At 72.1% G+C, this 55,733-nt stretch carries 53 protein-coding genes, 1 tRNA gene and 2 pseudogenes (1 of these 56 only partly in view); 19 read left to right on the top strand and 37 right to left on the bottom strand.

All coding sequences use genetic code 11. From position 1 onward, the window contains the following. The 7 genes from ACFSL4_RS19960 to ACFSL4_RS19930 all read right to left on the bottom strand — a co-directional run. Positions 1-476, bottom strand: the beginning of a protein-coding gene (locus ACFSL4_RS19960) for a SchA/CurD-like domain-containing protein (protein ID WP_381084486.1). The gene continues 682 nt to the left of window position 1, outside the view; only the first 476 of its 1,158 coding nucleotides appear in the window; its start codon is at positions 474-476; its stop codon lies off the left edge, out of view. Positions 477-1,190: 714 nt separating this feature from the next. Then, a complete protein-coding gene (locus ACFSL4_RS19955; protein ID WP_381084484.1) occupies positions 1,191-1,841 on the bottom strand; it encodes a hypothetical protein in 651 nt (216 codons plus the stop codon). Beyond that, positions 1,838-2,110, bottom strand: coding sequence for an SHOCT domain-containing protein (locus ACFSL4_RS19950; RefSeq protein WP_381084482.1), 273 nt, complete (start codon positions 2,108-2,110; stop codon positions 1,838-1,840). The genes ACFSL4_RS19955 and ACFSL4_RS19950 overlap by 4 nt, the downstream gene beginning before the upstream one ends. A gap of 148 nt (positions 2,111-2,258) precedes the next feature. Then, on the bottom strand, positions 2,259-2,909 hold the full coding sequence (locus ACFSL4_RS19945) for a phosphatase PAP2 family protein (RefSeq protein WP_381084480.1): 651 nt from the start codon (positions 2,907-2,909) through the stop codon (positions 2,259-2,261). 128 nt (positions 2,910-3,037) lie between these two features. Next, positions 3,038-3,982 carry a M56 family metallopeptidase gene (locus ACFSL4_RS19940; protein ID WP_381084478.1) on the bottom strand — a complete coding sequence of 315 codons (945 nt, stop codon included), beginning with the start codon at positions 3,980-3,982 and terminating at the stop codon, positions 3,038-3,040. Positions 3,983-4,010: 28 nt separating this feature from the next. Continuing rightward, positions 4,011-4,400: a BlaI/MecI/CopY family transcriptional regulator gene (locus ACFSL4_RS19935; protein WP_381084476.1), complete on the bottom strand. Its 390-nt coding sequence runs from the start codon at positions 4,398-4,400 to the stop codon at positions 4,011-4,013. A gap of 105 nt (positions 4,401-4,505) precedes the next feature. Continuing rightward, a tRNA-Thr gene (locus ACFSL4_RS19930) sits at positions 4,506-4,579 on the bottom strand. Between the two features lie 225 nt (positions 4,580-4,804). On the opposite strand from ACFSL4_RS19930, the gene ACFSL4_RS19925 reads away from it, so the two are divergent. The 3 genes from ACFSL4_RS19925 (at position 4,805) to ACFSL4_RS19915 (ending at position 7,384) form a co-directional block, all read left to right on the top strand. Further along, positions 4,805-5,941 carry an ABC transporter ATP-binding protein gene (locus tag ACFSL4_RS19925; RefSeq protein ID WP_381084474.1) on the top strand — a complete coding sequence of 379 codons (1,137 nt, stop codon included), beginning with the start codon at positions 4,805-4,807 and terminating at the stop codon, positions 5,939-5,941. A 186-nt stretch (positions 5,942-6,127) separates the two neighbouring features. Beyond that, complete coding sequence (locus ACFSL4_RS19920; RefSeq protein WP_381084472.1) at positions 6,128-6,583, top strand: hypothetical protein; 456 nt, start codon at positions 6,128-6,130, stop codon at positions 6,581-6,583. 69 nt (positions 6,584-6,652) lie between these two features. Further along, entirely contained in the window at positions 6,653-7,384 is a 732-nt protein-coding gene (locus ACFSL4_RS19915) for a nucleotidyltransferase family protein (RefSeq protein ID WP_381084470.1), read from the top strand. A gap of 189 nt (positions 7,385-7,573) precedes the next feature. Here the strand turns inward: ACFSL4_RS19915 and ACFSL4_RS19910 are convergent, their stop codons facing one another. The 7 genes from ACFSL4_RS19910 to ACFSL4_RS19880 all read right to left on the bottom strand — a co-directional run bounded on the left by ACFSL4_RS19910 (position 7,574) and on the right by ACFSL4_RS19880 (position 14,963). Then, positions 7,574-9,376, bottom strand: coding sequence for a DoxX family protein (locus ACFSL4_RS19910; protein WP_381084468.1), 1,803 nt, complete (start codon positions 9,374-9,376; stop codon positions 7,574-7,576). A 139-nt stretch (positions 9,377-9,515) separates the two neighbouring features. After that, positions 9,516-10,454 (bottom strand): 23S rRNA (guanosine(2251)-2'-O)-methyltransferase RlmB, encoded by a 939-nt coding sequence (gene rlmB, locus ACFSL4_RS19905; RefSeq protein WP_381084466.1) that lies wholly within the window; start codon positions 10,452-10,454, stop codon positions 9,516-9,518. A gap of 129 nt (positions 10,455-10,583) precedes the next feature. After that, the gene (cysS, locus tag ACFSL4_RS19900; RefSeq protein WP_381084464.1) at positions 10,584-11,984 is read right to left on the bottom strand and encodes a cysteine--tRNA ligase; all 1,401 of its coding nucleotides are present in this window, start codon (positions 11,982-11,984) and stop codon (positions 10,584-10,586) included. A 90-nt stretch (positions 11,985-12,074) separates the two neighbouring features. Continuing rightward, positions 12,075-12,482, bottom strand: coding sequence for a PPOX class F420-dependent oxidoreductase (locus ACFSL4_RS19895; RefSeq protein WP_381084462.1), 408 nt, complete (start codon positions 12,480-12,482; stop codon positions 12,075-12,077). Between the two features lie 355 nt (positions 12,483-12,837). After that, on the bottom strand, positions 12,838-13,332 hold the full coding sequence (gene ispF / locus ACFSL4_RS19890; protein WP_381084460.1) for a 2-C-methyl-D-erythritol 2,4-cyclodiphosphate synthase: 495 nt from the start codon (positions 13,330-13,332) through the stop codon (positions 12,838-12,840). Further along, complete coding sequence (gene ispD, locus ACFSL4_RS19885) at positions 13,322-14,074, bottom strand: 2-C-methyl-D-erythritol 4-phosphate cytidylyltransferase (RefSeq protein ID WP_381084458.1); 753 nt, start codon at positions 14,072-14,074, stop codon at positions 13,322-13,324. Before ispD ends, ispF begins: the two co-directional genes overlap by 11 nt. Before the next feature lie 406 nt (positions 14,075-14,480). Next, the gene (locus tag ACFSL4_RS19880; protein WP_003953493.1) at positions 14,481-14,963 is read right to left on the bottom strand and encodes a CarD family transcriptional regulator; all 483 of its coding nucleotides are present in this window, start codon (positions 14,961-14,963) and stop codon (positions 14,481-14,483) included. A gap of 675 nt (positions 14,964-15,638) precedes the next feature. Here ACFSL4_RS19880 and ACFSL4_RS19875 point away from each other — a divergent pair. After that, positions 15,639-16,265, top strand: a complete 627-nt coding sequence (locus ACFSL4_RS19875; RefSeq protein ID WP_381084456.1) for a copper chaperone PCu(A)C domain-containing protein — start codon at positions 15,639-15,641, stop codon at positions 16,263-16,265. A 117-nt stretch (positions 16,266-16,382) separates the two neighbouring features. Here ACFSL4_RS19875 and phoP read toward each other — a convergent pair whose 3' ends face one another. Both phoP and phoR read right to left on the bottom strand, forming a co-directional pair. Next, on the bottom strand, positions 16,383-17,054 hold the full coding sequence (gene phoP / locus ACFSL4_RS19870) for a two-component system response regulator PhoP (RefSeq protein WP_464823599.1): 672 nt from the start codon (positions 17,052-17,054) through the stop codon (positions 16,383-16,385). 5 nt (positions 17,055-17,059) lie between these two features. After that, a complete protein-coding gene (phoR, locus tag ACFSL4_RS19865; protein WP_381084454.1) occupies positions 17,060-18,331 on the bottom strand; it encodes a two-component system sensor histidine kinase PhoR in 1,272 nt (423 codons plus the stop codon). Between the two features lie 248 nt (positions 18,332-18,579). Between phoR and phoU the strand changes: the two genes are divergently transcribed. From phoU to ACFSL4_RS19840, 5 genes are all read left to right on the top strand, one after another. Beyond that, on the top strand, positions 18,580-19,269 hold the full coding sequence (gene phoU / locus ACFSL4_RS19860) for a phosphate signaling complex protein PhoU (protein WP_381084452.1): 690 nt from the start codon (positions 18,580-18,582) through the stop codon (positions 19,267-19,269). Between the two features lie 153 nt (positions 19,270-19,422). Further along, positions 19,423-19,575 carry a hypothetical protein gene (locus tag ACFSL4_RS19855; RefSeq protein ID WP_381084450.1) on the top strand — a complete coding sequence of 51 codons (153 nt, stop codon included), beginning with the start codon at positions 19,423-19,425 and terminating at the stop codon, positions 19,573-19,575. Between the two features lie 212 nt (positions 19,576-19,787). After that, positions 19,788-20,039, top strand: coding sequence for an SCO4226 family nickel-binding protein (locus ACFSL4_RS19850; RefSeq protein ID WP_381084448.1), 252 nt, complete (start codon positions 19,788-19,790; stop codon positions 20,037-20,039). A 194-nt stretch (positions 20,040-20,233) separates the two neighbouring features. After that, a complete protein-coding gene (gene mshA / locus ACFSL4_RS19845) occupies positions 20,234-21,574 on the top strand; it encodes a D-inositol-3-phosphate glycosyltransferase (RefSeq protein WP_381084446.1) in 1,341 nt (446 codons plus the stop codon). A 96-nt stretch (positions 21,575-21,670) separates the two neighbouring features. Further along, on the top strand, positions 21,671-22,171 hold the full coding sequence (locus ACFSL4_RS19840) for a type III secretion system chaperone family protein (protein ID WP_381084444.1): 501 nt from the start codon (positions 21,671-21,673) through the stop codon (positions 22,169-22,171). 36 nt (positions 22,172-22,207) lie between these two features. Here ACFSL4_RS19840 and ACFSL4_RS19835 read toward each other — a convergent pair whose 3' ends face one another. Continuing rightward, positions 22,208-23,461, bottom strand: coding sequence for an MDR family MFS transporter (locus ACFSL4_RS19835; RefSeq protein WP_381084442.1), 1,254 nt, complete (start codon positions 23,459-23,461; stop codon positions 22,208-22,210). 175 nt (positions 23,462-23,636) lie between these two features. On the opposite strand from ACFSL4_RS19835, the gene ACFSL4_RS19830 reads away from it, so the two are divergent. Next, a complete protein-coding gene (locus ACFSL4_RS19830; protein ID WP_381084440.1) occupies positions 23,637-24,398 on the top strand; it encodes a phosphoglyceromutase in 762 nt (253 codons plus the stop codon). Here ACFSL4_RS19830 and ACFSL4_RS19825 read toward each other — a convergent pair. The 3 genes and pseudogenes from ACFSL4_RS19825 to ACFSL4_RS19815 form a co-directional block, all read right to left on the bottom strand. Continuing rightward, positions 24,373-24,687 (bottom strand): annotated as a pseudogene (locus ACFSL4_RS19825) (ribosomal protein L7/L12); the annotation flags it as partial. The gene ACFSL4_RS19830 and the pseudogene ACFSL4_RS19825 overlap by 26 nt on opposite strands. 161 nt (positions 24,688-24,848) lie before the next feature. After that, positions 24,849-26,252, bottom strand: a complete 1,404-nt coding sequence (locus ACFSL4_RS19820; RefSeq protein WP_381084438.1) for an FAD-binding oxidoreductase — start codon at positions 26,250-26,252, stop codon at positions 24,849-24,851. A 387-nt stretch (positions 26,253-26,639) separates the two neighbouring features. Next, positions 26,640-27,089: an NUDIX domain-containing protein gene (locus ACFSL4_RS19815; RefSeq protein WP_381084748.1), complete on the bottom strand. Its 450-nt coding sequence runs from the start codon at positions 27,087-27,089 to the stop codon at positions 26,640-26,642. A gap of 167 nt (positions 27,090-27,256) precedes the next feature. Here ACFSL4_RS19815 and ACFSL4_RS19810 point away from each other — a divergent pair, with 167 nt between their 5' ends. Further along, the gene (locus tag ACFSL4_RS19810) at positions 27,257-27,445 is read left to right on the top strand and encodes a hypothetical protein (RefSeq protein WP_381084436.1); all 189 of its coding nucleotides are present in this window, start codon (positions 27,257-27,259) and stop codon (positions 27,443-27,445) included. Positions 27,446-27,964: 519 nt separating this feature from the next. On the opposite strand, the gene ACFSL4_RS19805 is transcribed toward ACFSL4_RS19810, so the two are convergent. The 4 genes from ACFSL4_RS19805 to ACFSL4_RS19790 form a co-directional block, all read right to left on the bottom strand. Further along, the gene (locus ACFSL4_RS19805) at positions 27,965-28,288 is read right to left on the bottom strand and encodes a hypothetical protein (RefSeq protein WP_381084434.1); all 324 of its coding nucleotides are present in this window, start codon (positions 28,286-28,288) and stop codon (positions 27,965-27,967) included. A 745-nt stretch (positions 28,289-29,033) separates the two neighbouring features. After that, positions 29,034-29,519 (bottom strand): hypothetical protein, encoded by a 486-nt coding sequence (locus ACFSL4_RS19800; protein WP_381084432.1) that lies wholly within the window; start codon positions 29,517-29,519, stop codon positions 29,034-29,036. Positions 29,520-29,729: 210 nt separating this feature from the next. Continuing rightward, on the bottom strand, positions 29,730-32,033 hold the full coding sequence (locus ACFSL4_RS19795) for a transglycosylase domain-containing protein (RefSeq protein ID WP_381084430.1): 2,304 nt from the start codon (positions 32,031-32,033) through the stop codon (positions 29,730-29,732). A 40-nt stretch (positions 32,034-32,073) separates the two neighbouring features. Further along, positions 32,074-32,508, bottom strand: a complete 435-nt coding sequence (locus tag ACFSL4_RS19790; RefSeq protein ID WP_381084428.1) for a hypothetical protein — start codon at positions 32,506-32,508, stop codon at positions 32,074-32,076. Between the two features lie 294 nt (positions 32,509-32,802). On the opposite strand from ACFSL4_RS19790, the gene ACFSL4_RS19785 reads away from it, so the two are divergent. Both ACFSL4_RS19785 and ACFSL4_RS19780 read left to right on the top strand, forming a co-directional pair. Further along, a complete protein-coding gene (locus ACFSL4_RS19785) occupies positions 32,803-33,303 on the top strand; it encodes a hypothetical protein (protein ID WP_381084426.1) in 501 nt (166 codons plus the stop codon). 46 nt (positions 33,304-33,349) lie between these two features. Beyond that, the gene (locus tag ACFSL4_RS19780; protein WP_381084424.1) at positions 33,350-33,553 is read left to right on the top strand and encodes a hypothetical protein; all 204 of its coding nucleotides are present in this window, start codon (positions 33,350-33,352) and stop codon (positions 33,551-33,553) included. A gap of 132 nt (positions 33,554-33,685) precedes the next feature. On the opposite strand, the gene ACFSL4_RS19775 is transcribed toward ACFSL4_RS19780, so the two are convergent. From ACFSL4_RS19775 to ACFSL4_RS19760, 4 genes are all read right to left on the bottom strand, one after another. Continuing rightward, the gene (locus tag ACFSL4_RS19775) at positions 33,686-35,332 is read right to left on the bottom strand and encodes a PhoX family protein (RefSeq protein ID WP_381084422.1); all 1,647 of its coding nucleotides are present in this window, start codon (positions 35,330-35,332) and stop codon (positions 33,686-33,688) included. Between the two features lie 521 nt (positions 35,333-35,853). Then, positions 35,854-36,393: a hypothetical protein gene (locus tag ACFSL4_RS19770; RefSeq protein ID WP_381084745.1), complete on the bottom strand. Its 540-nt coding sequence runs from the start codon at positions 36,391-36,393 to the stop codon at positions 35,854-35,856. A 91-nt stretch (positions 36,394-36,484) separates the two neighbouring features. After that, positions 36,485-36,910 (bottom strand): SPW repeat protein, encoded by a 426-nt coding sequence (locus tag ACFSL4_RS19765; protein WP_381084420.1) that lies wholly within the window; start codon positions 36,908-36,910, stop codon positions 36,485-36,487. 109 nt (positions 36,911-37,019) lie between these two features. Continuing rightward, on the bottom strand, positions 37,020-37,967 hold the full coding sequence (locus ACFSL4_RS19760; protein ID WP_381084418.1) for an MIP/aquaporin family protein: 948 nt from the start codon (positions 37,965-37,967) through the stop codon (positions 37,020-37,022). Between the two features lie 317 nt (positions 37,968-38,284). Here ACFSL4_RS19760 and ACFSL4_RS19755 point away from each other — a divergent pair, with 317 nt between their 5' ends. The 3 genes from ACFSL4_RS19755 (at position 38,285) to ACFSL4_RS19745 (ending at position 43,805) form a co-directional block, all read left to right on the top strand. Beyond that, the gene (locus ACFSL4_RS19755) at positions 38,285-40,261 is read left to right on the top strand and encodes an NAD-binding protein (protein WP_381084742.1); all 1,977 of its coding nucleotides are present in this window, start codon (positions 38,285-38,287) and stop codon (positions 40,259-40,261) included. Positions 40,262-41,003: 742 nt separating this feature from the next. Then, positions 41,004-42,842: a S9 family peptidase gene (locus ACFSL4_RS19750; protein ID WP_381084416.1), complete on the top strand. Its 1,839-nt coding sequence runs from the start codon at positions 41,004-41,006 to the stop codon at positions 42,840-42,842. Positions 42,843-42,932: 90 nt separating this feature from the next. Continuing rightward, a complete protein-coding gene (locus tag ACFSL4_RS19745) occupies positions 42,933-43,805 on the top strand; it encodes an SURF1 family protein (RefSeq protein WP_381084414.1) in 873 nt (290 codons plus the stop codon). A 241-nt stretch (positions 43,806-44,046) separates the two neighbouring features. Here ACFSL4_RS19745 and ACFSL4_RS19740 read toward each other — a convergent pair whose 3' ends face one another. After that, positions 44,047-44,439, bottom strand: a complete 393-nt coding sequence (locus ACFSL4_RS19740; protein WP_381084412.1) for a hypothetical protein — start codon at positions 44,437-44,439, stop codon at positions 44,047-44,049. A 115-nt stretch (positions 44,440-44,554) separates the two neighbouring features. Here ACFSL4_RS19740 and ACFSL4_RS19735 point away from each other — a divergent pair, with 115 nt between their 5' ends. Continuing rightward, a complete protein-coding gene (locus ACFSL4_RS19735) occupies positions 44,555-45,217 on the top strand; it encodes a response regulator transcription factor (protein ID WP_381084410.1) in 663 nt (220 codons plus the stop codon). Next, the gene (locus tag ACFSL4_RS19730; protein ID WP_381084408.1) at positions 45,214-46,692 is read left to right on the top strand and encodes a sensor histidine kinase; all 1,479 of its coding nucleotides are present in this window, start codon (positions 45,214-45,216) and stop codon (positions 46,690-46,692) included. Before ACFSL4_RS19735 ends, ACFSL4_RS19730 begins: the two co-directional genes overlap by 4 nt. A gap of 31 nt (positions 46,693-46,723) precedes the next feature. Here ACFSL4_RS19730 and ACFSL4_RS19725 read toward each other — a convergent pair whose 3' ends face one another. The 7 genes from ACFSL4_RS19725 to ACFSL4_RS19695 all read right to left on the bottom strand — a co-directional run bounded on the left by ACFSL4_RS19725 (position 46,724) and on the right by ACFSL4_RS19695 (position 53,697). Then, complete coding sequence (locus ACFSL4_RS19725; protein WP_381084406.1) at positions 46,724-48,013, bottom strand: hypothetical protein; 1,290 nt, start codon at positions 48,011-48,013, stop codon at positions 46,724-46,726. Beyond that, complete coding sequence (locus tag ACFSL4_RS19720) at positions 48,010-48,606, bottom strand: SigE family RNA polymerase sigma factor (RefSeq protein ID WP_381084404.1); 597 nt, start codon at positions 48,604-48,606, stop codon at positions 48,010-48,012. Before ACFSL4_RS19720 ends, ACFSL4_RS19725 begins: the two co-directional genes overlap by 4 nt. Before the next feature lie 499 nt (positions 48,607-49,105). Next, on the bottom strand, positions 49,106-50,173 hold the full coding sequence (locus tag ACFSL4_RS19715; protein WP_381084402.1) for an aspartate-semialdehyde dehydrogenase: 1,068 nt from the start codon (positions 50,171-50,173) through the stop codon (positions 49,106-49,108). A gap of 58 nt (positions 50,174-50,231) precedes the next feature. Continuing rightward, positions 50,232-51,509: an aspartate kinase gene (locus ACFSL4_RS19710; protein ID WP_381084400.1), complete on the bottom strand. Its 1,278-nt coding sequence runs from the start codon at positions 51,507-51,509 to the stop codon at positions 50,232-50,234. A gap of 479 nt (positions 51,510-51,988) precedes the next feature. Next, on the bottom strand, positions 51,989-52,648 hold the full coding sequence (locus tag ACFSL4_RS19705; protein WP_381084398.1) for a DUF5063 domain-containing protein: 660 nt from the start codon (positions 52,646-52,648) through the stop codon (positions 51,989-51,991). Then, on the bottom strand, positions 52,641-53,240 hold the full coding sequence (gene recR / locus ACFSL4_RS19700; RefSeq protein ID WP_381084396.1) for a recombination mediator RecR: 600 nt from the start codon (positions 53,238-53,240) through the stop codon (positions 52,641-52,643). Before recR ends, ACFSL4_RS19705 begins: the two co-directional genes overlap by 8 nt. A gap of 115 nt (positions 53,241-53,355) precedes the next feature. After that, entirely contained in the window at positions 53,356-53,697 is a 342-nt protein-coding gene (locus ACFSL4_RS19695) for a YbaB/EbfC family nucleoid-associated protein (RefSeq protein ID WP_381084394.1), read from the bottom strand. Between the two features lie 310 nt (positions 53,698-54,007). On the opposite strand from ACFSL4_RS19695, the gene ACFSL4_RS19690 reads away from it, so the two are divergent. Next, entirely contained in the window at positions 54,008-54,748 is a 741-nt protein-coding gene (locus tag ACFSL4_RS19690) for an SLATT domain-containing protein (RefSeq protein WP_381084392.1), read from the top strand. 27 nt (positions 54,749-54,775) lie between these two features. Here the strand turns inward: ACFSL4_RS19690 and ACFSL4_RS19685 are convergent. Then, positions 54,776-55,733: pseudogene (locus tag ACFSL4_RS19685) on the bottom strand (serine/threonine-protein kinase); the annotation flags it as partial.

Genomic DNA, 55,733 nt, shown 5'->3' with positions numbered 1-55,733 from the left:
GGCTTGACGGTGAAGGTGAGCGCGTGGCGGATCACGCCGTCCCCGATCCGGGGCGACGTCTGCAGGCGGCGCTGCCCGGGCCGGGAGCCCGATGCCTCGCTGCCGGTCTCGCGGACGATGTGGAAGCGCAGCGACCTGGTGTCGCGGACACAGCTGTGCAGCGGCTTCACCATCTGCACGTGCTCCTCGCTGTTCACCCAGTCGAGGAAGGGCGGGGCGCTCTCCCACTCGCTGGTGATGAGCCACTGGGAGGGATTCTCGATCGACTGGCAGAGCTGGTCGCTGACATGCCCGGGGACGGACGCGACCTGGTTGCACAGTTGCTCGTACGCCTCCAGGAACTGCTGCTGGGCTCCGTCGTAGACGTCCACCAGGAGGACGACACGGAGTCCGGAACCATCGAACACGGACTGGGAGACCCGTTTGGACACCTGTCGCGTCGCTGGCTCTGAAACACGGTCAGACGTTGTGGTCATCCTGCGCACATCTCCTTCGCGGGGCAGAGGTCGACGACGGCCGCGGGTGACGCGACGTCAGCGTTCCTCCACCCTGTGCCGGTCCCCAGGAGCGCGCGACTCGTATGAACCACGTGGGTGATGGCGCGCGGGGCCCGCTCCCGGAGCGTGCGGGAGATCCGGCGCGGCCCCCGCCCGCCGACCCGCCGGACCCCTCGCCACCCGTGCGGACGACGCGCCGTTTGCGTCCGGGGCCGCCGTGGTCAGAAGCCTCAACACGGCTGTGGCGCAGCCTGGTTGGGTGCGCCTGCCGCCGCACGCGGCGACCGGCGGCCGCGGGCCGCGGTCCCCGAAGGAGTGATCACGTCACCCGGGAGGGAGCCACGGGTGTCGCCGTCCGGGATGCCCGACCGGCCCGGCTGCCGGCCGCCGTTCCGGCCGCCGGTACCAGGCGCCGGTACGGACCCTCACCGGCGGTCCGGGAAGGGCGGTCCACGGCGTCACGGGACGCGGCCCCCGGCGGGCCGATGGCTGCCGCGGCCGGCGCCCCACCCGGCCCGCGACACGGACCCGACCGCCCCGGGCCCCGGGAGGCGACGCCGGCACTCGTCGCGGCCGAAATCCACGGGCCGGCTCACGCCTCCCGCCGGGCAGGCCCCTGGCACTCGTGAAGAACCCTGGTCGTCGCGGAGCCGACCGCCCTACGGCGGCGCCGCGGCCTCGGTCCCGATCGCCTCACCGGCCCGCGGGGTGATCCTGCATCCCCAGGAACCGGCCGTGCCATGTGTGGTACCAGACCGCGCCCGTATACGAATTGACCGAGAGCATGCCGGTGATCCGGTCACCGCGCAGCGTGTGCAGGGTGTAGTAACCGGGGAACGCCTCGGGCTCGGCCGCGTGCAGGGCAGGGCGGTGCTCGCGCAGCCACTGGTCGGCGATCCGCACGGCCCGGTCGGCGCCGATCACCGGGGTGCCGGTCCCGGCGCCGGCGCCGGCGGGCATCATGCCGTAGGCGGTGTTCCACATCATGGCCGGGCCGAACTCCGGCCGGACCGTGCCGCCGGGGTCGACGAGGACCTCGGTGGCGCCCTTGCCGTCGGGGCCGAGGAGTTCGGCGTAGTAGCCGTTGCTGAACTGCATGACCTCCCCGACGTGCAGGTTCCATCGCTCGGCGAAGCGCCCGGCGGCCCGGTCCGCGTCGGCGAGAGTGCGTACGGGGCCCTCATGGGTGACGGCGCCCACCATCGTCCTGGGGGCATAGGGGCCGCGGGGACCGTGATGCCCGCCGCCGCTGCCCGTCACCCACACCAGTGAGGCGATCAGCGCCGCCACGGCGACGACCAGCACGGTCAGAGGCAGCCACCGGCCCCGCGGCCAGGCGGTCATCGCGGCCTCGGCCGGTGAGCGGCCAAGTGCTTGCGGGCCTCGGCGTAAGTGTCGGCGTCGATCTCGCCGGAGGCGAAACGCCGGTCGAGGATCTCCTCGGGTGTCTCGCGTGTCTCGCGTGGCGCCGGCCCGCGGTGGGTGCCGCCGTCGCGGGGCGCGGTGTGGTGTGTGAGGCGGACCACCGCCCACACCGCCAGGGCAATCAGCACGATCCACAGCAGGGGCATGAAGGCCATCCACGCCCAACCGCCGCCGTTCCAGTACATCATCGCGGCTCACCTCCGCACGAGGGTTCTTCCTTTCACTCTCCGCCGTGCCCGGGTGGAACGGCAGGGCCCTTCGGCCCTGATGCCGGACCGCTCGGCACCGCGTGCGGTCGTCCGACGGGCGTCCCGGGGCGGGCCCGCCCCGGAGCGCTCACCCGGCGGAGTCGGGGGCCACAGGGCGGGCGGTCAGCAACGACCGGAGTGCGCCGCCGGTACGCAGGCGGGACACCAGGGGGCGGACCAGGCCGCGCAGGGCCAGGGCGGCGACGAGAGCGACGGGTCCGGCGATGACGATGGCGCCGAGGACGTCGTGCGGGTAGTGGTCACCGACGTAGACGCGGGTGAAGCCCTCCAGGAGCGCGCAGACGGCGGCGATGGCGCCGAGCCGGCGGTCGAGGAGGAACAGCGCGGCGGCGGTGGCGGCGGCCGCGGTGGTGTGGCCGCTGGGGAAGGCGTAGTCGCTGGGGGCGGGGCACGCGTCGACGTAGTAGTCGTGGGGGAGGGCGCGGCAGGGACGGCCCTCCCCCACGAACTTCTTGATCACTTCGGCGACGGCGAAGGCGGCGACGACGCTGACCGGGGCGGCCAGGGCGAGGGCCATGGCGGAGTCGTCGCGACGACGGGCCCGCCACCAGCCGATCACCATCAGGACGGCGAAGACGCCCAGGCCGAGGTTGGTCGACAGCTCCACGGGGGTGTTGAGCCAGGGAGTGGCGCGGGCGAAGTCGGTGACCGAGGTGAACAGGGAGCCGTCGACGCGGGAGCCGTCGAAGGCGAGGTGGACCGATACTAAGGAGGTCATCAAGCGGGATCTTTCGGGCAGGCGGACACCGCGGTAACACCTGGATGCGGAAGGGTGAACGACAGCCTAACATCTACACGCGCGTAAAAGTCATGGCGGCATACGGGACCGTCGCGGCGGGGCGGCGTTCACCAGGCGCCGATCGTCTCCAGAAACAGATGGAGGTCGTGGGCGGCCTCCGCGCTGGACCAGGCCGCGGCGAGCAGGACCACGACGGTGGCGGCGACGAGCAGGGGATGGCGGCCGGGCGGCGGCGCGAGCAGGGCGGCCACCCGGCGGGGCACGGGTCCGGCGCCGGCGAGGGGACCACGACGGCGGCCGAGGATGCCGAGCGCGGCTCCCGGCGGACCGGAACGGGCGGGCGCCCGGCGGGCGGCGAGGGCGGCCTTGCCGACGGCGCGGGCGACACGGGCGCGGGCGTCGGTGGCGGCGGCCGCGTCCTCGTCGGCCCAGCGCTCGGTGGTGTAGGGCACGGCGCCGGCCAGCGGGCGCAGCAGCGGGTTGGCTGCGGCCCCGAACTGGGCCAGCGCGACGAACGCGTAGTGGTGGGCGGCCAGGTGGGCGCGTTCGTGGGCGAGCAGGATCTCGTGCTCGCCCGCGTCCAGCACGTGCAGCATCCCGGTGGAGACGACGACGCGGCCGGGCAGTCCGGGCAGGGCGAAGGCGTCCGGTGCCGGATCGTCGACGACCACCAGTCCGTCGCGCGCCGGCATGCAGGCCGCGTCCAGCGCGGCAGCGGCCAGGGCCCCCGTGCGGCGCCAGAGCATACGGGCCGTGGTGACCACCGCGCCGCCCAGGAGCAGCCCGGCGATCAGGGCGACGGACAGCTCGGTGGGATCCTCGCGCCGCGCGACGGGCACCGACCAGTGGCCGAGCCCGGCGATCCCGGGCACCAGGGTCAGCCCGGCGATGGTCAGCAGGCCCAGCGAGACGGTACTCGCCACCGCCAGCACCAGCGAGGAGACGGTCAGCAGCCAGGTGGCCAGGCGCGGTTCGCAGCGCTGCGACACCTGCCGGGCGCCCAGCGGGGCCAGCAGGGGCAGCAGCAGCGGAAGGTAGACGACGATGCGCATCCGGGCCCCTCTCGTACGGTCGCCGGGCTCAGTCGCCGCTGTCCGGCTCGGGGCCGAGCAGCTGCCGCAGCAGGTCCGCGTCGGTGGCGGACAGACCGTCGGCGAAGCGGGCGAGCACCGCCTCCCGGTCGGGGCGCGTCTCCAGGACCGTACGCATCCGGCGGGCGGCGAGCCCGGCGTCGTCGGTCACGGGAGCGTACGCGTAGGCCCGGCCGCGCCGGGTGCGGGTGAGCAGGCCCTTGGCGTGCATGCGGGTGAGGATCGTCACCACGGTGCTGTAGGTCAGCTCGCCGCCGAGGAGCTCGGCGACCTCGCCCGGGGTCAGCGCGGCCTCGGCCCGCTGCAGCAGGCCGAGGAGTTCGGCCTCACGCGCGCCGTTGGGCAACCTGGGACCCCGGCCGTGTGTGTCGCCGTCCATGGGGTTCGTCGTTCCCTCACTCGTCGTGCCGTGGTGCGGTGCGTGCTTCCACGGCCGTGCAAAGGCTGCGCTTCGGCCCCGGACCAGGAGTCCGGGGCCGAACAGAGCCCCCTGTCGGATTCGAACCGACGACCTTCGCTTTACAAGAGCGGCGCTCTGACCAGCTGAGCTAAGGAGGCGTGCGCAGGCGCGCCCGTGCAGTGTACCCAGGTCCCGGCCCGGTCCCGTCGAGAATTTCCGCGAAGTTCACAGTCCACCGGATGCTGACAGGGGAGGTGAACGCCGGGTACCGTCCTGAACCAGTTCACTCTTGTGGACTACACCACAACGGAACCCCGTAGTGGCAACCACCTTTACAACGGATCGTCCGGCACGTTCCTGCCGGTGAAGGGGGCCCATTCACCATGGCCACTGTCTCGTTCGACAAGGCGACCCGGATCTACCCGGGTTCCGACAAGCCCGCCGTCGACGCGCTCGACATCCAGATCGAGGACGGGGAGTTCCTCGTCCTGGTCGGCCCGTCCGGCTGCGGCAAGTCCACCTCGCTGCGCATGCTGGCGGGACTCGAGGACGTCAACGCCGGAGCCATCCGCATCGGCGACCGCGATGTGACCCACCTGCCGCCCAAGGACCGGGACATCGCCATGGTGTTCCAGAACTACGCGCTCTACCCGCACATGTCGGTCGCCGACAACATGGGCTTCGCGCTCAAGATCGCCGGCGTGCCGAAGGCGGAGATCCGGCAGAAGGTCGAGGAGGCCGCCAAGATCCTCGACCTCACGGAGTACCTGGACCGCAAGCCGAAGGCGCTCTCCGGCGGTCAGCGCCAGCGTGTCGCCATGGGCCGCGCCATCGTGCGCGAGCCGCAGGTGTTCCTCATGGACGAGCCGCTGTCCAACCTCGACGCCAAGCTCCGCGTCTCCACCCGCACCCAGATCGCCTCGCTGCAGCGCCGCCTCGGCATCACCACGGTGTACGTCACCCACGACCAGGTCGAGGCCATGACGATGGGCGACCGCGTGGCCGTGCTGAAGGACGGGATCCTCCAGCAGGTTGACTCGCCGCGGAACATGTACGACCGCCCGGCCAACCTGTTCGTCGCCGGCTTCATCGGCTCCCCCGCCATGAACCTCGTCGAGGTCCCGATCGCCGACGGCGGGGTGAAGTTCGGCAACAGCGTCGTGCCGGTCAACCGCGAGGCCCTGAAGGCCGCCGCCGACCGGGGCGACCGCACGGTCACCGTCGGCGTCCGCCCCGAGCACTTCGACGTGGTCGAGCTGGGCGGGTCCGCCGCCTCGTCCCTGTCCAAGGACACCGACGACACCCCGGCCGGTCTGGCCGTGTCGGTGAACGTCGTCGAAGAGCTCGGCGCCGACGGCTACGTCTACGGCAGCGCCGAGGTCGGCGGCCAGACCAAGGACCTGGTGGTCCGCGTGGGCGGCCGCCAGGTGCCGGAGAAGGGCGCGCAGGTCCACGTCGTGCCGCGGCCGGGCGAGACCCACGTGTTCTCGACGTCGACGGGCGAGCGTCTCTCCGACTGAGACCCGGGTTGACGAGGAGGGCCCCGCGGCGGACCGCGGGGCCCTCCTCGTGCTCTGCAAATACCCCGGCACAGAGGGCATTTCGATCGGCCGCGTCAACCCCTTACCCCGAAATCACGGGTTCCTCATCCCTCGAACCGGTGACTAAATGTCGCCAAATCACTACGCCGCGCTACTCTCACTCGCGTGAAGCATTCCTCTACTCCACGGACACGGCGCGGCCGTGGCCCCGCCCGCCGGGTCGGCCGCACCCTCGCCCTCGTTCTGCCCGTCGTCCTGGTGCTGTCCGGGACACTGGCGGTCACCCGCGTCAACTGGTCGGGGAGCCCCTCGGACTCGGTCCTCGCCGCCTCGGAGGCTTCGTCGGCGGACCTCTCAAGGCGCGCTTCCAGCCGCCCCCCGCAGGACGTGCTGCGCGACAGGCTCCTGCTGGAGCTCCAGGAGAAGGACCCGGGCGTCGCGCTCACACACCTCCAGCAGGCCGTCAACGGCCGCCCGTCGCTGGCGAGGCACTGCGCGTCCATCGCCCGCGCACTGGGCCGCGCCGCGGTCCGCGTGTACGGCCCCTCGCGCGCACAGTCCTACGCCCGCCCGGTCTGTGACACGTCCTTCGCCTCGGGCGTGTCGGCCCAGCACGGCTGACGCCCCGCCTCCATCCGGGGACCCCTTACCGGGCGAAGGGGCCGACGGGGCGCGACGTACAGTTCGGTCATGAGCGATCCGAACGCCGCCTCGCGCCCCGTTCAAGCCGTCATCCTGGCCGGTGGCCAGGGCTCACGGCTGCGTCCGTACACCGACGACCGGCCCAAGCCGATGGTGGAGATCCCCGGCACCGGGACCCCGATCATCGGCCACCAGCTCACCTGGCTCGCCCAAGAGGGCGTCACCGACGTCGTGGTCTCCTGCGGCCATCTCGCCGACGTCCTGCAGAGCTGGCTGGACTCAGCCGATCTGCCCGTCCGCGTCACCACCGTCGTCGAGACGGAGCCGCTCGGCCGCGGTGGCGGACTCCGGTACGCCGCCAAGCACCTCCCTCACCCCGACAGGCCCTGGTACGCGACGAACGGCGACATCTGGACCCGGTTCTCGCTGCGCGACATGGCCGACTTCCACGCCGAGCGCGACGCGGTCGCCACCCTCGCGCTGGCACGCCCGCGCATCCCGTGGGGCGCCGTCAAGACGGACGGCTTCGGCCGCGTGACCGACTTCATCGAGGCCCCGCCGACGACGTACGAGGTCAACGCGGGCGTGTACGTCTTCTCCGCCGAGTTCGCCACACTGCTCCCCGAGCGCGGCGACCATGAGCGGACCACCTTCCCCCGCCTGGCCCGGGAGCGCCGTCTGGCGGGTTTCCCCATTCCCCAGGGTGCGTACTGGCGGGCCATCGACACGGCGAAGGACCTCACCGAGGCGGCGAAGGAACTGGCGACGCTGGGGCGTTGACGCCCCGCGGCGCGCCGACACCAAGGCGTCACGCCCCACCACACACCGACACCAAGAGGTTGACGCCCCACCACACACCGGCGGCCGGCGGACATCGCGCCGGCACGGCATGCGTCGCGACGGGCCCGGCACACGTGTGTGCCGGGCCCGTCCACGAGGCGTGCGTGCCGGGTCATCCCCCGTGCGAGGTCACCCCAGCAGCCCGCCCACCAGTCCGTCAGAACCTCCCGAGCCGCCCCTTCCGCCGCTGCCCGCCCCGCCCGTCGGGCCGCCGGTACCGCTGCCGCCGGAGGACGACGGCCCCGCGCTGGTGCTGGGAGCCTGCCTGGCCGGCGCCGAGTGCGGCGGGGGCACCCGGCCCGTCGTGCCCTGGGTCTGGCTCGGCCGCCCGCCCGTGGCCGTGCCCGTACCCGTCGTGCCCGCCGTGTCCGGTGTCGTGGCCGCGCTCGACGGTGACGACGTCGTGCCCTGCGTGGCCGACGGCTGCGAGGCCGAGGGGGTCGCCTTGTGCCGGTCCTTCGCCGGCGTCTCGGGCAGCGGCGATCCCGGCAGCTCGTTGCGCGGTGCCTCCCCGGGCCCGGGGACGACCACCCGGTCCGCGTCCCGCACCGCACCGCCGAGCATCGCCCCGGTCAGCAGCGTGAGCCCGGACACGACCGCCGTCAGCAGCACGCCCCGGCGCAGCACGTACCGCCGCAGCTCCCAGATGTCCGCGCGCGGGCCGAGCCTGCGCCAGGCGCTGCCGGCGAGCCGGCCGTCCACGGAGTACACCGGTGCCCCGGCGATGATCAGCGGGGACCAGGCGGCGAGATAGATGATGTCGGGTGTGTCGTAGGCGGAGACCGTCCGCCAGCTGACGGTGACGATCAGCGCGGCCGACAGGATCGCCCCGGCCGCCGCCGCGACCCGCTGCCACAGGCCCAGGATCGTGAACACGCCCACGATCACCTGGAGGAAGGCGACGGCGAGACCGGTGCCCACGGGGTGGTGGAGTGCGAACTGCCGCAGCGGCTCGGCCGGTTCCCAGGGATGCAGCGTGGTGAGCCATGTGACCATGGAGCCCCGCTTTCCGCCGTCGAAGAAGACGCGGTCGCAGAGCTTGCCCATGCCGGAGTAGACGGAGATGGAGCCGAGGAGGATCCGCAGGGGCAGCAGCACCACGCCGAGGTTCATGCGGCGGCCGGGGTAGTAGGCGTGCCGAACCGGGTCGCCGGCGTTCCGCCTGGCCCGCGGCCCCGGCTCCCCGGTCGCGGTCTCGACCAGCAGCTCCCGCTCCCAGTGCTCCGCTTCGTCGTAGGCCGACTCGCCGTGGGCGCGTTCGTCGTAGGCGCGTTCGTCGTGGTCCGGGCCGTGGTGGCCGGGGCCGCCGTGGCCGGCTCCGCGGTACGCGGGTCCGCCGTGGGAGGGTTCACGGTGGAGGCGCTCCTCGTGGACGCCTTCGTCGTACGCGCTGCCGGCGCTGCGCATCTGCGGCAGCAGCCGTGTCCCGCCCACGTCGTGGCCGCGCGGCCCGGCGAAGGGCGAGGCCCCGGCGGTCCGTGCGCCCGGGTCGTCGTGACCACCGGTTCCCGGAAGGCCGCCGCCACCGATGCGCGGGAGGACCTGGGTCGCGCCCGCGTCGAGAGCCGACTCCTCGCCGTGGCGCACGCTGGCGCTCCGCGCGGCCTGCAGCAGCCGGTGGGCGCCGCTGTCGTCGGGTGCGGACCTGCCGCTCCAGACGACGGGCGGCCGGCGGCCGCCCGTGACGGCCCTGCCCGCCGTACCGACGGCGGGCAGGCGCGCGGTGTCCTGCGCGGCGCTCATGTGCCGTACGACCCGCGGGGACTGTGCGCGCCGTGCCGATCCGCCCAACTGCACACGGAAGCTCGCGTGGTTGACGATGACCTGCGCCGGGTCGCTCGGCACCTTCACCATGCTCAGGGCGGGAGTTTCGTCGAATCCCGACGAGCGGCCCCCCGTGGGTGTGCGGGGTGTTCTGGTCTCCACACTCATCTAACCGAGTGACGTGTGGTTAGGACACTGCCTTGACCGCGTGGATCTGTCCGGACCCCGTCAAGCTTGCCCTGTGCGACCGGATTACCCCGCACGAGCGAGCGAGGGAACGGCTGCTCGAACGCCTACGGCGTCGGCGTCAGGCGCGCCTGCGGGCCGCCTCGTACAGCACGATCCCCGCGGCCACACCGGCGTTGAGTGACTCGGCGCCGCCCGGCATCGGGATCCGCACCCGGACGTCGCAGGTCTCGCCGACCAGCCGCGACAGCCCCTTGCCCTCGCTGCCGACGACGATGACGACCGGACCGTCCAGGGCCTCCAGCCCGCCGAGTTCGGCTTCGCCGTCGGCGGCGAGCCCGACGACCGTGATCCCGGCCTTCTTGTAGGCCTCCAGGGCACGCGTCAGGTTGGTGGCGCGCGCGACGGGCGTACGGGCGGCCGTGCCCGCGGACGTCTTCCACGCCCCGGCGGTCATTCCGGCCGCGCGCCGCTCGGGCACGACGACGCCGTGCCCGCCGAAGGCGGAGACGGAGCGGACCACCGCACCCAGGTTCCGCGGATCCGTGACTCCGTCCAGGGCGACGATCAGCGGGTCCTCGCCCTCGTCGTAGGCGGCGTCGGCGAGGTCCTCCGGGTGCGCGTACTCGTACGGCGGAACCTGGAGGACGAGGCCCTGGTGGTTCAGGCCGCCCGTCATCCGGTCCAGTTCCGGGCGCGGGGCCTCCATGAGGTTGATGCCGCCGCGCTCGGCCGCGAGCTGCAGCGCCTCGCGCACACGCTCGTCGTTGTCGACGAACTGCTGGACGTAGAGCGTGGAGGCGGGCACGCCCTCGCGGAGCGCCTCGACGACCGGGTTGCGCCCGACGACCAGCTCGGACGGCGTCTTTCCGCCCGCACGGCGCTGAGGGCGTTGCTGGACGCGGCGCGCCTTCGCCTGGGCGGCGCGCTGCTTGGCGTGTCCCTTGCGCATCTCGGCGGGCGGAGTCGGCCCCTTGCCCTCCAGGCTCCGGCGCCGCTTGCCGCCGCTGCCGACCTGCGCGCCCTTCTTGCCGGACATGCGGCGGTTGTTCGCGGCCATGACCTACCCGTCTGTTGAGAATGCCGTACGTACGTCTGCAGTGTGCCGCCCGGAGTACCGGGCGGCACAATCGATCAGGGCCGGTCCGCGGGCCGGGCGGGAAGCGCCCGGCACCGAGACCAGGAGCGGTCAGCGCGGGCCGAGCGACCAGCGCGGCCCCTGGGGGCTGTCCTCGATGACGAGCCCGGACTGGCCCAACTGGTCGCGGATGGCGTCCGCGGTGGCCCAGTCCTTGCGGGCACGGGCCGCCTCCCGCTGCTGGAGCACCAGCCCCACGAGGCTGTCGACGACCCCGTGCAGCTCCTCGCCGCGGTCGCCCTCGCCGGCCCACCGGGGATCGAGCGGATCGAGGCCGAGGACGCCGAGCATGGCACGCACCTCGGCGAGCCGGGCCACGGCGGCCTCCTTGTCGTCGGCGGCCAGCGCGCTGTTGCCCTGCCGGACGGTGGTGTGCACGACGGCGAGGGCCCCCGGCACGCCCAGGTCGTCGTCCATCGCCTCGGCGAAGGCGGGTGGCACCTCGCCGGCGGGCTCGACGGTGCCGCCGGCCTTCTCGACGACGCGCTGCATGAAGCCCTCGATGCGCGCGAACGCGGACTCCGCCTCGCGCAGGGCCTCCTCGCTGTACTCGATCATCGAGCGGTAGTGCGGGGTGCCGAGGTAGTAACGAAGGACGATGGGCCGCCACTGCTTGACCATCTCGCGCACCAGGACGGAGTTGCCGAGCGACTTCGACATCTTCTCGCCGCTCATGGTGACCCAGGCGTTGTGCACCCAGTAGCGGGCGAACTCGTCGCCGAACGCATTGGCCTGGGCGATCTCGTTCTCGTGGTGCGGGAAGACGAGGTCGAGCCCGCCGCCGTGGATGTCGAAGGCGCTGCCCAGGTACTTGTGCGCCATGGCGGAGCACTCCAGGTGCCAGCCGGGCCGCCCGCGTCCCCACGGCGTCTCCCAGGTCGGCTCGCCGGGCTTGGCGGCCTTCCACATGGCGAAGTCGCGTGGGTCCCGCTTGCCCGTCTCCCCGGCCCCGGAGGGCTGCTGCAGGTTCTCCAGCTCCTGGTTGGACAGCTGCAGGTACCCGGGGAAGGACCGCACGTCGAAGTACACGTTCCCGTCGGCCTCGTAGGCGTGGCCGCGCTCGATGAGCGTGCGCATCATCTCGACCATCTCGGTCACATGCCCCGTGGCCCGCGGCTCGTACGTCGGCGGCAGGCATCCGAGCACGTCGTAGCCCTCGTTGAAGGCGCGCTCGTTCTCGTACCCGATCGCCCACCAGGGGCGGCCCTGGTCGGCCGACTTGGCGATGATCTTGTCGTCGATGTCCGTGACGTTCCGGATGAACGTGACCTCGTAGCCGCGGTACTCGAACCAGCGGCGCATGATGTCGAAGTTGAGGCCCGAGCGGATGTGCCCGATGTGCGGTGCGGCCTGCACGGTGGCACCGCACAGGTAGATCGAGACGCACCCGGGCTTGAGCGGGGTGAAGTCACGGATCTGCCGGGCGCTGGTGTCGTACAGGCGAATAGTCACGCGTCCAGGGTAGTGGGCCGCGGACAGTGCCTCACGCCCGTGCCCGTGGCGGCCGTCCATGTCGTGACCTTCCGGACGCCGCCGCGGCGGTCAGAGGCCGCCTACGACCTTCCGCGGAACGATCCGCACGACCACCCGCTCCGCGTCCCGGGCCGAGGCGGGGTTGAACTCGGCGTACTTCTTGCCGGTGTACTTGAGCGACAGCTCGTCGATGAGCTGCGCCCCGCCCTCCGTCGTCATCTGCGCGGTTCCCCGGATCTCCGCGTACTCGTAGGGGGAACGGGGGTCCTGGACGACGACGCTCACCCGGGGGTCGCGGTCCAGGTTCTTCTTCTTGCGCCGGTCGGCGGTGGTGGAGAAGAGGACGTGGTCGCCGTCCCGCTTGACCCACACCGGGGAGAGCTGCGGGCTGCCGTCGGGCTGGATCGTCCCGACGACGATGAAGACGGGGCTGTCGAGCAGGGCCTTGAGCCGGTCGGACAGTACGGCGGACGGCATGAGAACCTCCGGGACCTCGGTCGCTGGCCCCCCGGGTACCCTCGCACGCCGCCGGCTCACCCGCACGACGAGCACCGTGACGGCCGCCCTCAGCCCACCCACACCACGAACACCGTGACGGCCGCCCTCAGCCCACCCGCACCACGAACACCGTGACGGCCGCCCTCAGCCCACCCGCACCACGAACACCGTGACGGCCGCCCTCAGCCCACCCACACGACGAGCACCGTGACGGCCGCCCTCAGCCCACCCGCACCACGAACACCGTGACGGCCGCCCTCAGCCCACCCACACGACGAGCACTGTGACGGCCGCCCTCAGCCCACCCGCACCACGAACACCGTGGCGATCGCCATCAGCCCACCCGCACCACGAGCGCCGTGGCGATCGCCATCAGGCCCTCGTCGCGGCCCGGGAAGCCGAGGCCGTCCGTCGTCGCGCCGGACACGGAGACCGGTGCTCCCGCCGCCTCGGAGAGGACCTTCTGTGCCTCCTCACGGCGTCTGCCGATCTTCGGCCGGGGGCCGACGACCTGCACCGCGATGTTCCCGATCCGGAATCCGGCCGCCCGCACGATCCGCGCGGCCTCCGTCAGGAGTGCGACGCCGGACGCGCCCGACCACTCGGGGCGGCCCGTCCCGAAGTGCCGGCCCAGGTCGCCCAGCCCGGCCGCCGAGAAGAGCGCGTTGCACGCGGCGTGCGCGACCACGTCCGCGTCCGAGTGGCCCGCCAGGCCCGGGCCCTCGCCCTCCCACTTCAGGCCGGCGCACCACAGGTCCCGGCCCTCCTCGAAGGCGTGGATGTCGGTGCCGATGCCCACCTGGGGCAGCGGTGGCGCCTCAGAACCCATCGGTCAGCCTCCTGCGTGCCAGGACCGCCTCCGCGAGGACCAGGTCCAGGGGCCGCGTGACCTTGAACGCCTCCGCGTGGCCGGGGACCGCCACCACCGGCAGCCCCAGCTGCTCCACCATGCTCGCGTCGTCCGTCACGTTGTCCGTGACCGTCTCGTGGGCCCTCACCAGCGTCGCGCGGTCGAAGCCCTGCGGGGTCTGCACCGCGCGCAGCCGGGAGCGGTCGGGCGTGGCCAGGACGGGTTCCGGCTCGCCGGGCACACCCGCCGGCTCGACCTCCTTGACCGTGTCCGCGAGCGGCAGCGCCGGCACCACCGCCGGCGCGCCCTCCCGTACCGCCTCGATCACCGCGTCCACGGTCTCCACCGGGACGAGCGGGCGGGCCGCGTCGTGGACGAGGACGATCTCGTACTGCGGGGGCAGCGCGTCGAGGCCGCGTCTCACGGACTCCTGGCGCGAGTCCCCGCCGGGCACGACCAGGAAGTCCGAACGCTCCGGCAGCGCGTACGCGTCGAGCAGAGACTTGACCTCGGCGACCCCGTCGGGCGGGGCCACGACGACCACCAGTGAGACGGCGCGGGAGGCGGCCATCGCCCGCAGGGCGTGGATGAGCATGGGCGTGCCGTGCAGCGTGCGCAGCGCCTTGGGGGCGCCCGGGCCGAGGCGTACGCCCCGGCCTGCGGCCGGAATCACGACCGCGGTGGGCACTCCGGTGCGCGCAGGGCGCGAATCGTCAGACATGGGTTCCCGTCAGGTTTGTGCGCTCGGCCGGGGTGGGTATTGGCCTGGGGGTGTCCCCCGCTCGAAGGCGAGCCGAGAGCGCGGGGAAGTGCCGGGCGCGAGCCTCGACCGGACCCTTCCGTGACTTCCGGTCGAGCCGGCTGCCCGGGCCCGGCACGCCAAGTATCGGGGTCGCTCGTCGGCGTACCGCATCCGGGCAGCGTTGCCGTGCCCCGGCCGGGCTCCGTTCGGCATCGCCCGGCCGGTCCGAGTGCTCCGAGCGCGTCGTCGCCCCGCCGGGTCCGGACATGCCGCAGCGCCCGGCGACAGCTACTGCGTCATCGGGCACCGCGGCATGTACATGTGTGCTGTGCGCCGGTCCGTCCGCCGCGTACCCGGCCGGGATGGCGAGCGGGGCGGAAGGGCGTCAGGACGCGAGCACCTCGTCGAGCAGGGCCTCGGCCTTGTCCTCGTTCGTGTTCTCCGCGAGGGCGAGCTCGCTCACGAGGATCTGCCGGGCCTTGGCGAGCATGCGCTTCTCACCCGCGGACAGTCCGCGTTCCCGCTCACGACGCCACAGGTCACGCACGACTTCCGCGACCTTGATGACGTCGCCGGAGGCGAGCTTCTCCAGATTTGCCTTGTAGCGACGCGACCAGTTCGTGGGCTCCTCGGCGTACGGCGCGCGCAGCACCTCGAAGACCCGGTCCAGTCCGTCCTGACCGACCACATCACGCACGCCGACGAACTCCGCATTGTCCGCTGGCACACGTACCGTCAGGTCGCCCTGGGCGACCTTCAGCACCAAGTAGGTCTTGTCCACGCCTTTGATCTGGCGAGTTTCGATGGCCTCGATCAGCGCGGCCCCGTGATGGGGATAGACCACGGTGTCGCCAACCTTGAACGTCATGTGACAGGTACCCCTTCCGTGGCTATCCAGGGTAACACGGAAACCGCGTCTTCTGAATGGCGTTTTCGCAGGTCAGGGCATATCTCAGGGCTTGACAACCGCGCCAGGAACGTGCTGCGAAGGGGGAGCGGAACAGGGTATTCGCAGGTCGGAGCGGCTCTGCGGGCAGGGCGAAACCCGCACGTTACACGCATCGGAGGACTCCCGCGAGGCCCGGAACGCCCCCGTTTGTCCGCCTCCAAGCGCTTGCCTTCCACTACTCCGTTCAGCGTTCGGAGTCGGGTACGAGACGAATCCGGAATTGATCAAGCCGCTCGGCGATCCCACTTGTTGTCCCGTCATCGGTTTTCGGTACCGCCATGCATTCCTTACGGGAAATCCGCGAGTGCGGACCGGAGACGCTTATGTGAATGCGAGACCATGCACAGGTCAAACGGCTGATCGGACACCACGGGGACCGCGCACCGCGGCGGGGCGCACACCCCGCCCCGGGGCGGTCCCCGGGCCTGCGCCCGGGCCGGAAGTACCCCTGCTCGGGCGAAGCCGACGGCTTGGGGAGGGTCGGGTGCGGCGGCGGAAGGGCGGCTCGGTACCCTAAGGCCGCTGACAGACACTTAGGGCGGCTTTATCAGGGGGTCGCCCTGCTCCGCCCACGTTCAAGGAGTTGCCGCCGCCGTGAGCAGCAGCCTTCGACGCGGCGCCCTCGCCGCCGCCGCCATCGCGTTCTCCATCTCCTCGCTCGCCGCGTGCGGGGCCGGCAACAACAGCCAGACGCTCCAGATCAAGCCGGACAACGCAGCGACCAGCGTCGGAAGCATCAAGGTCCAGAACGCCGTCGTCATCACCCAGCCCGACCCGCAGTCCACCGGCCCGGCCGTGATCTCGGCGACCGTCTTCAACAACAGCGGAACGCCCCAGACGCTGGACTCCATCACGATCGACGACACCGGCAAGACCGCCGACCTCAGCCCCGCCTCGGGCAAGGGCAAGCTCACCGTCCCGGCCCACGGTTCCGTGGTGATCGGCGGCAAGGGCAATGCCTCCGCCGTGATCGAGAGCAGCCGCGAGGCCATCCAGGACGGCAACGCGCAGAAGATCACGTTCAGCTTCAGCAAGACCGGCGATGTGAGCCTGCGGGCGTTCGTCGTCCCGGCCACGAGCTACTTCGACAAGTGGGGACCCAGCAGCATCCCGTCGCCGACCGCCACCGAGGCCGGGACCTCCAGCCCGGGCACGGAGACGACCGGCACCCCGACGGGCGAGGCGACCTCGACGGCGACCGCCACCGGCACGGCCGGCTGACGGTCTCCCGGCCGCACCCGCACGACGGAGGGCGGCACCCCGGCCGGGGTGCCGCCCTCCGCTGTGCCTCAGACGCACCGCGCCACAGACGCACCGCGCCGCAGACGCGTCCGCGGCCTACGGCTCGAACTTGTAGCCGAGGCCCCGGACGGTCACCAGGTAGCGCGGGGCACCCGGGTCCGGCTCGATCTTGGCGCGCAGACGCTTGACGTGGACGTCGAGAGTCTTGGTGTCTCCCACGTAGTCGGCGCCCCAGACGCGGTCGATGAGCTGCATACGGGTCAGCACTCGGCCGGCGTTGCGCAGCAGCATCTCCAGGAGGTCGAACTCCTTGAGCGGCAGGTCGACCTTGGATCCGGACACCGTGACCACGTGGCGGTCGACGTCCATGCGCACCGGCCCGGCCTCCAGGGCGGCCGGCGCCACCTCCTCCGGCTCGCCCCGGCGGCGCAGGACCGCCCGGATCCGGGCGACCAGTTCCCGCGAGGAGAACGGCTTGGTGACGTAGTCGTCGGCTCCTATCTCCAGCCCGACAACCTTGTCGATCTCGCTGTCCTTGGCGGTCACCATGATCACCGGGACGTTGGAGCGGCCGCGCAACTGCCGGCAGACCTCCGTGCCGGGCAGACCCGGCAGCATCAGGTCGAGCAGGACGAGATCGGCGCCGTTGCGCTCGAACTCGTCGAGACCGTCGGGCCCCGTGGTCGCGATGGCGACCTCGAAGCCCTCCTTGCGGAGCATGTAGGACAGGGCGTCGCTGAAGGACTCCTCGTCCTCGACGACGAGCACTCGGGTCACGGAAGGACCTCCGGGGCGGGAAGCGGTTCGTACGGGGATGAGACGGTGGCCGTCCCGTCGGGCCGGCCGTCCTCGTCTTCGAGGTCGGACGGGTGTTCGGTCGCGCGGTCGCGGGCGGCACCCGCCTCCGGCAGCCGCAGGGTGAAGGTGGAGCCTTGGCCCTCGGAGCTCCACACCGTGACCTCCCCGCCGTGCGAGGCGGCCACGTGCTTGACGATCGCCAGCCCGAGACCCGTGCCCCCCGTGGCACGGGAGCGGGCCGGGTCGACACGGTAGAAGCGCTCGAAGATGCGCTCCTTGTCCTTGTCGGAGATGCCGATGCCCTGATCGGTCACGGCTATCTCGATCATGTCGCCGCCGGGCGCGGACACCCGGCGGGCGGCGATGCCGACGCGGGTGCGGGCGGGCGAGTAGTTGACAGCGTTCTCGACGAGGTTGCCGAGGGCGGCGGCCAGCTGGCCCCGGTGGCCCCACACACGCAGATGGGCGGTGCCTCCGGCGGCCATGGTGATCTGCTTGGTGGAGGCGGCGTGCCGGCAGCGGTCGACGGCCTCGGCGACGAGTTCGTCGACGCGCACGGACTCGGCGTCCTCAAGGGGGTCGTCGTTCTGCACCCGCGACAGGTCGATGAGCTCCTGCACGAGATTGGTCAGCCGGGTCGCCTCGACCTGCATCCGGCCCGCGAAGCGCTCCACGGCCTCGGGGTCGTCGGAGGCGTCCATCACGGCCTCGGAGAGCAGCGACAGGGCGCCCACCGGGGTCTTCAGCTCATGGCTGACGTTGGCGACGAAGTCGCGGCGCACCGCCTCGATCCGGCGGGCCTCGGTGAGGTCCTCGACCAGCAGCAGCACCAGCCGGGAGCCGAGGGGAGCCACCCGCGCGGACACGGCGAGCGCCTCTCCCCCGCGCCCGGTGCCGCGGCGCGCCAGGTCCAGCTCGACCTGGCGTATCTCGCCGTCCCGCCGGGTGTCGCGCGCCATCCGGAGCATGGGCTCGACGGAGAGCCTGCCCCCGCGCACGAGGCCGAGGGCGTACGCGGCGGAGCTGGCCTTCACGACGGCGTCGGCCTCGTCGAGCACGACCGCCGAGGACCGCAGGACGGACAGCACGGTGTCCACGCCCGGCGGGAGCACGGGGTCGGTGTGCAGGGAGGTGCGGGTAGGGCGTTTCTGGTCGCGCTCGCTCCAGCGGAACGCCAGCATGGCGATGACACCGGTGAGCACACCGGCGATCGCTGCCGCTGCGGCGACCGCCGCGTTCACGTCCACGCGTCCAGGTTAGGCACGCCCCGACCCCTGGCCGAAGCCATCGGAGTGCGACCTCGAACACTCGTCGCCCAGAGTTCACCTTGGAGCCAGTGATGGTTCATTTGGGGTGACGGAAACCGTCGCGTACGGGCCGGAACGTGGGAGCGTGGGGTGCGTGGAGTGCCGTGTCCGTCGTGTCGGCCATGGCGATGACGGGACCCCGGCCCCGGCCTCCGGGCCCCGAAGAGACATGAGAGAGGGACACCCTGATGCGGGACGCGTACCACGAGGAACTTGACTCGATCGGCGAGGGCCTGGTCGACATGGCCCGGCTCGTCGGGTCGGCGATCGGGCGCGCCACGACCGCCATCCTCGACTCCGACCTGAAGCTGGCGGAGTCGGTGATCGAGGGCGACAAGAAGATCGACGATCTCCAGCACGACCTGGAGGCGCGCGCCATAGCCCTGCTCGCCCGCCAGCAGCCGGTGGCGACGGACCTGCGCATAGTCGTCACGTCGCTGCGGATGAGCGCCGACCTCGAGCGCTCGGGCGACCTGGCCCAGCATGTCGCGAAGCTGGCCCGGCTGCGCTTCCCGGAGCGCGCCGTTCCGCACGACCTGCACGCGACCATCCTGGAGATGGGCCAGCTCGCCCAGCGCCTGATGGCGAAGACGGCCGAGGTCATCGTCACCAAGGACGTCGATCTGGCGATGCAGCTGGAGCAGGACGACGACGCGATCGACCTGCTGCACCGCGCGCTGTTCCAGCACCTCATGGACGACCGCTGGAAGCACGGCATCGAGACCGCCGTGGACGTCACCCTGCTGGGCCGCTACTACGAGCGCTACGCCGACCACGCGGTCGCCGTGGCCAAGCGCGTGGTGTACCTGGTGACGGGTGAGCACGCGGACGAGCTCCAGCCGGAGATCCAGCCGGTGACGGGGGCCGAGGGCGCCTGACGGGCCCGGGTCCACCGGGCTCCAGGGGGCCCGTACGGGCCCCGGAGAGCCCGCCCAGGGCGCGTGCAAGCATCTGTGCGCCGTTGATGCGCCCGGCGGAGTGGGCGTGAAATGGGTGACAGGCACCAGTCTCGACAGCCTTGAGGAGGGCCCATGGCCGAGACCCCCAGCGCCCCCGACCCCACGCAGGAGCGCGAGACCGAACAGCCCGCCGAGATCAAGAGCCTGCCACTGGTCGGCGCGTGCGGCTGCGGCTCCGGCTGCGGGTGCGGGTGCCAGTCCGGCGCACCGTGCCAGTGCGGCTGACGGCGGACCCGAAGATCCGGCGGAGCGAGGAACACCGCACGGCGACGAGTACGACGACGAGGGGCCCGGCCGCGTGCCGGGCCCCTCGTCGTCGTACGGGCGGGATCCGGCGGGCCCCTCCGCCCTGCGCGGCGGCCGTTCGCAGCCGACGCCGTCCGAGTGCAGCATGGAAGGGAGAACAGGCCGAGCCCACCGAAGGGAAGTGCGGAGCCATGACCCAGTTCATCGACGTCCACCACGGGATGAAAGGCATCACGGCCGACCAGCTGAAGCAGGCCCACAAGGCCGACCTCGCCATAGAGAAGGACGAGGGCGTGCACTTCGAGAGGGCGTGGGCGGACCCGGAGTCCGGAATCGTGTACTGCCTGTCCGAGGGCCCCTCGGCCGAGGCGGTCCAGCGCATCCACGAACGGGCCGGCCACAAGGCCGACGAGATCCATCCGGTGCCGCTGTCCATCTGGTGACCGGCACGTGAAAGCGGACCGATTTCTCCCCTCCCCCGCACACAGCAACCACTCGAACGGTTGAGCGAAGAAAGGTAATGATTCGGCAAAGCCGCCCGTGCGGGAAATGGGACGCCCGGCTCCGGCGTTCGCATGCCGTAGGGGCGCTGTGCGCCGCCCCCGCACAGCATGCCCCCAGCAAGGAGGAACGCCACGTGAGCCAGTACGCCGGCAGGCTCGGGCGTCGCTCCCCGGCAGCTCCCCCGCGGCTCCGCCTTCCGCACCGCAGGCCCCGCCGCGTGGCCATGCTCTCCGTGCACACCTCACCGCTCCACCAGCCGGGCACGGGCGACGCGGGCGGCATGAACGTCTACATCGTGGAGCTGGCCCGGCGCCTGGCCGCGATCAACGTCGAGGTCGAGATCTTCACCCGCGCGACCACGGCCGCGCTGCCGCCGACCGTCGAACTCATCCCCGGCGTCCTCGTCCGGCACGTCGACGCCGGCCCGTACGAGGGCCTCGCCAAGGAGGACCTCCCCGCCCAGCTGTGCGCCTTCACCCACGGCGTGATGCAGGCGTGGGCCGGCCACCGGCCCGGCCACTACGACCTGGTGCACTCCCACTACTGGCTCTCCGGCCACGTCGGCTGGCTCGCCGCCCAGCGCTGGGGCGCCCCCCTGGTGCACGCCATGCACACCATGGCCAAGGTCAAGAACGCCGCCCTCGCCGCGGGCGACACCCCCGAGCCCGCCGCCCGCGTCATCGGCGAGACACAGATCGTGGCCGCCGCCGACCGGCTCATCGCCAACACCGACGAAGAAGCCGCCGAACTCGTACGGCACTACGCCGCCGACCCCACCAAGGTCGCCGTCGTCCACCCCGGCGTGAACCTGGAGCGCTTCCGCCCCGCCGACGGCCGGGCCGCCGCCCGGGCCCGGCTCGGGCTTCCGCAGGACGCGCTCATTCCGCTGTTCGCGGGGCGCATACAGCCGCTCAAGGCGCCCGACGTGCTGCTGCGGGCCGTCGCCGTACTCCTCGCCCAGCGCCCCGGGCTGCGTTCCCGCCTCGTCGTCCCCGTCGTCGGCGGCCCGAGCGGCAGCGGTCTCACCAAGCCGGAAAGTCTGCAGAAGCTCGCCGCGCGACTGGGCATCGCGGACGTCATGCGCTTCCGCCCACCGGTCCGGCAGGACGAGCTCGCCGACTGGTTCCGCGCCGCGTCCGTGCTGGTCATGCCCTCGTACAGCGAATCCTTCGGGCTCGTCGCCATCGAGGCTCAGGCCACCGGTACGCCGGTGCTCGCGGCCGCGGTCGGCGGGCTGCCGGTCGCCGTCCGGGACGGCCGCACCGGATTCCTCATACGGGGACACGATCCCGCCGCCTACGCGCGCGTGCTGCGCGCCTTCGCCGACGACCCGGGGCTGACCGACCGCATGGGCGAGGCCGCGGCCCGGCACGCCGAGTCCTTCGGCTGGGGCACGGCCGCCGCCGCGACGGCGGAGGTGTACACGGCGGCGATGCAGTCCCACCGGCGCCGGGTGCGCACGCACCACGACTGACGTCCCCACGGCACCCGCGCGCGCCCCGCCCGGTGTCCGTCGCGCCGCCCTCACCGGCCCCGGCAGCGGCCGCAACCCGTCGCGTACGCTCCCAGCATGTCTGAGGCACAGCGAGCGGCACAGGTCATCGAAGAGGTCCTCAAGGACGCCGAGCTGGAGTGGGAGAGTCCGCGGGCGCGCTCGTACGTCGTGAAGCTCCCCGGGACGCGCAAGCTGTCGACCACCGTCTCGCTGATCGTCGGCAGGCACTCCCTCTCCCTCAACGCCTTCGTGATCCGGCGCCCGGACGAGAACGAGTCCGGCGTGCACCGCTGGCTGCTGGAACGCAACCTCAAGCTGTACGGGGTGGGTTACGCCGTCGACCCGCTCGGCGACATCTATCTGACCGGCAGGCTGCCGCTGGCCGCGGTCACCGCGGACGAGGTCGACCGGCTGCTGGGCTCCGTCCTGGAGGCGGCGGACGGAAGTTTCAACACCCTTCTGGAACTGGGCTTCGCCTCCGCGATCCGCAAGGAGTACGCGTGGCGGGTGTCGCGCGGCGAGCCGACCCACAACCTGGAGGCGTTCCGGCATCTCACCGAGCGCGCCGAGAGCTGACCCCCGGCACGCCCGCCGCCCGTCGCGGCGCGTCACTCAGGCCGAGCCGACCTCGGTCCCGGCCGCCTCCAGGCGCGCCCCCGCCGCCGGCTCCTGAGCCGGGAGACGGCGCATCAGCGCCCCGTACCCCGCCGCGGCGCCCGTACCGAGCACCGCGCACACCCCCCACAGCCATATGGCGCCGAACCGGTCGATGACGAAGCCGGACAGCAGCGGGCCGACCAGGGCGGCCACCGACCACGACAGGGTGTACATGCCCTGATAGCGGCCGCGCCCGTGCACCGGGGAAAGGCGCACGACGAGACCGGTCTGGGTCGGCGCGTTGACGATCTCCGCCAGCGTCCACACGCACACCGTCAGCACGAAGACGCCGACCGACCCCGCGAAGGCGGTGAGCCCGAAGCCGTACCCCGCGAGCAGGGACGAGACCACCAGAAGCCGACGCGGGTCGCGGTGCTCGATGACACGGGTGACCGGGATCTGCAGCACGACGATCAGCACACCGTTGACGGCGATCGCCATACCGTAGTCCGCGGGCGTGAACCCGGCCCGGCCCATGGCCACCGGCAGGCCCACGTAGGCCTGCTGGAAGATGAGCGCGACGAGGAAGCACAGACCGACCACGCTCATGAAGCGGCCGTCGCGCAGAACGGTGCCGAGACTCACGTCCGCGGCGGCCTCCTTGCCGGCCCGCACCGGCCGTGACTCGGGCAGCTTCACGCAGACGACGACCGCGCAGAGCATCGTCATCCCCGCCTCGATCATGAACCCGGCGAGATAACTGACCTCGGCGACGAAGCCCGCGGCCACGGAGGAGACGGCGAAACCGAGGTTGATCGCCCAGTAGTTGAGGGAGAAGGCCCGGACCCGGTCCTCGGGCCGGACGATGTCGGCCATCATCGCCTGCACGGCGGGGCGGGAGGCGTTGGCGGCCATCCCCACCAGGAAGGCGACGGCCGCGATCGCGACCGGGTCGCGCATGAAGCCGAGCACGGCGACGGAGAGCGCGGTGGACGACTGGGCGACGAGAAGGGTCGGCCGCCTCCCGAGCCGGTCGGTCATCACGCCCGCGCCGAGGGAGGAGATCACACCGCCGAGCCCGTGCAGCGAGGCGACGAGGCCGGCGTACGAGGCGGAGTACCCGCGCTCCAGGGTCAGGTACAGGGCCATGAAGGTGGCGACGAAGGCGCCCAGCCGGTTGACGAGCGTGCTGGTCCACAGCCACCAGAACTCGCGGGGGAGACCGGAGACGGTCTGCCGGGCAGCGTGTTTCAAGGTGGCGAGCGGCATGAGAGGTCCCCCACGGATGTAAGTGGCTCAAGCGGTATCCACAACTTACGAGCGCCGGGCTCCGGACGGCCACCCGATTAACAGATGCCGTCAACCGACGCACCGCCGAACGGGCCGACGTCCGCCAGGCGGGCACGGGCGCGAGCGATCAGGGGGTTCGATTACGCTCGGGGCCATGGCCGACGCACCGTACAAGCTGATCCTCCTCCGCCACGGCGAGAGCGAGTGGAACGCGAAGAACCTGTTCACCGGCTGGGTGGACGTCAACCTGAACGAGAAGGGCGAGAAGGAGGCCGTCCGCGGCGGTGAGCTGCTGAAGGACGCCGGCCTGCTGCCCGACGTGGTCCACACCTCCCTCCAGAAGCGCGCGATCCGCACCGCGCAGCTCGCGCTGGAGGCCTGCGACCGGCACTGGATCCCCGTCCACCGCTCCTGGCGCCTGAACGAGCGTCACTACGGCGCCCTCCAGGGCAAGGACAAGGCGCAGACGCTCGCCGAGTTCGGCGAGGAGCAGTTCATGCTGTGGCGCCGGTCCTACGACACCCCGCCGCCGCCGCTGGAGGACGGCACGGAGTGGTCCCAGTCCGACGACCCGCGCTACGCGTCGATCCCGCCGGAGCTGCGCCCCAGGACGGAGTGCCTGAAGGACGTCGTCCACCGCATGCTCCCGTACTGGTACGACGGCATCGTCCCGGACCTGCTGGCCGGCCGCACGGTCCTGGTCGCGGCCCACGGCAACAGCCTGCGCGCCCTCGTCAAGCACCTGGACGGCATCTCGGACGCCGACATCGCGGGCCTGAACATCCCGACGGGCATCCCGCTGGCGTACGAACTGGACGCCGACTTCAAGCCTGTCACCCCCGGCGGCACCTACCTGGACCCGGAGGCGGCCGCGGCAGCGATCGAGGCGGTCAAGAACCAGGGCAAGAAGAAGTAAGTCCGCACGAATAGGCCCCCTTCCTGCGGTATCTCCGCAAGTAGGGGGCTTGTTGCTGCACTGGGGCCGTCTTGGGGCCGTGAACTGCTCGACCGGGCCGCCAGGCGACAGGGCCGGGCGAGTGCGGCTTCGTCCGCTGCCTCGCCTCCGCCTGCGCTCCCGCATCCCGGAGGGCCGCGACCGCGATCTCGGCGTTCTCTTCGGGTATGCCGTCGAGGATCACGACGGGGGCTTGATCCGCCAGAACCTTGCTGCGCCAGAGGCTCAGTCCGGTCAGCCGGCGTACGACCTGGACGACATGGCCTTGTTCACCAGCTTCAGCTTTGACTGCACTTGTTCAGCACTTCGGGAGGCGCTGAAGCAACGTTGTGTTCGATCTTCACGAGAAGCGACAGCACGCCGCCACGGGCCGGGGGGGGCGCCGGCGCACGCCCCGGCAGTACGGCCGATTCACGGCCTGCGCGCGGCCGGTGCGAACAGACCCTCCGGGTCGTACGCGGCGCGGATGCGCTCGAGCCGCTCCTCGTGCGAGCCGAAGACCGCGCCCCGCAGCTCGCTCGCGTCCTCGCCGAGCCCGGCGAAGTTGACGTACGTCCCGCCGCTCGAGAACGGCTTCATCGCGTCCCATGCCGAGCGCGCCCACCCGATCGCGGCCTCGTCCAGAGCGGGATCCCGCCAGCCCGCGTCGATGCTCACGTTGTAGCGCGCGGACCGGTGCGCGAACGCGCTGTCATCGGGGCCCACGCGCGCCACAGCGCCGCCCAGGGTGCGGATGACGATCAGGCTCTCCGGAGTCGGCCGCCGGGAGTCCCAGTCCACCAGGGTCCGGATGGCCTCGTCCGTCAGGTCCTCCATGAAGTGCGACTTCATGAAGTAGCGTTCGCCGTCGGGGAACCGCCAGGTATTCGCGCTCTGCAGCGTGACGTACGGCACGGTTCCGCTCAGGTCCATGAGCGGAGGGCCCAGTTCGCGCTGCGGCGCCAGCGCGGCAGTGGCACCGTCGCCCGGCGGGCCGCCGTACACGGCGCCGACCATCACGCAATGCGATCGGTGCAGTTCCTGCGGGATCGCAGGGTCGGCGGGGACGCTCCAGAGCAGGATCTCCGGCGTGACCGTCTCTGGCGCGGTGTACGTCGCATCCCGCCAGGCCCGCAGCACTTCCTCGGCGCGCTCGTACGGGTGGAGAACCAGCACCCCGGCCACCTCCGGACCGAGCGGATGAAGGCCGAACTCGAAGGACGTGACGACTCCCAGGCCCCGGCCCCCGCCTCGCGCGGCCCAGAATATGTCAGGCTCCTCCTCCCGGCTCGCCGTGCGCACCGTGCCGTCCGCGGTGACGATCTCCAGCGAGCGGACGCTGTCGCAGCTCAGCCCGAACGTCCGCATCACGAACCCGAGGCCGCCGCCGAGCGTGAGACCGGCGATCCCGGTCGCTGAGATCTCCCCGCCAGGCGTGACCAGCCCGTGCAACTGGGTCTCACGGTCCAGTTCGCCCCAGGTCACGCCCGCCTGGGCGCGCGCGGTCCGGGCCGAGGGGTCGACGTGCACGCCTTTCATGTGCGACAGGTCGATCACCAGCCCGTCGTCGCACACGGCGCTCCCCGCGACCTGGTGCCCGCCGCCGCGGATGCTCACGACCGGCCGGTGCTCGCGCGCGGCCGCCACCGCCTCGACGACGTCGGCGGTCCCGGCGCACCGGGCGATCACTGCGGGCCTGCGGTCGATCAGCCCGTTCCAGACGGCCCGCGCCTCCTCGTAGCCGGGGTGACTGCGGTCGATCACCTCGCCGCGCAGCGAGGACCGGAGCCGTTCGGCCAGGGCCTGTTCGCGTGCCTCTGCCTGCTCGCTCGGCATGGGTCTCACCTCTCCCGGGCGCGCGGTGTGAGCTGCTCCTCGTTCCACGCTATGCCGGGGCGGACACCCCTGCATTGTGGCGAGGCCGCCCCGATCCGGCCCAGACAGGTGCCGCTTGAGGACGCGAAGTTCCCCCACAGCTCAGCCCAGCAACCGCCCGGAAGTAACCCGATCTTCCCAAGCTGAGAGCGCGAGTTCGATTCTTGTCACCCGCTCCAGGGGCGGTGTGACCCGGCACGGGCGCTGTCCTCACTGTCGGCCGGCGCCCGTCTCCTTGGCTCGGTCGTGGAGACTCACGGACCGTGCACCCGGTGATTGACCGCCCGACGGGCGACGGCAACAGACTGAGGGGGCGTCCCTACGAGATCCGTCGGGTAGCTCCGCCTCTCAGGCGCCCCAATTCCCGGCGTATTCCCGTAGGCGGTCGGCGAGTTCGGACGGATGGAGTTCGAGTGCACTCACGACTGACGCGTCCGACGCGACTCGCACCGGCGAGAAGTCGCCTATGTCGGGATCATCGAGCTCAGGACCGCTGCGGCGGTCCAGAGCCATGTCAAGTACGTCAGCGCGAAAGCAGTGCTGTACAACGGTTCCCTTTTCATCCGGTTCGGTCAAGGTCAGGAACTCGGTCACAGGGCCGGTCGTGGCACCGATCTCTTCCATCACTTCGCGGCGAAGGACCGCTTCAAAGTCGGCGTCCCCAGCTTCAACGCCCCCACCGACGGTCGTGGCCCGGTGAGCACTCGCGTCGGCGCTGCGGCAGGTGGGATTGCGTCGTCTGCACCTGCAGGGTGCCCCCTCCGGTTGAACACCGTCCGATCGGTCCCGTCCGGCGATGGCCCCGCGACAACGAGCTCCCCGTCCTCACCGTCCTTCCCTCTCCTCCCGTCGTGCCCCCTCCTGCCGTGATGACCGTCCCTCCCGTCCCGCCCCGCTCTGCCTGTCGGGCCGACAGGTCCGGGCGGACCAGAAGGACCGGAGGGGCCGGGCGGCCCCGGGGGGCCGTGCTCGATGCCGTTCGCCTGGAGGTCGATGCGCCGTGCCCGGAGTTCGTCGATCTGCTGTTGGTGGGCTACGAGCACAGCCGACTGCGCAACGACCACGACACTCAGCACCGCGCCGAGCACAGGGCGGCGCCGCGGGCTGCGCACCGCCTCGTTTTCGCCTCTCATGCCATTCCTTACGCTGTGTGACAGAGACTGTGCAAATGGCGGGGTCTCGGGGAAGGCGGACCACACGTCGAGTGCCTGTCCGGGGCGACCTCGAACGCCCCGAGTCCACCGGTCACTGCGCGGAGGCCCTGAAACACGTCACCGGCGAAGCCCGGGCGAGCACATGGACCTGACAGAAAGGCCCTCCGCGGACTTTGAGTTCAGCGACCGTCACAGCACCCAGGCCATGCAGCGGCTCAACACCTTCCAGAGCATGACGGAGGAGCTGCCCGGAAGCGCCCTGAACCCGCATCCCCACTACGCCCGAGATCCGGTGCCCCGGCAGGCGACGTCTGCCCGTCAAGGAGTGGCGTCGTGAGGGTCCCCCCGGTCGAGCGGAGCCAGGCGTGGGGGGAGCGTGCTCTGGGCGTGCCGGCCGGAAGTCCGCGTACCGGACGTACCCGGGCTTTCGGCAGGTGCGGCGAGTGGGGGTGCCCCTGCTCGAAGAGCCCGGGGAGCGCGCCGGGCGTCGCGACGGGGCGAACGATGCCTGTTGGGGCACTAGCTCGGCCCCGGCGGGACGACAGCGTTCTGACCGTTCTGGCCGTTCTGGCCATCCTGCCCGTTCTGCCCGTCCTGCCCGTCCTGCCCGTCCTTCCCGTCCTCGCCCGGCGGGCCGATGGGGCCGGCCGGACCGGGAGGACCGGAGGGGCCGGACGGACCGGGAGGACCAGGCTTGAGGTGCTCTCGGAGGTCGATGGGCTGTGTCTGCAGGCTGTCGATCTGCATTTGCTGGGCGATGAGTGCAGCCGACTGCGCTACGAGCGCGACGGCCAGCACCGTGCCGAGCACAAGAGGGCGCCGCGGGCGCAGCGCTTCAATCACGCTTCTCACATCGTCCCTCACTTTGTGTGACGGCGAAAGTGTAAGGGACGGGGATTCGGGGGAGGCGGAGCACGTCGAGTGTCTGTCCTGCGGCGACCTCGAAGCGAGTACCGAGCCCGCGGCACCGGGGTGACCTGATCTCTTGACCACGCTGCGGAAGTCGGCGGCGGATGTGCGACTTGCACCGCTGCCGCACCAGAGCCAGTGCGAAGCAGCGGGGAATCACCGTGAAGCAAGCCGAGCGCGCAGGAGCCGTACAACGGCCATTCACCAGTCGGGCCGGTCGCCGCCGTCCGGTACGGCTCGCGACGGGGTCGGCCCGTCAGCTTTCGGCAGTGCGGCACCGTGAAGCGGTGCGCTCCTTTCCGAGGGTGATCGTCTTCTCACCCGGCGCCCGCCGGACCCGGCCGACCCCACGCATCGCATCGAGCGCCGACAGGGGGGCGCACATGCCCCCGTATACCCGATGGGGCGGTGCCGGGCGGGGAACAGCGGGGAATGACGGCGCGACCACCCCGGACGTCTGCACGTCAGCGTCACAGCACGGCCGAGACCGGCGGAGGTGGCGGCGAAGTTCGTAGCCGCCCAGCGCTGACGCCGAGCGGTGCGAGCGGTGCGAGCGGTGCGAGCGGAGAGGACACCCGGGCCGCCCGTGAGCATGGGCCGAGAGATGCGGAAACCGCCGGGAGGGGGACCTTCGGCGGGCCGGTGGCGTGGCGGCGGGAGCCCCTCCGCACGGAGCGCGTCAGGCGTAGGTCCACCGCCACGCGTTCGAGCGGTAGGTGCACTTGATCCGCGCGCCGCTCTCGGTGGTCGTGACGGCGCCGTGGTCGCTGTTGCGGCAGTACTGCCCCGCCGAGTAGCAGTTCCCCGCGTTGGAGACGATCGAGCAGGTGCCGATGCCGTCCTGGCCACTGCTTCCGGTGCCGGCCGCCTTGGCGGTGGCCGTCCTGGTGACGGTGACCGTTGGACCGGGCCTGGCCTCGGCCTTGACGGTCTCGGTGACGGTCGGGCCGGGCCTGGGCGTGGCCGTCACGGTCGCGGTTATGGTCGTGGCGGGCTTGACTCTGGCCTCGACGGGCTGCTGTCCACTGTTCCCGGCGCCGGCGATGAGCGCGCCCGCGAGGAACAGGCCCGAGCCGCCGAGCCAGACGCGCTTGCGCTTGCGGAGCGGGCGGGTGTCGGGCCGGCGTGGCGCCGGCGGCATGGGTGTGGTGTACGGATCGGCCATCTCGTCCCCCCAGCGCGGTTCGCGTGGAGCGACCGTAGTGCCCGGCGGGACGGCATGTGGAGGGGTCGTGTAAGAGGTGACCGTTCTGTGATGGTCGCCGTGTCGGCACTCCGCGCAGCGGCACCGGCGGCGCCCTTGTCCGGAAGCGGTGGTCTCCGGCAGCGGCACCTCGTGCCGTACGGCCATGTGCCGCTGCGTCGTGTCGGGCGATCAGCGGCACTTGCGGTGGTGGCATGTGCTTCGGGTCGTCGGGGTGTGCTGGGTGGTGGTCGGTGCCTTCTTGCCGGTGCTGCCGGGGCGTTTGCCGGGGGGCGTGGACGCAGGCGGTGAGGGGGCGCCGGGTTCGTCGGTGCCGTGGCCCAGGGAGGCCGGGGCGGGGAAGGGGACGTCGGGCAGGCCGGCGAGGGCCTGGCGCATGTACTCGGCCCAGATCTCGGTGGGGATGTCGCCGCCGAACACCTTCTGCAGGCCGCCGACGCCTATCAGGGACTGCAACTGCGGATTATTCGGGTCCTCTCGGAAGAGGACGACGGAGGTGGCGAGTTGGCGGGTGTAGCCGACGAACCAGGCTGAGCGGAAGTCGTCGGTGGTTCCGGTCTTGCCTGCCGCGGTCCTGCCGAGGGCCTGCGCCTTGGTGCCGGTGCCGCGGACGATGACGCCCCGGAGCACGTCGGTCACGTTGTCGGCGACCGCCGCCGGCAGGGCCCGTACGGGGGCGGGGGCGGCGAAGCCGGGCAGTACCGTGCCGTCGTGGGTCACCCTGGTCACCGAGTACGGGGCGGTCTGCGTCCCGCTGGCGGCGAAGGTCGCGTAGACGCCCGCCATCCGGATCGCGCTGGGGGTCGAGGTGCCGATGTAGAAGCCGGCGCTGGGAGCGGCGAGGCTGCCGGGGCGCAGGCCGAGGGCTTTTGCCGTCCTCGCCACGTTCCCGTAGCCGACGTACTCCCCCAGTTGCACATACGGCGTGTTGACCGACTGCTCCATCGCCTTGCGCAGGTCGATGTAGCCCCAGCGCTGGTCGGTGTCGTTGTGCTGGTGGAGGAGCCCGGTCGGGTCGTTGGTGTCCGTGACGTAGTTGCCCTGCTGATCCTTGATCTTGATGCCGTCGTCGCCGTTGAACGTACTGGCCGGCGTGATCGGCTGCGGGGCCCGGCCCGGGCGCAGTACGGCTCCGTGCTGGAGCGCGGCGGCGAGGACGACGGGCTTGAAGGTCGAGCCGACCGGGACGCCGGAGGTGTCGGCGTTGTCCGAGTAGTGGGCCCGGTCGTAGCCGGAGCCGCCGTAGACGGCCAGGATCCTGCCGGTCGTGGGCTCCACCGAGGCGGCTCCGACCTGGACGTCCCGGTCGACCGGCCGGTGAGCGGGGTCGAGCCGTTCCTTGCGCACCCGTGCGACGGCCCGGGACAGTTCCGCCGTCTTCTTCCTGTCGAAGGTGGTGTGGATCTGGTAGCCGCCCCGGCTCAGACTGCTGTCGGTGATGGCCGGGCTGTGCGCCTCGGCATACGACTTGGCGAGCTGGACCAGGTAGCCGGTCTGGCCGGTGAACCCCGAACCGGGGGTCCACTTCCTGGGCACCGGGAAGCCGTCGGCCGCGTACCGGGCCCGCTGCCCGGGCGTCAGCCTGCCCGTCGTCACCATGCGGTCGAGCACCCAGGACCAGCGTGCTTGCGCCCGTGCCCTGGCGGTGGGGTCGGAGTCCGCGTACTGGAAGAGGCTCGGCTCGTTGACCGCTGCGGCGAGAAAGGCTCCCCGGCTCGCGTCGAGCTTCTCCACCGGGAGGTTGTAGTACATGCGGGCGGCGGCCTGGATGCCGTTGGCCTGGCGGCCGAAGAAGCAGGTGTTCAGGTATCCCTGGAGGATCTGCTGCTTGGTCATCACGGCGCCGATCTTTGAAGAGATCAGCAGTTCCTTGAACTTGCGTGAGATCGTCTGCGACTGGTCGAGGTAGGTGTTCTTGACGAACTGCTGGGTGATCGTCGATCCCGACTGGACGGAGCCGCCCTCGGCCATGTGGACCAGGGCACGGAGGATGCCTTCCGGGTCGATGCCCGGATCGGTGTAGAAGGACGAGTTCTCCGCGGCGATGAAGTCCCACTGCACGTCCGCGGGCACCTGCGACAGGCTGACGTTCTGCCGGTTGATGCTGCCGTCGGTCGCCAGGACGGTGCCGTCGGACCAGTAGTAGACGTTGTTCTGCAGCAGCGTCGAGGGATTCGGGTCCGGGATGGTGACCGTGGCGTAGGCGTATCCGATGGCTGCCGCGGTGCCGCCGAAGCAGAACAGGAAGAGCGCCAGCAGCTGGCGCACCGACGGCAGCCAGCGGCGCAGGCCCGTCCTGCCCCCGCGTGGGTAGTCGATCCATCGTTTCTTCTGCGGCGCCCCTCTCCGGGCGCGGCGTGACCCGCCCGGTTCGCGGGTGCGGTGCCGTGGGCCGCGGCGGCCCGTGGCATGGTCACCCGCGGCACGGTTGCCGGCGATGGAGCGCTGCGGCGGTCGGCGCCGGTGTCCACTCATGGGCTCGGATCACTGTCCTCTCAGTACCACTCAGTACCGCTCAGTACCACTGCGTCGGTTCGTGCGATGCGGGCAGCCGGACGCCGTCGTACAGGGCCGGATGCGGGAACGCGTCGTACGGGGCCGCGTACGGGAAGCGGTACGGGGCCGCGTGCGCGAGAACGTCGCACCGGGCCGGATGCGGGGCGGCGGGCTCCGGCGGAGTGAGGTCGTTCCTCGCCGACTCGCCCTCCGGTTCGGCCGGGACCGGTACGGCATGGCCGGACGCGTCGGGTTCCGGGGGCGGCACGGCGAAAGGCGGCACGTCGGGGGCGTCGGCGTGGAAAACGTCCCACGCCACCACGGCCGTCGCCTGGTCGGCGGCGGCACTGCGGCCGTGGTCGTACGCGTACGGCGGCGCCGGGTACGCATACCCGGACGCGTACCCGGCGCCGCCGTACGGATCCTCGCCGTACGCTTCGACGCTTCCGTCCACACACTGCACGAGTCGTGTCCCCTGTCCTGGCCGACCGACTCGGTCAACCGGAATAAGAGAGCGGACTCGGCCGGAAGTGTTACACCCTGCCCCGGCCCCGGCGGCCGGACGCCGTCGCTCCTCGTCGCCGACGCACGTGTCCCAGACGTTCTTGTCCCACCGGGCGTTCTACGTCCGGGTCCGGGCCCAGATGAAATGAGCCCCGGTCCACTGACACAGGGTGTCAGTGGACCGGGGCTAGCTTTCCCGCCGGGCGTCCGCCCAGAGAACGACTCACGGCGAAGGACCAGCACCTTGGACCAACCATCCGGCCACAGGCCCGGTATCGGCGATTTCGACTTCCTGGTGGGCACCTGGGACGTGGCGAACCGGCGGCTCGTCGCACCGCTGACCGGCGGCGGCGAGTGGGACGAGTTCCCGGGCACCGCCGTGTGTCACGGCACGCTGTTCGGCGGGGCCGCCAACCTGGACGAGATCGCCTTCCCGGCCAAGGGGTTCTCCGGCCTGACGCTCCGGCTGTTCGATCCGGTGCGCGAGGAGTGGTCGCTGAACTGGGTGAGCAGCCGTACGGGCCTGCTGCAACCCCCCGTCCACGGCCGGTTCGGCGACGACGGGCGCGGCGAGTTCCACGGCGACGACACCCACGACGGCACACCGGTGCGGTGCCGCTTCATCTGGTCCGGCATCACCTCGGCGTCGGCCTACTGGGAGCAGGCGTTCTCGACCGACGGCGGGGCGAGTTGGGAGACCAACTGGACCATGGAGCTGCGCCGTTCCGAAGGGGTTCCGGGATGACCGGGGCGGCGGCGCCGGTGAGGTGCCGCGGCGCAGCCTGGTGGTCGTGTCGGGGCTGTCCGGCCTCGCCCTGGCCGTCACGGCGGCCGCCGGTGTCGGGCCGCGGCCGCTCGTACTGCTCACCGCGGGATCGTTCGTGACGGTGTACGCGCTGGACACCGCCGCCGCCCTGCGGCTCCTGCCGCGGGCGGTCTGGCGCGCCGCTCCGCGTTCCTCGTGCTGGTGGCGGTCGCCGCACTCCTCGTCATGACGGGCCGTTACCTGCTGTGGCCGCTGCTCGTCACCGCGGGGGCGCTGTCCTGCCTGCGGTGGCGATCCCCGTCGCGGGCGCCGGTGAGAGGCGACCGCGACGGGGATGGGGAAGGCGAGCCGGGTCGCGCCCCTACCGGTCGGCCGGGGTGATCTCCCACGTGGTGTTGTCACCGTGCTGCTGGGTCCAGAACATCCGCCAGCCGTCGTGGAACAGCCTCGGCACCCGGGCGCCCAGGATGCCCCCGGGGCCGGGGTCGCCGTTGGAGACGTGGATGCCGGTGATCTCGTTGTCGCCGTCGTTCTGGAAGCCGCCGCCCGCCGAGGACAGCATGTTGTCCAGGGTCGCGGAGGGGTCGCGGCCCTCACCCAGGAAGCGCACCGGCTGCCTGCCGTGCGAGTAGTCCGCGCTGGTGTCGAAGACGAACCCGGAGTCCAGCGCGCCCCGCTGGGCGTGCAGGGTGTCGCCGGCGTCCTCGACGAAGGCGACGTGGGTGCGGTCGAGGAAGGTCACGTTGTCGAGGCCGGTGTGCTCCTTGTCACCGGCGTAGAAGACGCTGAGCCTGCCCTCGTCGGAGCTCGGGTCGCGCTGGGTGAGCTTGTAGAGGGTGCCCCAGCCGCCGTAGCCGGCGTTGGCCGTGGCCTCGGTGTTGGTGTCGCCGGTGGCGTCGAAGTAGAACTCCCGGAAGTCCGTACCGGGGCGGAACTGGCCGTTCTCGGGCCGCTTGAACGGGGTCGCGTGGGCCGCCTTGGCCAGGGCGTTGGCGTCGAACGCCTTCCCGCTGGTGTCGGACCTGGTGTCGTGGATGGTCACCCAACGGGTGCGCAGGGAGGGACCGTAGGTGCTCAGGTCCTTCTGGTCGTCGGTGAACGCGCCGCCGGTCGGGTGCTCGGCGTCGACCTTCTGGTACTCGATGGGGGAGCCGCTGCGGCGGGAGGTCACCTGCAGGGCCTGGAGCCTGCCGCCCTTGGTGAGGTCGCGCTTGTTGTACGGCACGAGCCGGTAGACGAAGCTGCTGGGGACCTTCGTCTTGGTGGCGACCGAGGTGCCGCCGGTGTCCTCGATCATCCACACGTTGCCGGCGGAGTCGTTCTGAATGCCCTCGTAGCCGGCCCGGCCGGTGACGAAGGAGATGTCCTCGACCTTGGAGCCGATGTCCGGGGTGGCCTGGAGAACGGCGCCCTTGTTCCCCTTCTCGGCCGTGAGCAGCAGCCGCTTGGCCCAGGGATCCCAGGTGGCGCCGTCGATGGTGGGGAGAGGCGTGCCGTCGGCCTGCTTGGTGGCCAGCAGCGTCACCCGGTGGGCCGGGTCGGCGTCCAGGTTGATCCTGGTGATGTACCCGCTTCCGCCGCCCTCGTGACCCTGGAACAGGAAGCGCGTGCCGTACGAGTAGGAGGCGTCCGCGCCGTGCTGGCCGGTCAGCCTCAGGTAGACGTTCTTGTCGGGCTCCGTCTTGCTGGCCTCGACCTTCACGCCCGGCGCCTGCGTGAGGGCGGGGTCGGGCAGCAGCGTGCCGTCGCCGAGGTAACCGTAGTACGGGACCTGGTCGGTGGGGTTCTCCAGCTTCAACGAGCCCTGGGCGACGGGGTGCTGGGTGAGCTGCGGCGACAGGAGGTTCGGCGCGGTCACCCCCCGTACGTCGGTCACGGCCTGCACCGACGACCAGGCGGCCACGCCGCTGCTGGCGTCGGCGGAACCGGGGGACAGTGCGAGGCCGGCACCGACCACGCCGGTCGCCACCGCTACCGCGACGGCGGTGCCACGTCTCTTCTTGGCCATGTGCGATCACCTTCCGGATGAGCAAGTGCACACAGTCAAGACACAGTCGCCGTCGCAGAATGGCTGCGTCGATGTCGGTCGGATTGACACCATGTGAACATTGCGACGGTCCTGCCGACCCGGCTCGCGCGGCGCAGTGCGGCGCACGACCCCTTCCACCTGCGGTGCGGGGTGTCCTTCAGGCGGGGAGCCGGCGGTCGAGACAGGTGCGCAGGCCCGTCGGGCGGGCGCCGCGTGCGCATGGGCGAGGCAGCCGTCGGGTCGTACGAGGCCATGGGCGACATCCGGCCACGCGGTGTCCGCGTCGAGCCGGCGGACGCCGACGAGGCCGTTCCGCCCGGGCAGGACCGGGGAGAGGTCCGCGTCGCTTCACAGAGGGGAGGGGTGAAAGGGGCCCGCCAGCAGGAGGTGGGAGCCGGCAGGGCGACCCGCGCCTGGAGCCAGCGTGGCAGGCCGGGCAGCCGGTCCCGGCCGGTGGGATTCCGGTGGGCGGCGTCCGGCGGCCGCACGGCGAGCATGCGTCAGGTGGCCGGCGTGCCGAGCGGGAAGAAGAACAGCATTCCGACGGCACCACGAGTCCGGTGCCGCGCTCGACGGCGGCGCCCCGCCCGGTCGGCCGCTCCGAGAGAACGCGTTCGGTCTCCGCCCGGGAGGTCTCCTCCTGGGAGGTCTCGTCTGGGAGGTCTCCTCCTGGGGGGGCTCTCGTCTGGGGGCTCTCGTCCTGGGAGGTCTCGTCCTGGGAGGTCTCGTCCTGGGAGAGGAACAGCAGGAAGCGGTAAGCGGTGTCGGTGCGGCCGATGTCGGACAGCAGCCGATCTCGGACAGCAGCAGGCGAGCCCCCGCCGGGGCAGACGCATCATCCCCGACTGCACCGCCGGATCGTGCCGGGCGACCGGTTCGCCCGTCACCCCGAAGGACGCCGGCATCTCCAGGGTGCGGGGCCGGGCGGCCGGCGCCCGCGACTCCCGCACCCGGTCGGGGGAGCGGCCGACGATCCGGAACGCGGCGACGTACGAGCGCAGTTGCGCGGCGAGCGCGGGACCTGAGGGCCCTGCCCCCACCACCAGCACGTCCAAGGGTGCGTCATGGGACCACGGTCACGGCAGTACCAGGCGGGGCTGGGTCGACAGGTCGGTGGTGTGGTGTCAGAGGTCAGACCCGTCGCACGCGCCCCATCGCGGTCGTCGCCAGGCCCAGCAGGACGGCCACGGCCCCGGTGATGATGTTGCTGAGGATGACCTTCGTCGTCGTGGGAGCACCCGCGACGACCCAGGGGCTGATGATCGTCCAGACACCGATCGCGGCCGCGACCCACCCCATGCCGTAGGTGCGCTCGTACACCGAGCCGAAGCCCACCGCCAGAACAGCCAGCGCGATGCCCGTGACCAGGTTGCTCACCGTCAGGGTGGAGCTGGCGTTGAATCCGATGACCCACGGCGAGATCGCCAGGTAGAGCCCCGCCAGGAGGCTCAGGCCCTCCGTCGCCTGGGCGGCCGGCCGCGCGGATGCCTGCTCGTAGCGGGCGCGCAGGGCCACGATGTCGGGGTGATGCTCGATGCGTGACGGTTGAGTGACCACCTCTGCCACTCCCTTCAAGGTATTTTGGGGATTTTGCCCACGGGTATCCCAATACACCGGATTGAACCGTTGCACACGGCAAAGACCGGTGAGGGGCATGCCCGGCCCTTCACTCCTCGTCCGTCGTCGCCACGAACCGGGTCCGTCCGGGCTCCGGGACCTCGGCCAGCTCCGCCCGGACGAGCAGGACGTCGCCGATGAACAGGTCGTAGACCAGCACCCCGATCACGCCGCCGATCAGGGGGCCCACGAGGGGAATCCAGAAGTAGTCGCGGAAGGAACCCGCGAGCGTGCCGGGCATCGCGAGGTCCCGCCAGCCCGCGGCCCAGGTGAACAGGCGCGGGCCCAGGTCTCGCGCCGGATTGATGGCGTACCCGGCGTTCGCGCCGTACGACATGCCGATCGCGGCGACCGCGAACCCGATCAGCAGCGGCCCGAGGTTGGCCCTCACCGCCGTGTTGCGCAGGTCGATGACCGCCACGACGAACATGACCAGGAAGGCCGTGCCGACGATCTGGTCCACGAGCGGGCCCCAGTTACCGCCGTGGAAGTAGGGCGCCGGGAAGGTCCCGAAGATCGAGAACGAGGCGAGGGTGTGCCCGTTCGTCTTCGGCCCCTTCATGGCGAGGTCGAAGGTGCTGATCGCGTCGCGGTAGACGCCGTACACCAGGGCGGCCCCGACGAACGCGCCGGCCACCTGCGCCACCCAGTACGGCACGACCTTCGCCCAGGGGAATCTCCGGCGTACCGCGAAGGCCAGCGTCACCGCCGGATTGATGTGCGCGCCGCTGACGCCACCCGCGACGTAGATGCCGAACGCCACGGCCATCGCCCAGCCCCAGGTGATCAGGAGCCAGTCCCCGGCGCCGACGAAGATCGTCGTGGGTCCCGCGGTACGGCCGGATCCCGGAAGCCCGGCCACCGCCATGGCGACCGCGCCGCATCCGAAGGAGACGAGGACGAACGTCCCCAGGAACTCGGCGAGGCATTCGCCGAACAGGCCTCCTCGGCTCCGGAGCCGGGAAGGCCGTACCAGGGGCGGAATTTCCACAGCCATGTTGGACCCCTCAGGGACTGGTCCGGCCAGTGGCGGTTCTTCTCCACCGCTCAGCGGTCCCCGACACGGCCGACGCACTTCCGGCACAACCTGCTGTTTGCACGCGGGCGCCCGACCGGGGCCGACTATTCAAACGCGTGTGCTTCTGTCCGTAGCCGCAGGCCGGGCACACACCTGAGTATGGCTCACGGACCGGCACCTCGCCTTTCACGGACGTCCGTCCCGGCACCCGTGGAACCGACGCCACCGGTGGGGCAGTCTGTCTCCTCGTGGCAGGCATTCCGCAGCAGAACGGGTCGGGTGACGCCGTCGCGCACATGGTGGTGTGCGGAGACGACGGGCTCGCGCACCGGCTGGCCGCCGAATTGCGCGGGGTGTACGGCGAGCAGGTGACCCTCGTCGTGCCGCCCTCCGAACGGGTGGCCCGGCAGCCGATGGTGGGCCGTGCCCGCGGCTCGACACTGCTCGACCGGGTCTCCGCCGCCGTCACGCGCGCGGCGGGCAGCGCCAACGGCACCGGGAACAGCGGCAGCGGCGGACGCACGGCGGGTGCCGGCGGCGACCGTGCGGCTGCCGGACAGCCCGGATCCATAAGGCTGTTGGAGGCCGCCGAGGCGTCCGAGGCCGTGCTCGCCGAGGCCGGAGTGGATGGGGCCGCGGCACTGGCGCTGGTCTATGACGACGACGAGACCAACATCCGTGCCGCGCTCACCGCCCGGCGCCTCGCCCCTCGGCTGCGGCTCGTCCTGCGGCTCTACAACCGGCGGCTGGGGCAGCACATCGAGGAACTCCTCGACCAGGCCGCAGCGTTGGCCTCCGGTGGCCCGGACGGGGAGTCCGGCCAGGGGCCCGACGGGAGGTCCGCGGCGTTCGACGCGTCCACGACCGTCCTGTCCGACGCCGACACCGCCGCGCCCGCGCTCGCCGCGACCGCCGTGGCCGGCACCACCAAGGTCGTGCAGACCGACGGGCTGATGCTGCGGGCCGTGGAGCGCCCTCCGCCGCGGCCCGGCCAGGTCGCCGACCCGGGACTGTGCACCCTGGCGCTGCTGTCCGCGACGGCCAGCGACCCCGCGGGGGCGGATGGTTCCGAGGGCAGCGGCGACCACGGGCCGCGGCTCCTGCCCGACGAGAGTGCGGTCGCGGCCGCCACCGGGCGCGGCACCATCGTCCTGGAGACCGTCTCGTACGCGGGCCCCGCCCTGCCCGCGGGGCGCAGTGTCCCGCCCCTCGGCTCGCTGGTGTCTCGGCGGCTGCGGTGGTCGTTCGCCGGGCTCGTGGGCTGTGTGGTCGCGCTCGCGGTCGCGTCGATGGGGGTCACCGGTGAACACCCGCTGCAGGCCACGTATCTGACGCTGCTGGACCTGTTCGCGATCAACGATCCGGCCATCGGGGAACCCGCCGGACGGCAGATCCTGCAACTGCTGTCCGGGCTGGTCGGGTTACTGCTGCTGCCCGTGCTGCTCGCGGCCGTGCTGGAGGCACTCGGCACCTTCCGCAACGGCAGCGCGCTGCGCAGGCCGCCGCGCGGGCTGTCCGGGCACGTGGTGCTCCTCGGTGTCGGCAAGATCGGCACCAGGGTCATGACGCGGCTGCGGGAGCTGAGGATCCCCGTGGTGTGCGTCGAGGGCGATCCGGAGGCGCGCGGACTGGCGACGGCGCGGCGGCTGCGGGTGCCGGTGGTGCTCGGGGATGTGACGCAGGAAGGCGTCCTGGAGGCCGCCAAGATCCACCGGGCGCACGCGCTGCTGGCCCTGACCAGCGCCGACACCACGAACCTCGAAGCCGTCCTGTACGCGCGCTCCCTGCGGCCCGACCTCAGGGTCGTCCTGCGCCTGTACGACGACGACTTCGCCACCGCCGTCTACCGCACCCTGCGCGCCGCGCACCCGGACGCCCTCACCCGCAGCCGCAGCGTGTCGCACCTGGCCGCGCCCGCGTTCGCCGGGGCCATGCTGGGGCGGCAGATCCTGGGGGCGATCCCGGTGGAGCGCCGGGTCCTGCTGTTCGCCGCCCTGGACGTGGGCGGGCACCCGCAGCTGGAGGGCCGGACGGTCGCCGAGGCGTTCCGCGCGGGGGCCTGGCGCGTGCTCGCCCTGGACACGACGGCACCCGACGCACGGGGTCCGGCACGCGGCCCGGAGCCGGACGACCCCGACCGCCCCTCGGGCCTGGTCTGGGACCTGCCGCCCACCTACGTCCTGCGCGCGGAGGACCGGGTGGTCCTGGCGGCGACACGCCTGGGAATCGCCGAGCTGCTGGGACGCAGACAGCGGGATACGAGCGGGGCGTAGGGGCGCCGCGGCCGTCCGGAACCTCCGGGTGGCGGCGCGACAGCCGACCGGTCGGCGCCGACGCCCGTGCCACAAGCCCCGGGAGCGGGAGCAGCACCCGAGCTGCAGACACCGCAGAGCGCGCCCGGGCCGTGCGCCTCCGGACCACAGCCCACGAGCCATGGGCCTCGGCCGCGGGCGCGGGCGCAGGCGCAGGCGCGGGCGCGGGCGCCAGGGGCCGCAGGCGCGACGGCGGACCCGGGCTCCGGGCCCTGGGCGCCAGGGACCACCGGCGCGGGGGGCGCGGGCTGCAGGCGCGAGGGCGGGAACAGGCCGCAGGGACCGTCAGCCGCAGGTGCGGGCGCGGCCTCAGACCGGTCGGCCGCAGGCAGGCGGCAGACCCGAGCCGCCAGGCCGCATGCGGGTGCGGACCGCAGGCCCGACGGCGGACCCGGCTCCCAGGCCACAAGTCCCAAGCCGCAGGCACGGGGGTGGGCGGCACAGGCCGCAGAGCCCGTCGGCCGCAGGCGCGACGGCGGACCCGGGCTCCAGGCCGCGGGCGCCGGGGGCCACCGGTGTGAGGGCGGGGGCGCGCCGCAGGCGCCAGGGCGGGAGCGGGGGCCGAGGCCGCAGGGTCCGGCGGGCGCGGGTGCGGAGCCGTTCCGTGTCGGAATCGGGCTGGTCGAAGGGCTTTGCAGGCGGGTTATCCACAGGCTGGAGGGCCTGGCCGCGGAAAGCCGGTCCGGCCAGGCACTATGGGGCCATGACTGAGAGCAACGGGTCCCCCTCGCCGAAGCGTGGCGAGGACATGCCGGACTGGGAGAAGCGCTTCCGGGCGCCGCGGGTGTCGCTGCCCGACTGGGCGGAGGACGCACCGCACCGATCGCTGTTCGTGTCCAACGCGACGGGGACGTACGAGCTGTATGCGTGGGACCGCGCCACGGGCGAGCAGCGCCAGGTCACGGACCGGCCGAACGGCACGACGGACGGCGTGCTCTCACCGGACGGCGAGTGGATCTGGTGGTTCGACGACACCGACGGGGACGAGTTCGGGGTGTGGAGACGCCAGCGGTTCACGCCCGACGCCTCGGCTGCGGACGCGGCGGCCGACGCACCGGCGGCTCCCGGGCTTGAGCCGTCCTATCCGGCCGGGCTCACGATCGGCCGGGACGGGCGGACCGCCGTCGTGGGCCGCTCGACCGACCAGGACGGCTCGACGATCCATCTCGTACGGGCCGGCCAGGACCCGGTGGAGATCTACCGCCATCGCGAGTCGGCCGGGGTGGGCGACCTCTCCCAGGACGGCTCACTGATCGCGATCGAGCACACCGAGCACGGCGACGCGATGCACTCGGCGCTGCGCGTGCTGCGGCAGGACGGCACGACGGTGGCGGAGCTGGACGACACCAAGGGCGGCACGGTGGAGTCGGGCCTGGAGGTGCTGGGCTTCGCACCGGTCGACGGTGACACGCGGCTGCTGATCGGGCACCAGCGGCGCGGCCGGTGGGAGCCGCTGGTGTGGGACGTCGCCTCGGGCGAGGAGACGGACCTGGCGCTGGAGCTGCCGGGCGACGTGGCCGCGGAGTGGTATCCGGACGGCTCCGCGCTGCTCGTCGTGCACGGCTTCGAGGCGCGCAGCGAGCTGTTCCGCTACGACCTGGCGACGCGCGACCTGGTGCGGGTGCCGACCCCGCCGGGCACGGTGTCGGGGGCGACGGCCCGCCCCGACGGGACCGTGGAGTACCTGTGGTCGTCGGCGGCCGAGCCCCCGGTGGTGCGGTCGACGTCGGGCGGGGTGGTGCTGGATCCTCCGGGGATGAGAGCGCCGGCGTCGGTGGCGGTGGAGGACGTGTGGGTGCCGGGGCCGGGCGGCCGCGTCCACGCGCTCGTGCAGAAGCCGGCGGGGGCGAGCCGTCCGCTGCCGACGGTGTTCGAGATCCATGGGGGTCCGGCCTGGCACGACAGTGACGCGTTCGCCGCGGGCCCGGCGGCCTGGGTGGACCACGGGTATGCGGTGGTGCGGGTCAACTACCGGGGTTCGACCGGATACGGACGCGAGTGGACGGACGCGCTCAAGCACCGGGTCGGACTGATCGAGCTGGAGGACATCGCGGCGGTCCGCGAGTGGGCGGTGTCGTCGGGGCTCGCGGACCCGGAGCGGCTCGTGCTCACCGGCGGCTCGTGGGGCGGGTATCTGACGCTGCTCGGGCTGGGCACTCAGCCGGACGCGTGGACGATCGGGATCGCGGCGGTGCCGGTCGCGGACTACGTCACGGCCTACCACGACGAGATGGAGGCCCTGAAGGCGATGGACCGGACGCTGCTCGGGGGCACGCCCGAGGAGGTTCCGGAGCGGTACGAGGCGTCGTCGCCGCTGACGTACGTCGACGCGGTGAAGGCACCCGTGTTCATCTCGGCCGGGGTGAACGACCCGCGGTGCCCGATCCGTCAGATCGAGAACTATGTGGATCGGCTGGTCACGCGGGGGGCGGTGCACGAGGTGTACCGGTACGACGCGGGGCACGGCTCGCTGGTGGTCGACGAGCGGATCAAGCAGGTGCGGCTGGAGCTGGACTTCGCGGAGCGGCATCTGGGGAGGTGAGAGGAGCGGGGCCGGGGCCCGAAGGGCGCGCCGAGCGGTCGCCGGGCCCCAAGGGCGGATCTGCGGGAGCGGCACCGTACCGTGGAGGGCGTGTACCGGTTTCTGCTGACGCCCCGCTGGTGGGCGATCAACGTCTTCGTGCTGCTGGCCATCCCCTTCTGCATCTTCATGGGGTCCTGGCAGCTGAGCCGGTTCGAGGTCCGGGTACAGGAGCATCGGACGGCCGGCGAACAGGCCGTGGCGGACCGGAAGGCGGCGGCCCGGCCGCTTGACCAGCTCCTGCCGGTGGACCAGTCGACGTCCGGAAAGCGGGCCACGGCCACGGGGCGGTACGGGAAGCAGTTGCTGGTGCCGGACCGGGAGCTGGACGGCAGGCGCGGGTTCTACGTGCTGACCATGCTGCGAACCGACGGCGGCAAGGCGCTGCCGGTCGTGCGTGGCTGGCTGCCGGGTGACGTGGACCCGGCGAAGGCGCCCGCCGCGCCGGGCGGCGAGGTCACCGTCACGGGGGCGCTGCAGGCGTCGGAGAGTCCCGGGGCGACCGGGGGGCTGCCCGCCGGCCAGACGGCGGCCATCAGCTCGGCGTCGCTGGTGAACCTGGTGCCGTACGACGTGTATGACGCCTGGGTCACCCTCGACCGGGCCGACAGCGGGATGAGGGCGGTGCCGGCGGCGACGCCCCAGGGGTCGGGCCTGGACCTGAAGGCGTTCCAGAACCTCGGCTACACCGGCGAGTGGTTCGTCTTCGCGGGCTTCACGGTCTTCATGTGGTTCCGGCTGCTGCGGCGCGAGGTGGAGTACCTCCGCGATGCGGAACTCGGCCTGGTGACCACGGAAGCGGACTCCGGGCCGGGGGCCGCGGAGTCCGCGGCCACGGCCGGGGGCCCTGGGGGCGAGGCGGGCGGGACTGCGGGCCCGCAGTCCGCCACCGGCGAAAGCCCGGCCCGGGCCGCCGGCACCTGAGAGCCGTCGGGGGCCTGCGGCCGCCCCCGCCCCCTGCCGCTTTCCCCTAGGGGGTGTTTCGAAAGTCCCGCACAGCACCCACGGCGCCCGGCACGCTCCCCCAAGCTCTTCGAGCAGGGGGCACCCCCACTCGCCGCACCGGCCGAAACCCCGAGTACGTCCAGTACGAGGGCTTTCGTCCGGCACGCCGAGAGCACGCACCGGACACCGCGGGCACCGCACAGGACTTTCGAAACACCCCCTAGTCCTCGCCGTCGGCGCCGCCGCGGTGGTCGGAGTCGCCGGAGCGGTCGTCGGAGTCGTGGCCGCCGGCGCTGTGGTTCCGGCTGCCGTAGCGGTCGTCGGAGTCGTTGTCGTGCTCGCCGGAGTGCTCGCCGGAGTCGTGGCCGCCGGCACTGGGCGTACGGCGGTCATCGCGGTCGTCCGAGTCGTTGTAGCGGTCGTCGGAGTCGTGGCGGCCGGCGGCGGGCGTACGGCTGTCATCGCGGTCGCCGCTGCCGGTGCCCGGGACGTGGACGCCGGACTGCTTGAGCGGGGCTTTGCCGTCCCCGCCCGACAGTGCGACAGCGGTGGCGGTGCCACCGCCGACCAGGACTGCCGCGGCGACGGCGATGACGACGATGTTCGGCTTCATGGGTTTCCCTTCGTGGTGGGCTTGGTGCGAGGGCTCCACTGTGCTGCCGGGCACCTGAACCCCACCTGAAGTCACCTGAAGCGTTCTTCAGCTTCGTTCTGCCACTCTTGGCCTCATGCGCCTGTTGATAGTGGAGGACGAGAAGCGCCTCGCGCTCTCCCTCGCCAGGGGCCTGACGGCGGAGGGCCTCGCCGTGGACGTGGTGCACAACGGCCTCGAAGGTCTCCACCGGGCCTCCCAGGGCTCCTACGACCTCGTCGTCCTGGACATCATGCTGCCCGGCATGAACGGCTACCGGGTCTGCGACGCCCTGCGGACCGCCGGCCACGATGTGCCGATTCTGATGCTGACCGCCAAGGACGGCGAGTACGACGAGGCCGAGGGGCTGGACACCGGCGCCGACGATTATCTGACCAAGCCGTTCTCCTATGTGGTGCTGCTGGCCAGGATCAGGGCGCTGCTGCGGCGGCGCGGTTCGGCGGGCGGGTCGCCGGTGATAGCGGCGGGCGGGCTCAGGGTGGACACCGCCGCCCGCAGGGTGCAGCTCGACGGCGACGAGATCTCCCTGACCGCCAAGGAGTTCAGCGTGCTGGAGCAGCTGGCGCTGCGGGTGGGCGAGATCGTCGGCAAGGGGGAGATCCTTGAGCACGTGTGGGACTTCGCCTACGACGGCGATCCGAACATCGTCGAGGTGTACATCAGCACCCTGCGGCGGAAGCTGGGCGCCGGCCGCATCGTCACCGTGCGGGGCGCCGGATACCGGCTGGAGGGCAGATGACGGGGCCCTTCCGTCTCGTCGGCTCGGTGCGCGCCCGAGCCACCCTCGGCGCGACCCTGGTCGTTGCGGTCGCCCTGATCGCGGCGGGCGCCGCAGTGCTGGGCTCGTTGCGGTCGAGTCTGATGTCGCAGGCGGACTCCTCGGCGCAGTCCGCTGCCCGCGAGGTCGCCGTCAACCTGGGGTTGGGCCACCGGTTCGACCAACTCGACCTCGGGGACGGCAGCGAGCACCCGATCCAGGTCGTCGATGCGGACGGTCGGCTGCGCGCGGCCAGCGAGGCGCTGCAGAGGATCACCGGGACCGGCGTCACCGCGGTCGAACCGGACCTCCCGAAGACCGCCTCCCCCGCGCCCCGGCCCGGTAAGGACGGGCCGGAGAAGCGAGGAGAAGACGAGCCGGAGGAGGACAGGGCCGAGTACGGGACGGTCGCGCCCGGACGCGTCAAAGACGGCCACACCTATGCGACGGGCACCGCCACGGTCCGTGGGCGGACCTCCGACTACCGCTTCGCCACGGCCCAGGTGGACACGGAGACCTACGGCACCCTCACCATCCACGCCGGCGCCCTCCGCGACGCCGAGCAGGAGGCCGTGTCCACCGCGACGGCCGTGATGCTGGTCGGCCTTCCCGGCCTCCTGCTCGTGGTCGGGGGCGTGACCTGGCTGGTCACCCGTCGGGCCCTGCGTCCGGTCGAGTCGATCCGTGCCGAGATGGCGGCGATCACCGCCTCCGAGGACCTGAGCCGCCGGGTGCCCGAGCCCGGCTCGGGCGACGAGGTGGCCCGGCTGGCACGGACGACGAACGAGACGCTGGCCGCGTTGGAGACCTCGATCGGACGTCAGCGGCGGTTTGTCGCCGACGCCTCACACGAACTGCGCAGCCCGATCGCGTCCCTGCGCACCCAGCTGGAGGTCGGTGCGGCCCACCCCGGGCTGCTGGATCTCGACGGCGCGGTGGCGGACACCGTACGGCTGCAGCGGTTGGCCACCGATCTGCTGCTGCTGGCCCGGCTGGACGCGGGTGGGCCGAGGGCGGACGGACGGGTGGAACTGGGGCCGCTGGTGCGGGAGGAGCTCCGGCAGCGGGCGGCACGGGACACCATCGCGGTCCGCGCCACCGTGGAGGAAGACGTCGACGTCGTGGGATCACGGGGGCAGCTGGCGCGGGTCCTGGCCAATCTGGTCGACAACGCCCAGCGGCATGCCCGCTCCCGGATCGACGTCACCCTCGCGCGGGAGTCGACGGTGGCCGTGCTGCGGGTCGCGGACGACGGCGACGGCGTGCCGCGGACGCAGCGTGAGCGCATCTTCGAGCGCTTCGTCCGTCTCGACGACGCACGCAGCCGGGATGACGGCGGCGCGGGCCTGGGACTCGCCATCGCCCGCGATGTGGCCGAGCAGCACGGCGGAACACTGACGGTGCGCACGTCCTCACTCGGCGGCGCACTGTTCGAACTGCGGCTGCCCGCCCTCTAGCCACGTGAGGGCGGTCGCGGGGTGTGGCCGGTCAGGGCGCCTGCAGGATGCCGGTGCGGTAGACCGTTCCGGCGCAGGCGTTGGGGATGGTCGCCGTGGAGGCCGCCGAGCCCGCCTGCGGGGTGTGGGAGACCGCCACGCTGCCGTCGGCCGCGCCGTCCTCCCTGACCAGCTGGGGTGATGTGCCGCTGCCGGTCGTGGTCGCGCCGCCGGCGGTCATGGTCGCCGAGGGGCTCGGGTCCGGGGACGGGCCGCCCGTTCCGCCCGTGGTGGGGCACGTCTGCGACGGGACCCAGGCGAACTTGATCTCGTATGCAGCGCCGGGCTTGAGCACGAGCGAGGCGACGTACTGGGCAGGGTCGGGCAGGCCCGTGGCCGCGTCGCCCGTGGCGTGGTTGACGACGCTGATCTTGGACGCGTCCGCCGCGCCCTGGGCCACCGTGGTCACGCTGCCGCCGTCCGGGACGGTGCAGCTTGTGGTGGAGACATTGGTGACGTGGAAGGTGCCGTAGACCGTGCCGGTGGAGTCCGGGGTGCCCGCGGTGGCGGTCGCGCCGCCGAGCTGATCCGCCGTACACGCGGGGGCGCCATCGGTGGAGGCCGTGGGGTCGGCGCCGCCGGTGTTCCCGTTGCTCGCGCCCTTGCTCTTGTCCCCGGTGCCCTGCTGGCCGTTCGAGGTCTGGTCCTTGGAGGTGCCGGATGAGCCGCCCGAGCCTCCGGATCCGCCGCCCGGGTTCTTGCCCTGGCCGGTGCCGCCCTGGGCCTGCGACGCCTCGCCCGCGATGGACGGATTGGCGTCGGAGCCGGTGGAGTCCGAGACGTGGACGAGGGCCGGGATGGCCGTTCCGATGAAGAGGGCGGCGGCCGCCATGCCGACCGCGGCCTGGCGCTTGCGGGCCCGCCGCGCGGGCACCGCACGCCGCAGGTGCTCCAGGGTGCCGTCACGCGGCTCGATGTCCTGCACCGCCTGGTGCAGCATCCGCCGCAGCGCCAGTTCGCCCGAACCGTCCCCCGGCAGCCCCGCCCCGGCCCCAAAGGCCCCGAGGGCCCCCATGAGCCGGTCCCGTCCCGTGCCGAGACCGTCGTACTCCCGGGTGGAACCGTCCGCGGCGGTCGGGTCGGAAGCGGCGCGGTCCGGTCCGGCTCCGGGCCGGTCCTGGTCTTCGGGGCGGTGGTTCACAGTTCCGTTCCCAGCGTGCTGCTCGTGATCGTCCTCATCGGGCGCGGGCCGGCCCATCGGCTCGTGCCACGCGTACGGCTCGTGTCGCTCGTGGGAGTTGCGCCCCCAGGGGGCGGTGCGCCTCTCCTCGTACTCGCTCATGCCGGTGCTCCCATGGCGATGCGGAGCGCCGCGATGCCTCGTGAGCCGTACGCCTTCACCGACCCCAGCGATATCCCCAGCGTCTCGGCGACCTGGGCCTCGGTCATGTCCGCGAAGTAGCGCAGCACCAGGACCTCGCGCTGGCGGCGCTGCAGGCCCTTCATGGCCTTGATCAGCGAGTCGCGCTCCAGCTGGTCGTAGGCGCCCTCCTCCGCGCTCGCCATGTCCGGCATCGGCTTCGTCAGAAGCTTCAGGCCGAGGATGCGGCGGCGCAGGGCCGAGCGCGAGAGGTTCACGACGGTCTGCCGGAGGTAGGCGAGCGTCTTCTCCGGGTCGCGGACGCGTTTGCGCGCCGAGTGGACGCGGATGAACGCCTCCTGCACGACGTCCTCGCAGGACGCGGTGTCGTCCAGGAGGAGCGCGGCGAGACCCAGGAGGGAGCGGTAGTGGGCACGGTAGGTCTCGGTCAGATGGTCGACCGTGGTGCCGGCGACCGTTGTACCGGCGGCGGCCTCACGCTGATTCGGTATGCGGGCGGGCCGCGCTGCTGACATGGGCGCGGTCACCGGCAGGCCGCCGAGCGCGCCGGACATGCGGGGGCGCCGGGGCGGGCGAAGGGCCGCACCCCGTGTCCGTACTGTGATGAATTCGAGTACCTGTGCCACGCCAGTTGGACACGTATCCCCCCGTCGGGGTTGTACGCGACAGGCATCACTTTTGCCTCAGGCAGCAGCACATTTCGCTGCACGTCCTGCCGTGTGCCCCCCAGCACACGGGACCGTGCGTCAAGTGCCCTCATGCGTACCAGCTCTTCCCCTATGCCCCTATATCCGACGGCGCCCAGCCCCCCGACGGGCGACCGCAAAGACGCTCCCCGCCCTGCGCGTGGTTGCGGGGCGGGGAGGGAAAAATCTTCGAATGCCGCCGACCGGCCTCGATTCAAGCGGCCCGGCCCCACTGGTCCGGACCATTTCGGCCCACAGGGCCGAAACAGATCTTACAAAGGATTTGGCTGCTGCCAGCATGTTTTCCTGGCCTCGGGGCACCGGCAGGGCGGGAGACCGGCCCGGGGACGCGGGCACCGGCGGCGCCCTATGCCGTCCCGCGCTCCCCCGCGACCAGTTCCGCGATCTGCGCGGTGTTCAACGCCGCGCCCTTGCGCAGGTTGTCCCCGCACACGAACAGTTCGAGCGCGGTCGGATCGTCCAGGGCGCGGCGGAGCCGGCCGACCCAGGTGGGATCGGTGCCCACCACGTCCGCCGGTGTGGGGAACTCGCCCGCCTCCGGGTTGTCGCACAGGACGACGCCCGGCGCCGTCGCCAGGATCTCCCGCGCCCGGTCGACCGTGACCTCGCCCTCGAACCGGGCGTGCACCGTGGCGGAGTGCGTGGTGATCACGGGCACGCGCACGCAGGTGACGGCCACGCGCAGTTCCGGCAGCCCCAGGATCTTGCGGGTCTCGTCGCGGACCTTCATCTCCTCCGAGGACCACCCGTCCTCGCGCAGCGATCCCGCCCACGGCACGACGTTCAGCGCGACCGGCTCCGGGAACGGCCCGGTGCCGTCGCCCACGGCGCGCCGCAGATCGCCGGGGTTCGTCCCCAGCTCCGTGCCCGCGACCAGCGACATCTGCGCCCGCAGCGTTTCGATACCCGCGCGTCCCGCGCCGCTCACGGCCTGGTACGAGGAGACGACCAGGTCGCGCAGCCCGAACTCGGCGTGCAGCGCACCCAGGGCCACGATCATCGAGAGCGTGGTGCAGTTGGGGCTCGCGATGATGCCCCGCGACCGCACCCGGGCGGCATGCGGGTTGACCTCCGGTACGACCAGGGGGACGTCCGGGTCCATCCGGAACGCGCCCGAGTTGTCCACCACGACCGCGCCCAGCGCGGCGGCGACCGGCGCCCACCGCCGGGCGATGTCGTCGGGCACATCGAACATCGCCACGTCGACGCCGGTCAGCGCCTCCTCGCCGAGCGCCATGACCTCGACCTGCTCGCCGCGCACGGTCAGCTTGCGGCCGGCCGAACGCGGCGAGGCGATCAGACGGATCTCTCCCCAGATGTCCGCGTGCTGGGAAAGGATCTTGAGCATGACCGTGCCGACGGCCCCGGTCGCTCCCACGACCGCGAGCGTCGGCCTGCCGGTCCGCGCCGTCATCGGCGCCCCGTGCGCCCGGGGCGCCCCGTGCGCCCCGGGCCCCCTCGGGGGAGGCGGGTCATCGGCCGGTGCCTCCGTAGACCACGGCCTCGTCGCTGTCGGAGTCCAGGCCGAAGGCGGTGTGCACCGCGCGGACCGCCTCCGACACATCGTCCGCACGCGTCACCACCGAGATGCGGATCTCGGAGGTCGAGATCAGCTCGATGTTCACGCCCGCGTCGCTCAGCGCCTCGAAGAAGGCCGCGGTGACGCCCGGGTTCGTCTTCATACCGGCCCCGACGAGCGAGATCTTGCCGATCTGGTCGTCGTAGCGCAGCGAGTCGAAGCCGATCGCGGTCCTGCCCTTCTCCAGGGCGTCGATCGCCTTGCGCCCCTCCGTCTTCGGGAGGGTGAAGGAGATGTCGGTGAGACCGGTCGACGCGGCCGACACGTTCTGCACGACCATGTCGATGTTGATCTCGGCGTCGGCGATGGCACGGAAGATCGAGGCGGCCTCGCCCGGCTTGTCCGGCACACCGACGACCGTGATCTTGGCCTCGGAGGTGTCGTGCGCGACACCGGAGATGATGGCCTGCTCCACCTGCTTGTCCCCTTGCTGAATCGGCTCGCTGCTGACCCACGTGCCCTGCAGCCCGCTGAAGGAGGAGCGGACGTGGATCGGGATGTTGTAGCGGCGCGCGTACTCCACACAGCGATGGAGCAGCACCTTGGACCCGGACGAGGCCAGCTCCAGCATGTCCTCGAAGGAGATCCAGTCGATCTTCCGGGCCTTCTTCACCACGCGCGGGTCGGCGGTGAAAACGCCGTCCACGTCGGTGTAGATCTCGCACACCTCGGCGTCGAGGGCGGCGGCCAGCGCCACGGCCGTGGTGTCGGAACCACCACGACCCAGGGTCGTGATGTCCTTCTTGTCCTGGCTGACGCCCTGGAAACCGGCGACGATGGCGATGTTGCCCTCGTCCAGCGCGGTGCGGATGCGCCCCGGCGTGACGTCGATGATCCGGGCTTTGTTGTGGACCGAGTCGGTGATGACACCTGCCTGGCTGCCGGTGAACGACTGGGCCTTGTGCCCCAGGTTTTTGATCGCCATGGCCAGCAGTGCCATGGAGATCCGCTCTCCGGCGGTCAGCAGCATGTCGAGCTCGCGCCCGGCAGGCATCGGGGAAACCTGCTCGGCGAGATCGATCAGCTCGTCCGTTGTGTCGCCCATCGCGGAAACCACGACAACCACGTCGTTGCCGTTCTTCTTCGCTTCCACGATCCGCTTGGCGACGCGCTTGATGCCCTCGGCATCGGCTACGGAGGAGCCTCCGTACTTCTGCACGACAAGGCCCACGTGCGCTCCTCGCTCATTCCGTCTCTTCACCGCCCCTGCGCATGCAGTGCGGTCGGCTCAGTCTAACGAGCGACCGAATTTCCCTTCCGGGATACCGCATGGTGAGATGTCCCGCTCACAGAGGCACGGCCGCTCAGGCTCGCACATGCCCGAGCCGGGGCAGCGCACTCGGAACGTGCGATATGTCACAGCGCGAGGCGCGACGACATCGTCACCCTGCGCAGGCACGCGCGAGAGGAACGCGGTCCGGGCGGGGCGGATATGCGGAGCACGGGCCGCCGTGGAGCTTGGAGTCGCGGAGGCGGCCGGTGGTTCGGGAGGGCGGGGAGTGCCACTTGCCGCCGTAGCGCCGGGCGATGGTGGCTGGGAGTTGTTCCGGCCCGGCATGGCGCCTACCTCCAGCCCATCGGCAACAGACTCGGCCGCTGCCGGGCGCAGCTTCACACCCGCCGTTCTGTGACCGCAACGGCTCTCCCGTCCTACCTGACCGGGCGCAGCCCCAGCGGCCTCGCGATCTCCTGGGCCATGACCCTGCCCGCCTCCTCGGCGAGGATCTCGTCGCCGAGGCCCTGGTCGGTGTCGAGGCCGTCCAGTTCCTCCAGGGGCTGGTTCAGCCGTACGTGCGCGACCAGGGACTGGAGCGCGCGGAGCGTCGCGGACGCGGTCGAGCCCCAGTTGGAGAAGTACGAGAACTGCCACCACCACAGGGCCTCGGTGGTGCGGCCCGCGCGGTAGTGGACCATGCCGTGGCGCAGGTCCGTGATGACGTCCGCCAGGTCGTCGGAGATCCGGGCCGGGACGGGGGCCTTGCGCGGCTCGTAGGGGTCGAAGACCTCGGAGTAGACGTCGACCGGGTCGAGCATGGCGGCGAGGCGCTCGCGCAGTTCGTCGACGTCCGGCTCCGGGCCCGGGTCGGGCTCGTAGCGCTCCTCCGGCATGATGTCCTCGTGCGCGCCGAGGCGGCCGCCCGCCAGGAGGAGCTGGGACACCTCCAGCAGGAGGAAGGGGACGGCCGAGTCCGGCTCGTCACCCCTGGCGACCTCCGTGACGGCCACCAGAAAGCTCTCGATCTGGTCCGCGATCTGGACGGCGAAGTCGTCCGGGTCCTGCGACGTGGAGTGCAGCGTGGCGTCAGACATCTAGGAGTCGTCTCCCCTCGAAGGCGCGACCGAGTGTGACCTCGTCCGCGTATTCCAGGTCGCCGCCCACCGGGAGGCCGCTGGCCAGGCGGGTGACCTTGAGGCCCATGGGTTTGATCATGCGGGCGAGGTACGTGGCCGTGGCCTCGCCCTCCAGGTTCGGGTCGGTGGCCAGGATCAGTTCCGTGACGGTGCCGTCGGCCAGCCGCGCGAGCAGCTCCCGGATGCGCAGGTCGTCCGGGCCCACGCCCTCGATGGGGCTGATGGCGCCGCCCAGGACGTGGTAGCGCCCCCGGAACTCGCGGGTGCGCTCGATCGCGACGACGTCCTTCGGCTCCTCCACCACGCAGATCACCGACGGGTCGCGGCGGGCGTCGCGGCAGACGCCGCACAGCTCTTCCTGCGCGACATTGCCGCAGGTCGCGCAGAAGCGGACCCTCGCCTTCACTTCGAGCAGCGCCTGGGCGAGCCGGCGTACGTCCGTCGGCTCCGCCTGCAGGATGTGGAAGGCGATCCGCTGCGCGCTCTTGGGACCGACGCCGGGCAACCGCCCCAGCTCGTCGATGAGGTCCTGGACCACGCCTTCGTACAACGGACTTGCCTTTCCCGAGGAGCTCCGGCACATGGCCCGGCCGGGCTCGCTGTCTTGGTACGTACGGTAGTTGGCGCTCGCCCTTCTTAGAAGGGACGACCGGTGACCGTCGCGATCAGAACGGCAGTCCGGGGATGCCGCTGCCGCCCAGCCCCTGGGCCAGCGGGCCGAGCTTCTGCTGCTGGAGGGTCTGCGCGTTCTCGTTGGCCGCCTGGACGGCCGCGACGATCAGGTCGGCGAGCGTCTCGGTGTCCTCCGGGTCCACCGCCTTCGGGTCGATGACCAGGGCGCGCAGCTCGCCGGCGCCGGTCACCGTGGCCTTCACCAGACCGCCGCCCGCCTGGCCGTCGACCTCGGTCCGCGCCAGTTCTTCCTGCGCCGCGGCGAGGTCCTGCTGCATCTTCTGGGCCTGCTGGAGCAACTGCTGCATATTGGGCTGGCCACCACCGGGAATCACGATCAGCTCCTGGTTTCGTACGGCTGTCAGGGCGGGGTTTTGCCGCCTGGCACGAGCCTACGTGGTGACCGGGACGATCGCTGCGGTAGTCCGTCCGGACTGCGCCCGGGCCGACGGCGGCACTCTTCCGAGTGAAATCGGCGGTGGCTCTCTCCCCGATCGCGCCCCACTTCCGGGCGGAAAAGCGGCGGAACCCGGGGTCCGGCCATCCGGTGGACGGTAGGAAGGGTGCGGCGCTTCAGCACCATGCGTCACGAGCACATCACGGAGTGTGCGTCGCGGATCGTCATAGCTAGGTAGGGAGTGCCGGGTGAGTCAGCCGGAGATGCAGCCCGAGGGTCCGTGCCAGGACGGGCGGGGCGAGGGTGCGGCGGGGCTGCGGCCGGGCGACCTCATGGGGCGGCCGTTTCCGCACGGCGACTGGGGGCAGCCCGCGGAGCGGCTGGAGGAACTGTACCGGTGGGTGGAGCGGCGGGCGCTGGAGACGGCGGCCTGGTACCTCGCGGACCGGGCGGGCAAGCGGCGGGCGGCGCGGGCGCTGCGTGCCGGCACCGTGGCCGGGGCCGTGTGCGGAGCCGCGCTGCCGCTGCTCGATCTGGGCGGGGTGACGGACGGGGCCGTGCCGTGGGCGTATCTGTCGCTGCTGCTGGGGGCGGCGTGCCTGGCCGCTGACCGGTTCTTCGGGGTGACGTCCGGGTGGATGAGGGACGTGGCGACGGCGCAGGCCGTGCAACGGCGGCTGCAGGTGCTGCAGTTCGACTGGGCGTCGGAGAACGTCCGCGAGGTGCTGGGGCCGACGGAGGGGACCGCCGGGGAGGCGGCGGAGCGGTGCCTCTCGGTGCTGCGGCGGTTCTCGGAGGACGTGACGGAACTGGTGCGGGCGGAGACGGCGGACTGGATGGTGGAGTTCCGGACCGGGTCGGCGCCGCCGGGGATCCAGTCGGCGGGGGTGTGCCCGCAGCGGGCGGAGGGACCGGTGCCGGGAAGGCAGGCGCCGCCGCCCGGGGCGAGGCCGAACATGCCCCGGCAGCGACCCCCCGAGGCGCGATGACCGCGGGCCGACCACACGCGAGCCGGGTCAGCCCTCCTTCGTGTACGTCAGGGAGTTGCCGTTGCTCGTGTTCACGCGCTTGAGGCGGCCGTCCGGCAGGATCGTCAGCTCCGTCGCGGCGCCCGGTGCGCACGACGACGCGGGCTCGCCGACGGTGACGGTCGACGGGCCGATCCTCAACGGCCCGTCCGCCGTGGGCTTCTGGTCGAGCTTCGCCTGGAAGACGCAGTGGTACGTGCCGCTGCCCGTCGGACCGTCCGCCGTCAGGGAGAGCACCGTGTCGCCGACCCCGCCCTGCTGGATGACCAGGCGACGGCTGTTGTGGCCGGTGGAGTTGTCGATGGCGGTGGTCCAGGTACCGAGGTAGGCGTCGGGCACGGTGCCGGCGGCGGGCGACTGCGAGGCGGGGCTCCCACTGGCCGGAGTGGAGGGCGCGGGCGTACTCGGGCCGGGGGTCGTGGGCGCGGGCGCCGACGTGTGCGAGGGGCCGCCGCCGTTGCCCGTTCCCGTCCCGCCGCCCCGCATCAGCGCGTACACGGATCCGCCCGCACCGAGCGCGACGACCAGGGCGACCACGATCAGTACGGCGGTCGAGCGCCCGCTCCTGCGCGGGGGTGCCTGCGGACCCGGGTCGCCGTAGGGAGACGGCCCGTACGGGGAGGAGCCGTACGGGGAGGAGCCGTACGGGGAGGAGCCGTACGGGGAGGAGCCGTAGCCGTACGGGGACGGGCCGTACGGCGGTGTGGGGGCGAGGGCGGGCCCCTGGCCGGGAGCGGCGGCCGGGGTGCCGGCCCAGCCGGCGGCGTTCTGGGGGTAGCCGTGGGCGGACGGCTGGGGGTGCTGCTGCGGGTAGCCGTGGACGGGTGGCACGGGGGTGTGGCCGGGACCGACGACCTGGGTGGGCAGCCGGTCGAGGGCGGTGTGCAGCCACAGGCCGTCCCGCCACAGCGCCCCGGTGCCGGGGTCGTCGCTGACGTGGTCGGTG

Origin of the sequence: Streptomyces caeni, assembly GCF_042678285.1 — a bacterium.
GTDB classification, from domain to species: domain Bacteria; phylum Actinomycetota; class Actinomycetes; order Streptomycetales; family Streptomycetaceae; genus Streptomyces; species Streptomyces caeni.
This window is presented reverse-complemented; position numbering and strand designations above follow the sequence as displayed.

What these genes read in the sequence shown, in the direction of transcription:
- ACFSL4_RS19955 (WP_381084484.1), bottom strand. Translation starts at nt 1,841, where the DNA reads ATGACCGCCTGGCCGCGGGGCCGGTGGCTGCCTCTGACCGTGCTGGTC.
- ACFSL4_RS19950 (WP_381084482.1), bottom strand. Translation starts at nt 2,110, where the DNA reads ATGATGTACTGGAACGGCGGCGGTTGGGCGTGGATGGCCTTCATGCCC.
- ACFSL4_RS19945 (WP_381084480.1), bottom strand. Translation starts at nt 2,909, where the DNA reads ATGACCTCCTTAGTATCGGTCCACCTCGCCTTCGACGGCTCCCGCGTC.
- ACFSL4_RS19940 (WP_381084478.1), bottom strand. Translation starts at nt 3,982, where the DNA reads ATGCGCATCGTCGTCTACCTTCCGCTGCTGCTGCCCCTGCTGGCCCCG.
- ACFSL4_RS19935 (WP_381084476.1), bottom strand. Translation starts at nt 4,400, where the DNA reads ATGGACGGCGACACACACGGCCGGGGTCCCAGGTTGCCCAACGGCGCG.
- ACFSL4_RS19925 (WP_381084474.1), top strand. Translation starts at nt 4,805, where the DNA reads ATGGCCACTGTCTCGTTCGACAAGGCGACCCGGATCTACCCGGGTTCC.
- ACFSL4_RS19915 (WP_381084470.1), top strand. Translation starts at nt 6,653, where the DNA reads ATGAGCGATCCGAACGCCGCCTCGCGCCCCGTTCAAGCCGTCATCCTG.
- ACFSL4_RS19910 (WP_381084468.1), bottom strand. Translation starts at nt 9,376, where the DNA reads ATGAGTGTGGAGACCAGAACACCCCGCACACCCACGGGGGGCCGCTCG.
- rlmB (WP_381084466.1), bottom strand. Translation starts at nt 10,454, where the DNA reads ATGGCCGCGAACAACCGCCGCATGTCCGGCAAGAAGGGCGCGCAGGTC.
- ACFSL4_RS19895 (WP_381084462.1), bottom strand. Translation starts at nt 12,482, where the DNA reads ATGCCGTCCGCCGTACTGTCCGACCGGCTCAAGGCCCTGCTCGACAGC.
- ispF (WP_381084460.1), bottom strand. Translation starts at nt 13,332, where the DNA reads ATGGGTTCTGAGGCGCCACCGCTGCCCCAGGTGGGCATCGGCACCGAC.
- ispD (WP_381084458.1), bottom strand. Translation starts at nt 14,074, where the DNA reads ATGTCTGACGATTCGCGCCCTGCGCGCACCGGAGTGCCCACCGCGGTC.
- ACFSL4_RS19880 (WP_003953493.1), bottom strand. Translation starts at nt 14,963, where the DNA reads ATGACGTTCAAGGTTGGCGACACCGTGGTCTATCCCCATCACGGGGCC.
- phoU (WP_381084452.1), top strand. Translation starts at nt 18,580, where the DNA reads ATGCGGGACGCGTACCACGAGGAACTTGACTCGATCGGCGAGGGCCTG.
- ACFSL4_RS19855 (WP_381084450.1), top strand. Translation starts at nt 19,423, where the DNA reads ATGGCCGAGACCCCCAGCGCCCCCGACCCCACGCAGGAGCGCGAGACC.
- ACFSL4_RS19850 (WP_381084448.1), top strand. Translation starts at nt 19,788, where the DNA reads ATGACCCAGTTCATCGACGTCCACCACGGGATGAAAGGCATCACGGCC.
- ACFSL4_RS19840 (WP_381084444.1), top strand. Translation starts at nt 21,671, where the DNA reads ATGTCTGAGGCACAGCGAGCGGCACAGGTCATCGAAGAGGTCCTCAAG.
- ACFSL4_RS19835 (WP_381084442.1), bottom strand. Translation starts at nt 23,461, where the DNA reads ATGCCGCTCGCCACCTTGAAACACGCTGCCCGGCAGACCGTCTCCGGT.
- ACFSL4_RS19830 (WP_381084440.1), top strand. Translation starts at nt 23,637, where the DNA reads ATGGCCGACGCACCGTACAAGCTGATCCTCCTCCGCCACGGCGAGAGC.
- ACFSL4_RS19820 (WP_381084438.1), bottom strand. Translation starts at nt 26,252, where the DNA reads ATGCCGAGCGAGCAGGCAGAGGCACGCGAACAGGCCCTGGCCGAACGG.
- ACFSL4_RS19800 (WP_381084432.1), bottom strand. Translation starts at nt 29,519, where the DNA reads ATGGCCGATCCGTACACCACACCCATGCCGCCGGCGCCACGCCGGCCC.
- ACFSL4_RS19795 (WP_381084430.1), bottom strand. Translation starts at nt 32,033, where the DNA reads ATGAGTGGACACCGGCGCCGACCGCCGCAGCGCTCCATCGCCGGCAAC.
- ACFSL4_RS19775 (WP_381084422.1), bottom strand. Translation starts at nt 35,332, where the DNA reads ATGGCCAAGAAGAGACGTGGCACCGCCGTCGCGGTAGCGGTGGCGACC.
- ACFSL4_RS19760 (WP_381084418.1), bottom strand. Translation starts at nt 37,967, where the DNA reads ATGGCTGTGGAAATTCCGCCCCTGGTACGGCCTTCCCGGCTCCGGAGC.
- ACFSL4_RS19755 (WP_381084742.1), top strand. Translation starts at nt 38,285, where the DNA reads ATGGTGGTGTGCGGAGACGACGGGCTCGCGCACCGGCTGGCCGCCGAA.
- ACFSL4_RS19750 (WP_381084416.1), top strand. Translation starts at nt 41,004, where the DNA reads ATGACTGAGAGCAACGGGTCCCCCTCGCCGAAGCGTGGCGAGGACATG.
- ACFSL4_RS19740 (WP_381084412.1), bottom strand. Translation starts at nt 44,439, where the DNA reads ATGAAGCCGAACATCGTCGTCATCGCCGTCGCCGCGGCAGTCCTGGTC.
- ACFSL4_RS19735 (WP_381084410.1), top strand. Translation starts at nt 44,555, where the DNA reads ATGCGCCTGTTGATAGTGGAGGACGAGAAGCGCCTCGCGCTCTCCCTC.
- ACFSL4_RS19730 (WP_381084408.1), top strand. Translation starts at nt 45,214, where the DNA reads ATGACGGGGCCCTTCCGTCTCGTCGGCTCGGTGCGCGCCCGAGCCACC.
- ACFSL4_RS19725 (WP_381084406.1), bottom strand. Translation starts at nt 48,013, where the DNA reads ATGAGCGAGTACGAGGAGAGGCGCACCGCCCCCTGGGGGCGCAACTCC.
- ACFSL4_RS19720 (WP_381084404.1), bottom strand. Translation starts at nt 48,606, where the DNA reads ATGTCCGGCGCGCTCGGCGGCCTGCCGGTGACCGCGCCCATGTCAGCA.
- ACFSL4_RS19715 (WP_381084402.1), bottom strand. Translation starts at nt 50,173, where the DNA reads ATGACGGCGCGGACCGGCAGGCCGACGCTCGCGGTCGTGGGAGCGACC.
- ACFSL4_RS19705 (WP_381084398.1), bottom strand. Translation starts at nt 52,648, where the DNA reads ATGTCTGACGCCACGCTGCACTCCACGTCGCAGGACCCGGACGACTTC.